Annotated in this window: 31 protein-coding genes; 8 read left to right on the top strand and 23 right to left on the bottom strand. The window is 72.4% G+C overall.

Features of this window, described 5'->3' with window-relative positions; all coding sequences use genetic code 11:
• From AB0K67_RS31885 to AB0K67_RS31900, 4 genes are all read right to left on the bottom strand, one after another.
• The coding region (locus AB0K67_RS31885; protein WP_364067715.1) for a type I polyketide synthase at positions 1-2,332 on the bottom strand (2,332 nt) is incomplete at its 3' end.
• Positions 2,333-2,336: 4 nt separating this feature from the next.
• The gene (locus tag AB0K67_RS31890; protein WP_364067717.1) at positions 2,337-17,564 is read right to left on the bottom strand and encodes a type I polyketide synthase; all 15,228 of its coding nucleotides are present in this window, start codon (positions 17,562-17,564) and stop codon (positions 2,337-2,339) included.
• 19 nt (positions 17,565-17,583) lie between these two features.
• Complete coding sequence (locus AB0K67_RS31895) at positions 17,584-29,181, bottom strand: SDR family NAD(P)-dependent oxidoreductase (RefSeq protein WP_364067719.1); 11,598 nt, start codon at positions 29,179-29,181, stop codon at positions 17,584-17,586.
• Between the two features lie 125 nt (positions 29,182-29,306).
• Positions 29,307-30,848 (bottom strand): AMP-binding protein, encoded by a 1,542-nt coding sequence (locus AB0K67_RS31900; protein WP_364067721.1) that lies wholly within the window; start codon positions 30,846-30,848, stop codon positions 29,307-29,309.
• 42 nt (positions 30,849-30,890) lie between these two features.
• On the opposite strand from AB0K67_RS31900, the gene AB0K67_RS31905 reads away from it, so the two are divergent.
• The gene (locus tag AB0K67_RS31905) at positions 30,891-31,136 is read left to right on the top strand and encodes an acyl carrier protein (protein WP_364067723.1); all 246 of its coding nucleotides are present in this window, start codon (positions 30,891-30,893) and stop codon (positions 31,134-31,136) included.
• A 51-nt stretch (positions 31,137-31,187) separates the two neighbouring features.
• Here the strand turns inward: AB0K67_RS31905 and AB0K67_RS31910 are convergent, their stop codons facing one another.
• The 7 genes from AB0K67_RS31910 to AB0K67_RS31940 all read right to left on the bottom strand — a co-directional run bounded on the left by AB0K67_RS31910 (position 31,188) and on the right by AB0K67_RS31940 (position 39,164).
• Positions 31,188-32,129, bottom strand: a complete 942-nt coding sequence (locus AB0K67_RS31910; protein WP_364067725.1) for an ACP S-malonyltransferase — start codon at positions 32,127-32,129, stop codon at positions 31,188-31,190.
• Between the two features lie 94 nt (positions 32,130-32,223).
• Positions 32,224-33,474 carry a methylaspartate mutase gene (locus AB0K67_RS31915; RefSeq protein WP_364067727.1) on the bottom strand — a complete coding sequence of 417 codons (1,251 nt, stop codon included), beginning with the start codon at positions 33,472-33,474 and terminating at the stop codon, positions 32,224-32,226.
• 6 nt (positions 33,475-33,480) lie between these two features.
• Positions 33,481-33,972, bottom strand: coding sequence for a cobalamin B12-binding domain-containing protein (locus AB0K67_RS31920; protein WP_364068049.1), 492 nt, complete (start codon positions 33,970-33,972; stop codon positions 33,481-33,483).
• A 10-nt stretch (positions 33,973-33,982) separates the two neighbouring features.
• Positions 33,983-34,945, bottom strand: a complete 963-nt coding sequence (locus AB0K67_RS31925; RefSeq protein WP_364067729.1) for a proline iminopeptidase-family hydrolase — start codon at positions 34,943-34,945, stop codon at positions 33,983-33,985.
• Positions 34,942-36,237 (bottom strand): activator-dependent family glycosyltransferase, encoded by a 1,296-nt coding sequence (locus AB0K67_RS31930; protein WP_364067731.1) that lies wholly within the window; start codon positions 36,235-36,237, stop codon positions 34,942-34,944. Before AB0K67_RS31930 ends, AB0K67_RS31925 begins: the two co-directional genes overlap by 4 nt.
• Positions 36,237-37,442, bottom strand: coding sequence for a P450-derived glycosyltransferase activator (locus AB0K67_RS31935; protein ID WP_364067733.1), 1,206 nt, complete (start codon positions 37,440-37,442; stop codon positions 36,237-36,239). The genes AB0K67_RS31930 and AB0K67_RS31935 overlap by 1 nt, the downstream gene beginning before the upstream one ends.
• A gap of 162 nt (positions 37,443-37,604) precedes the next feature.
• A complete protein-coding gene (locus tag AB0K67_RS31940; protein ID WP_364067735.1) occupies positions 37,605-39,164 on the bottom strand; it encodes an MFS transporter in 1,560 nt (519 codons plus the stop codon).
• 62 nt (positions 39,165-39,226) lie between these two features.
• On the opposite strand from AB0K67_RS31940, the gene AB0K67_RS31945 reads away from it, so the two are divergent.
• Positions 39,227-39,880 (top strand): TetR/AcrR family transcriptional regulator, encoded by a 654-nt coding sequence (locus AB0K67_RS31945; RefSeq protein ID WP_364067737.1) that lies wholly within the window; start codon positions 39,227-39,229, stop codon positions 39,878-39,880.
• Positions 39,881-39,910: 30 nt separating this feature from the next.
• A complete protein-coding gene (locus AB0K67_RS31950; protein ID WP_364067739.1) occupies positions 39,911-40,231 on the top strand; it encodes a hypothetical protein in 321 nt (106 codons plus the stop codon).
• Here AB0K67_RS31950 and AB0K67_RS31955 read toward each other — a convergent pair whose 3' ends face one another.
• The 4 genes from AB0K67_RS31955 to AB0K67_RS31970 all read right to left on the bottom strand — a co-directional run bounded on the left by AB0K67_RS31955 (position 40,232) and on the right by AB0K67_RS31970 (position 45,515).
• The gene (locus AB0K67_RS31955; RefSeq protein WP_364067741.1) at positions 40,232-43,057 is read right to left on the bottom strand and encodes an AAA family ATPase; all 2,826 of its coding nucleotides are present in this window, start codon (positions 43,055-43,057) and stop codon (positions 40,232-40,234) included. It abuts the gene before it with no gap.
• 840 nt (positions 43,058-43,897) lie between these two features.
• Positions 43,898-44,125, bottom strand: a complete 228-nt coding sequence (locus AB0K67_RS31960) for a hypothetical protein (RefSeq protein WP_364067743.1) — start codon at positions 44,123-44,125, stop codon at positions 43,898-43,900.
• An 8-nt stretch (positions 44,126-44,133) separates the two neighbouring features.
• Positions 44,134-44,355, bottom strand: a complete 222-nt coding sequence (locus tag AB0K67_RS31965) for a hypothetical protein (RefSeq protein WP_364067745.1) — start codon at positions 44,353-44,355, stop codon at positions 44,134-44,136.
• Positions 44,356-44,918: 563 nt separating this feature from the next.
• Complete coding sequence (locus AB0K67_RS31970) at positions 44,919-45,515, bottom strand: NAD(P)H-binding protein (RefSeq protein ID WP_364067747.1); 597 nt, start codon at positions 45,513-45,515, stop codon at positions 44,919-44,921.
• 158 nt (positions 45,516-45,673) lie between these two features.
• On the opposite strand from AB0K67_RS31970, the gene AB0K67_RS31975 reads away from it, so the two are divergent.
• Together AB0K67_RS31975 and AB0K67_RS31980 are read left to right on the top strand one after the other, a co-directional pair.
• Complete coding sequence (locus AB0K67_RS31975; protein WP_364067749.1) at positions 45,674-46,198, top strand: SgcJ/EcaC family oxidoreductase; 525 nt, start codon at positions 45,674-45,676, stop codon at positions 46,196-46,198.
• 140 nt (positions 46,199-46,338) lie between these two features.
• Positions 46,339-47,346, top strand: a complete 1,008-nt coding sequence (locus tag AB0K67_RS31980; protein ID WP_364067751.1) for an aldo/keto reductase — start codon at positions 46,339-46,341, stop codon at positions 47,344-47,346.
• Between the two features lie 159 nt (positions 47,347-47,505).
• Here the strand turns inward: AB0K67_RS31980 and AB0K67_RS31985 are convergent, their stop codons facing one another.
• Both AB0K67_RS31985 and AB0K67_RS31990 read right to left on the bottom strand, forming a co-directional pair.
• Positions 47,506-49,074, bottom strand: coding sequence for an OmpA family protein (locus tag AB0K67_RS31985; RefSeq protein WP_364067753.1), 1,569 nt, complete (start codon positions 49,072-49,074; stop codon positions 47,506-47,508).
• Between the two features lie 53 nt (positions 49,075-49,127).
• Complete coding sequence (locus AB0K67_RS31990) at positions 49,128-49,700, bottom strand: TetR/AcrR family transcriptional regulator (RefSeq protein ID WP_364067755.1); 573 nt, start codon at positions 49,698-49,700, stop codon at positions 49,128-49,130.
• Positions 49,701-49,769: 69 nt separating this feature from the next.
• On the opposite strand from AB0K67_RS31990, the gene AB0K67_RS31995 reads away from it, so the two are divergent.
• Entirely contained in the window at positions 49,770-50,468 is a 699-nt protein-coding gene (locus AB0K67_RS31995; RefSeq protein ID WP_364067756.1) for an SDR family oxidoreductase, read from the top strand.
• Positions 50,469-50,486: 18 nt separating this feature from the next.
• On the opposite strand, the gene AB0K67_RS32000 is transcribed toward AB0K67_RS31995, so the two are convergent.
• Positions 50,487-50,615, bottom strand: a complete 129-nt coding sequence (locus tag AB0K67_RS32000; protein ID WP_364067758.1) for a hypothetical protein — start codon at positions 50,613-50,615, stop codon at positions 50,487-50,489.
• Here AB0K67_RS32000 and AB0K67_RS32005 point away from each other — a divergent pair.
• A complete protein-coding gene (locus AB0K67_RS32005) occupies positions 50,606-52,678 on the top strand; it encodes a xanthine dehydrogenase family protein molybdopterin-binding subunit (RefSeq protein WP_364067760.1) in 2,073 nt (690 codons plus the stop codon). The genes AB0K67_RS32000 and AB0K67_RS32005 overlap by 10 nt on opposite strands.
• Before the next feature lie 5 nt (positions 52,679-52,683).
• On the opposite strand, the gene AB0K67_RS32010 is transcribed toward AB0K67_RS32005, so the two are convergent.
• A complete protein-coding gene (locus AB0K67_RS32010; protein ID WP_364067761.1) occupies positions 52,684-53,274 on the bottom strand; it encodes a TetR/AcrR family transcriptional regulator in 591 nt (196 codons plus the stop codon).
• Positions 53,275-53,502: 228 nt separating this feature from the next.
• Between AB0K67_RS32010 and AB0K67_RS32015 the strand changes: the two genes are divergently transcribed.
• Positions 53,503-54,768, top strand: coding sequence for a cytochrome P450 (locus AB0K67_RS32015; protein WP_364067763.1), 1,266 nt, complete (start codon positions 53,503-53,505; stop codon positions 54,766-54,768).
• Positions 54,769-54,920: 152 nt separating this feature from the next.
• Here the strand turns inward: AB0K67_RS32015 and AB0K67_RS32020 are convergent, their stop codons facing one another.
• From AB0K67_RS32020 to AB0K67_RS32035, 4 genes are all read right to left on the bottom strand, one after another.
• The gene (locus AB0K67_RS32020) at positions 54,921-56,045 is read right to left on the bottom strand and encodes a hypothetical protein (protein ID WP_364067765.1); all 1,125 of its coding nucleotides are present in this window, start codon (positions 56,043-56,045) and stop codon (positions 54,921-54,923) included.
• On the bottom strand, positions 56,042-56,218 hold the full coding sequence (locus AB0K67_RS32025) for a sigma factor-like helix-turn-helix DNA-binding protein (protein WP_364067767.1): 177 nt from the start codon (positions 56,216-56,218) through the stop codon (positions 56,042-56,044). The genes AB0K67_RS32020 and AB0K67_RS32025 overlap by 4 nt, the downstream gene beginning before the upstream one ends.
• A complete protein-coding gene (locus AB0K67_RS32030) occupies positions 56,215-56,559 on the bottom strand; it encodes a sigma factor (protein WP_364067769.1) in 345 nt (114 codons plus the stop codon). Before AB0K67_RS32030 ends, AB0K67_RS32025 begins: the two co-directional genes overlap by 4 nt.
• Before the next feature lie 246 nt (positions 56,560-56,805).
• Positions 56,806-57,576, bottom strand: a complete 771-nt coding sequence (locus AB0K67_RS32035; RefSeq protein WP_364067771.1) for a DeoR/GlpR family DNA-binding transcription regulator — start codon at positions 57,574-57,576, stop codon at positions 56,806-56,808.
• Positions 57,577-57,671 lie beyond the last annotated feature (95 nt).

Genomic DNA, 57,671 nt, shown 5'->3' on the forward strand with positions numbered 1-57,671 from the left:
GCCCGGCGACGACCTGTTCGAACTCGGCCAGCATCGGCTCCATCAACGGCGAGTGGAACGCATGCGACACCCGCAGCGGGCGGGTCCGATGCCCCCGCTCGCGCGCCCATTCGACGATGTGGTTGACCTGGTCGGTGGCGCCGGAGATCACGACCGCGCCGGGTGCGTTGATCGCCGCTACTGCTACTTGGTCGTGGTCGGCCAGGGCGGGGGCGATCTGGTCCTCGCTACAGCCGATGGCCGCCATCGCGCCACCGGAGGGCAGCGCCTGCATGAGCCGCCCGCGAGCGGCCACCAGACGGCACGCATCCGCCAGATCCAGCACCCCGGCGACGTGAGCGGCGGTGATCTCACCCAGCGAGTGCCCGGCCACGAAGTCCGGCCGCACACCGAACGACTCCAGCAGCCGGAACAGCGCCGTCTCGAAAGCGAACAGCCCGGCCTGCGCGAACACCGTCTGATCCAGCACCCCGTCAGGGGCCGAGTCGCCGAGGATGATGTCGCGCACGCTCAGCCCACCGGCCAGCCCGGCTACGACATCCGCTCCGGCGAGTTCGGCTTGCAGCAGCTCGCAGGCTTCGTCGAAGGCTCGGGCGAAGACCGGGAACGCCGCATACAGCTCCCGCCCCATCCCCGACCGCTGAGCACCCTGGCCCGAGAACACCACAGCCAAACGCCCCGCCCGCGCCCGACCCTGAACTCCAGAGGACGCCTCCAGCTCGCCAGCGGCCAAGGCTCGCAGCCCGGCCAGCAGGTCGTCCCGGCTCGTTGACGACAGCACCGCCCGATACTCCAGCGCGGCCCTGCGAGCCAGCCCAGCAGCGACCTCTACCGGTTGCGCCTTCTCGTGCTCAGCCACGAAGGCGGCCAGCCGGTCGGCCTGAGCCCGCAGAGCAGCCTCGGTCTTGGCCGACACCATGACCGGCACAACGGAGCCGGTGGTGCCGTTCGTTGCAGCCGGTTCGCCTACACCGGCCGGTGCTTCCTCTGCGGGTGGTTCCTCGATGATGACGTGGGCGTTCGTGCCGGAGATGCCGAACGACGACACGCCTGCCCGGCGCGGCCGATCCGGGTTCTTCGGCCAGGGGCGAGGTTCGGTCAGCAACTCGACCGCCCCGGCGGACCAGTCCACCTTCGACGACGGGGCGTCCACGTGCAGCGTCCTGGGCAGCAGCTCGTGCCGCATCGCGAGGATCATCTTGATGATGCCGGCCACGCCGGCGGCCGCCTGGGTGTGACCCAGGTTCGACTTCACCGACCCCAGCCACAACGGCTCCTGCCGACCCTGACCGTAGGTGGCCAGCAACGCCTGCGCCTCGATCGGGTCGCCCAGCGAAGTGCCGGTGCCGTGCGCTTCAACCACATCGACATCACTTGGTGCAAGACCGGCCGCCGCCAGCGCCTGAGCGATGACTCGTTCCTGGGAGGGCCCGTTAGGGGCGGTCATGCCGTTGGAGGCGCCATCCTGGTTGACCGCGCTCCCCCGCACGACAGCCAGCACCCGGTGGCCGCGACGGCGCGCATCCGACAGCCGTTCGACCACCAGGACGCCCACACCCTCACCCCAGCCGACACCATCGGCCGCCTCAGCGAAAGACTTGCACCGCCCATCAGCCGCCAGGCCGCGTTGCCGGGAGAACTCCACGAACGCATCCGGCGTGGCCATCACCGTCACCCCACCCGCCAGCGCCAGATCGCACTCACCATTACGCAGCGCCTGCGCGGCGAGATGGAGCGCCACGAGCGAGGACGAGCACGCGGTGTCCACCGACACCGCAGGCCCCTCCAGACCGAACGTGTAAGCCACCCGGCCCGAAATCGTGGCACCACCGGTCCCCGAAGGCGCGTAATCGTGGTACATCACACCCGCGAAAACACCGGCACTGCTGCCTTTCAGCGAGGTCGGATCGATCCCAGCACCTTCCAGCCCGGCCCAGCACACCTCGAGGAACTGCCGCTCCTGCGGGTCCATCTCCGCAGCCTCACGCGGACTGATCCCGAAGAACGCCGGATCGAACTCCGCCGCCCCATACAGGAACCCACCCTCCCGCGCATACGTACGCCCCGGCCTGCCCGGCTCAGGATCGTACAAACCGGCGACATCCCAACCCCGATCGCCCGGGAAACCACCCACGGCATCCACACCGCCCACCAGCAACCGCCACAACTCCCCCGGGCCATCAACCCCACCCGGATAACGACACGCCATCCCCACGATCGCGATCGGCTCCCGAGCGCGGGCCGTGAGCGCGCGGTTCTGCTGGCGCAGCTTGGCCGTCTCACGGAGAGAAGCGCGCAGTGCCTCGACGAGCTTGCCCTCGTTCTCCGCCATCTCTTCAGCCCTCCTCGGTCTCGTCATCCGGCTGCCCGTCGTGCAGCGCCATCCTGATCAGGCTTTCCGCGTCCAGCTCGTCGATGGCGTCGAGATCCTCCATCTCGTCGGGAGGTGCGGTTCCGTTCGTACCTGCCGGGGTCACTCCGGCGAGTTCCAGCAGGCTGTCCAGCAGTCCGGCGGCGCGCAGCTTCGCCAGCGGCACGGTCTGCAGCGCCCTGCGGATCGCCGCCTCGTCGTGGCCGTTGCTCTCGGGGTCAGGCATCGGCGCGATCTGCTTGAGCACGTAGTCGGCGACGGCTCGGACCGACGGGTGATCGAACACCAGCGTGGTCGGCAGCCGGAGCCCCAGCGCCGCGCCGAGCCCGTTCCGCAGCTCGACCGCGGCGAGCGAGTCGACCCCCAGCTCTTGGAACGCCTGGTCCACGGGTACGGACGCGGGTGAGTCGTGGCCGAGTACTGCGGCTGCTCGGGCGCGGACGAGTTCGGTGACCGCCGTCCGGCGTTCGGTCTCCGACAGCTCGGCCAGCCGATCGGCGAACGAGCCCGCACCGGCCGCGACCTCCGCCGTGGCCCTGCGGCGTACCGGGACCAGCTCGCGCAGCAAAGCCGGCAACCTGTCCGCCCCGGCACGCAAGGCACTGACCGACCAGCCAGCCGCCACCACGACCCCGCTACGGCCCTCACCCACCAGCCGATCCAGCACCGCCAAGCCCACATCAGCCGTAACCGGGATCAGCCCCTCACGCAACATGCGCTCCCGATCCCGACCCGACAGCCGACCAGCCATGCCCTCCTCGGCGTCCCACACACCCCACGCCACCGACACACCCGGCAACCCAGCACGCACACGATCGACGACCAGCGCATCCACCGCCGCGTTCGCAGCCGCGTAATTACCCTGACCCGCCGCACCCAACGTCCCCGCCAGCGACGAGAACACCACGAACCGGGCCACCTGACCGTCCCGCGTCAACTCATGCAGATGCCACAACGCATCCACCTTCGGCCGCAGCACCCGCTCCACACGCTCAGCCGACAGCGACGACATCACACCGTCGTCCACGACACCCGCCGTATGCACCACCGCGCACAGCGGCCGGTCGTCGGGGATCTGCTTGAGCGCACCGGCCAGGGCGTCCCGGTCCGCGACGTCGCAGGCGGCGATCGTGACGTCGGCGCCCTTGCCGACCAGCTCGTCGCGGAGGTCGGCGGCTCCTGGGGCGTCCAGGCCCCGGCGTGAGACCAGCAGCAGATTGCGTACGCCATGCTCGGAGACCAGATGTCTGGCCACCACGGCGCCCAGACCACCTGTGCCGCCGGTGATCAGCGTCGTCCCATCGACCGGCCACACGGCGTCGGTCGTATCGATGGATGCTTCGGTGGATGTGGCGTGCGTCATGCGGGACACCCACAGTCGGCCGTGGCGCAGCGCGACCTCCGGCTCGCCGGACGCCAGTGCGGCGCGCACGTCGGCCGTGAGGAGGTTGTCGTCGCCGGCCGATGCTCCGTTCATGCTGAGAGCGTTCGGAGCGAGGTCGATGAGGGTGATGCGGCCGGGGTCTTCGGCTTGGGCGGCGCGTACCAGGCCCCAGACCGCCGCCTGTGCCGGGTCCGGCGTTTCGTCGTCCGTTACGGCGACCGCGCCGCGCGTGATGACCGCCACCGGGCGCGTGTCGCCCTCCGACGACCAGCTCTGCAGACCGGCCAGCACCTCCCCGACGGTCTGGCGTACGCGTGCGGGCACATCGCCGCCGGTCGTCGCCGAGGACGCGGCGTCCAGCACCCGCACCCCGCCCGCGGACGTGCTCTCGTCGGTTGTGGTGAGGGGCCGCCAGGCCACCTCGTACAGCCAGCGTGTCCCGGCCGTACCGGTCAGCCGGCTTGCAGGGAGCGGGCGTGCGGTCAGCTCCTCGACCGACACCACCGGGCCGCCTGCCGGATCCACGATGTCCAGGCGGGTGACCGCCTCGCCGTCCAACCTGCGCAACCTGACGCGCAGCGACGACGCGCCCGACGCGTGCAAGGTCACGCCGCGCCAGTTGAACGGGATCAGCGGGCCCTCGTTCCGGACCTCCGCTCCGCTGTCCGGCCCGGCGAGCATGCCCACGTGCATCGCCGCGTCGAGCAGCGCGGGGTGCACGCCGTACCCGGTCGGGTCGGCCTCGTCCGCCGGCAGCGACACCTCGGCGAAGAGGTCGTCGCCACGCTTCCACGCGCCGGTGAGCCCCTGGAAGGCGGGCCCGTAGCCGTAGCCGTGGTCGATGAGGCTGTCGTACAGGCCGGTGGTGTCCAGCCGCTCGGCGCCCGCAGGTGGCCAGACCTGCCGCAGCTCCTCCGACACGTCGGGCGGCACGGCGGCCGGGGTGGCGCTGAGCGTGCCACTGGCGTGCTCGGTCCAGCTTCCGCCGTCGTCCCGGGAGTGGATGCCGATCTGGTGACGTCCGTCCTCGTCGGGCGGGCTCACGATGACCTGGAGGGTGATGCCGTTGGCGGTGTCGGGGACGGGCAGGGGTGCGTGCAGGGTGAGCTCGTCGATGACCGTGCAGCCGATCAGCTCACCGGCCCGCAGGGCCAGCTCGACGAACGCGGTGCCGGGCAGGATCGGGGTGCCGTTGATGGCGTGATCGGCCAGCCATGGCTGGGCCGTCGCTGACAGACGTCCGGTCAGGATGGCCCCGCCGTCGGGCTGCTCCACCACCGCACCCAGGATTGGATGGTCGGCCACCCCCAGGCCCAGCGCGGCCGGGTCGCCCGTCGGGGTCGAGTGCAGCCAGTAACGCCGGTGCTCGAAGGGGTAGGTGGGCAGGTCCGGGTGGCCGAAGCCAGCGCCTCCTGGGGTGTTCCAGGCGGGCCAAGCGGTCCAGTTGAGGTTGACGCCTGACGTCCAGGCTCGGCTCAGTCCGGCGACCAGCTGAGCGGTCTCGTCCCGGTCGCGCCGCAGCAGCGCGATCACCGAGGCGGGCTCGGCACGGCTGTCGTCGGCTTGGTCGGGAGCCGAGCTTTCATGCGACGCCAAGGTCTGCTCGACCATGGGGGTGAGCTGGGCGTCGGGGCCCGCCTCGATGAAGCAGGTGACGCCTTGCTCGTGCAGGGTGGTGACGCTGTCGGCGAAGCGGACCGGGCGGCGTACGTGCTCCACCCAGTACGCGGGCTCGGTGATCTCTTCGCCTGCCGGCTTGCCGGAGACATTGGAGATGAGCGCCAGCTCCGGGCGTCGCAGTGTCAGCCCGGCGACGACCTGTTCGAACTCGGCCAGCATCGGCTCCATCAACGGCGAGTGGAACGCATGCGACACCCGCAGCGGGCGGGTCCGATGCCCCTGCTCACGCGCCCATTCGACGATCTCGGTGACCTGGTCGGCGGCACCGGAGATCACGACCGCGCCAGGTGCGTTCACCGCGGCGATGGCCACCTGATCGTAACGAGCCAGCACGGAGGCGATCTCGTCCTCGCCGCAGCCGATCGCGGCCATCGCACCACCGGCCGGCAACGCCTGCATGAGCCGCCCGCGAGCGGCCACCAGACGGCACGCATCCGCCAGATCCAGCACCCCGGCGACGTGCGCGGCGGTGATCTCACCCAGCGAGTGCCCGGCCACGAAGTCCGGCCGCACACCCAACGACTCCAGCAGCCGGAACAAGGCAGTCTCGAAGGCGAACAACCCGGCTTGGGCGAACACCGTCTGATCCAGCACCCCGTCAGGGGCCGAATCGCCGAGGATGATGTCGCGCACGCTCAGCCCACCGGCCAGCCCGGCTACGACATCCGCTCCGGCGAGTTCGGCTTGCAGCAGCTCGCAGGCTTCGTCGAAAGCGCGAGCGAAGACCGGGAACGCCGCATACAGCTCCCGCCCCATCCCCGACCGCTGAGCACCCTGGCCCGAGAAGACCACGGCCAAACGCCCCGCCCGCGCCCGACCCTGAACCCCAGAGGACGCCCCCAGCTCGCCGCCAGCCAAAGCGCGCAGCCCAGCCAGCAGACCATCCCGATCCGACACCGGCAGCACCGCCCGGTGCTCCAAAGCAGCCCGGCGCGACAGCCCACCCGCCACCTCCAGCGGTTGCGCCTCCTGATGCTCGGCCACGAAAACCGCCAATCGGTCGGCATGGGCCCGCAGCGCAGCCTCGGTCTTGGCCGAGACCATCACGGGCACCGGCAGCGAGGCGGACTCGGCTGCGTCCTCGGGCGCTGCGGCTGTGCTGCCGTCCTGGCTGACGTCTTGCCCGTCTGACGGTCGACCGGTGAGCTGACGGAGTGGCTCTTCTTCGACCGGGGGTTCTTCGAGGATGATGTGGGCGTTCGTGCCGGAGATGCCGAACGACGACACGCCCGCGCGGCGCGGCCGGTCCGCGTGCTTCGGCCAAGGCTTGGGCTCGGTCAGCAACTCGACCGCCCCGCTGGACCAGTCCACCTTCGACGACGGGGCGTCCACGTGCAGGGTCTTGGGCAGCAGCTCGTGCCGCATCGCGAGGATCATCTTGATGATCCCGGCCACGCCGGCGGCCGCCTGGGTGTGGCCCAGGTTCGACTTCACCGACCCCAGCCACAACGGCTCCTGCCGACCCTGACCGTAGGTGGCCAGCAACGCCTGGGCCTCGATCGGGTCGCCCAGCGCGGTGCCGGTGCCATGGCCTTCGACCACGTCCACCTGATCCGGCTTGATCCCGGCCGACGCCAGCGCCTGAGCGATGACCCGCTCCTGGGAGGGCCCGTTAGGGGCGGTCATGCCGTTGGAGGCGCCATCCTGGTTGACGGCACTCCCCCGCACGACGGCCAGCACGCGATGCCCGCGACGGCGAGCGTCCGACAGCCGTTCGACCACCAGGACGCCCACACCCTCGCCCCAGCCGACACCATCGGCCGCCTCAGCGAAAGACTTGCACCGCCCATCAGCCGCCAGGCCGCGTTGCCGGGAGAACTCCACGAACGCGTCCGGCGTGGCCATCACCGTCACGCCACCCGCCAGCGCCAGATCGCACTCACCATTACGCAGCGCCTGCGCGGCCAGGTGCAAGGCCACCAGCGAGGACGAGCACGCGGTGTCCACCGACACCGCAGGCCCCTCCAGACCGAACGTGTAAGCCACCCGGCCCGAAATCGTGGCACCACCGGTCCCCGAAGGCGCGTAATCGTGGTACATCACACCCGCGAAAACACCGGCACTGCTGCCTTTCAGCGAGGTCGGATCGATCCCAGCACCTTCCAGCCCGGCCCAGCACACCTCGAGAAACTGCCGCTCCTGCGGGTCCATCTCCGCAGCCTCACGCGGACTGATCCCGAAGAACGCCGGATCGAACTCCGCCGCCCCATACAGGAACCCACCCTCCCGCGCATACGTACGCCCCGGCCTGCCCGGCTCAGGATCGTACAAACCGGCGACATCCCAACCCCGATCGCCCGGGAAACCACCCACGGCATCCACACCGCCCACCAGCAACCGCCACAACTCCCCCGGGCCATCAACCCCACCCGGATAACGACACGCCATCCCCACGATCGCGATGGGATCGTCGGTGACCGCCGCCGTGCGCCTGACCTTTCTCTGGTCGGCCTGCCGCCCCAGGAGGCGGCCTAGGAGGAAGTCCGTGATCGCGTTCACGGACGGGTGATCGAAGATGAGCGTGGCCGGCAGGGTGAGCTCGGCCGCGCGGCCGAGCCGGTTGCGCAGTTCGACGGCCATCAGCGAGTCGACGCCCAGCTCTTGGAAGGCTCGGTCCACCGGGACCGCTTCGGCCGCGCCATAGCCCAGCACGGCGGCCGCCTGCGTACGTACGAGTTCGGTGACCGCCGTCCGGCGTTCGGTCTCCGACAGCTCGGCCAGCCGATCGGCGAACGAGCCCGCACCGGCCGCGACCTCCGCCGTGGCCCTGCGGCGTACCGGGACCAGCTCGCGCAGCAGCGCCGGCAACCGGTCCGCCCCGGCACGCAAGGCACTGACCGACCAGCCGGCCGCCACCACGACCCCGCTGCGGCCCTCACCCACCAGCCGATCCAGCACCGCCAAGCCCACATCAGCCGTAACCGGGATCAGCCCCTCACGCAACATGCGCTCCCGATCCCGATCCGACAGCCGACCGGCCATGCCCTCCTCGGCGTCCCACACACCCCACGCCACCGACACACCCGGCAACCCAGCACGCACACGATCGACGACCAGCGCATCCACCGCCGCGTTCGCAGCCGCGTAATTACCCTGACCCGCCGCACCCAACGTCCCCGCCAGCGACGAGAACACCACGAACCGGGCCACCTGACCGTCGCGCGTCAACTCATGCAGATGCCACAACGCATCCACCTTCGGCCGCAGCACCCGCTCCACACGCTCAGCCGACAGCGACGACATCACACCGTCGTCCACGACACCCGCCGTATGCACCACCGCGCGCAACGGCCGGTCGTCGGGGATGTCCTGCAGGAGAGCGGCGAGGGCGTCGCGGTCGGCCACGTCGCAGGCGGCGATCGTCACCTCGGCGCCGAGTCCGGCCAGCTCCTCGCGGAGGTCGGCCGCGCCGGACGCTTCCAGACCTCTCCGGGAGGCCAGCAGCAGGTGCCGTACGCCGTGCTCGGAGACCAGATGCCTGGCGACCACAGCGCCCAGACCACCCGTGCCACCGGTGATCAGCGTCGTCCCGTCCAGCGGCCAGGCCGACGTGGGTTCCTCGCCTAGGCGGGCTCGCTCCAGGCGAGGCACCCATGGCCGGTCGCCGCGGATGGCGACTTCGGGTTCGTCGCCGGGTAGGGCCGTGTTCTGCAGAGTCGTCAGGTCAAGGTCCGCGGTCCGCGCCGTCGGCTCGAGGTCGAGCAGCGTGATGCGGCCGGGGTGTTCCTGCTGGGCCGCACGTACCAGGCCCCAGACCGCGGCTCCCGCCGGGTCGGGGGTCTCTCCGTCCGCGACGGCGACCGCTCCGCGGGTGGCCACGACGATGGGGCGCTGATCGTCTTCAGCGAGCCGGGCCTGCAGCTCCGCCAGTACCGCGCCGACGCGTCGGCGTACACGGGTCGGCAGGTCATCGGGGCCGTCGCCGGTGGTGGCATCGATCACGGCCGTGCCGTCGAGCAGTGCCGGCTCTGCTGAGAATTCGGGCAGCGGTCGCCAGGCCACCTCGGTGAGCCAGCGCGCCACCGACCCCGCGGCGGGCGTCGTGCTGTCCGTCTCGGCCACCGGCCGGGACGCCACGGTCCCCACGGTGATCACCGGCTGGCCGGTGGGGTCGGCCAGGTCCAGGCGGAAGCCGCCATCCGGGTCCGGGTGCAGGCGTACGCGCAGGGCGGTGGCACCGGTGGCGTGCAGGGTGACGCCGTTCCAGTTGAACGGGATCAGCGGCGTACCCCCTGCGGTCTCGTCGCCGGCCAGGAGCGCCAGATGCGTGGCCGCGTCGAAGATGGCGGGGTGTATGCCGTAGCGGGAGGGTTGTCCGGCTTTTTCGGGGAGTGTTATGTCGGCGTAGAGGTCGTCGCCGTCTCTCCAGGCCCGGGTGAGGCCGTGGAAGGCGGGGCCGTAGCCGTAACCGTGGTCGATCAGGCGCTCATAGAGGCCGGTGGTGTCGACGGGCTCGGCGTTGGGCGGCGGCCAGGCGTGGCGCAGGTCGGCCGGAGCCACCGTGGAGGTGGCGGTCAGGGCGCCGGTGGCATGCCGGGTCCACTGCTCGGCGTCGTCCTTGGAGTGGATGGTGATCTCGCGTCGGCCGTCCTCGTCGGGGGCGGTCACGGTGACCTGGACGGCGACGTCGCCGCTGCTGTCAGGGATGGGCAGGGGCGTGTGCAGGGTCAGCTCGTCAAGGAACGGGCTGCCGACCTGGTCGCCGGCGTGCAGGGCCAGCTCGACGAAGCCGGTGCCGGGCAGGATCGGGGTGCCGTTGATGGCGTGATCGGCCAGCCACGGCTGGGCGGTCACCGACAGGCGGCCGGTCAGGATCGCGCCGCCGTCCGGCTGCTCCACGACCGCGCCCAGGATCGGATGGTCGGATGCGGCCTGGCCGACTGCCGTCGGGTCGCCGGCCGGGGCGGGCTCCAGCCAGTAGCGGCGATGCTGGAACGGGTACGTGGGCAGGTCGATGTCGCCGATGCGGACACCCAGCGGCCCGGCCTTGGTCGGCCAGACGGTCCAGTCCACATCGGTGCCGCTCGCCCAGGCTTGGCCGAGGCCGGTGATGAGGTGAGTGGTCTCGTCGCCGTTTCGGCGGATGAGGGGTACGACGGCGGGATCGGCGTCGGTGAGGGTCTGTTCGACCATGGGGGTGAGCTGGGCGTCGGGGCCCGCTTCGATGAAGCAGGTGACGCCTTGCTCGTGCAGGGTGGTGACGCTGTCGGCGAAGCGGACCGGGCGGCGTACGTGCTCCACCCAGTACGCGGGCTCGGTGATCTCTTCGCCTGCCAGGTCGCCGGAGACATTGGAGATGAGCGCCAGCTCCGGGCGTCGCAGTGTCAGCCCGGCGACGACCTGTTCGAACTCGGCCAGCATCGGCTCCATCAACGGCGAGTGGAAGGCATGCGACACCCGCAGCGGGCGGGTCCGATGCCCCTGCTCACGCGCCCACTCGACGATCTCGGTGACCTGGTCGGCGGCACCGGAGATCACGACCGCGCCAGGTGCGTTCACCGCGGCGATGGCCACCTGATCGTAACGAGCCAGCACGGAGGCGATCTGGTCCTCGCCGCAGCCGATCGCGGCCATCGCACCACCGGCCGGCAGCGCCTGCATCAACCGCCCGCGAGCGGCCACCAGACGGCACGCATCCGCCAGATCCAGCACCCCGGCGACGTGCGCAGCGGTGATCTCACCCAGCGAGTGCCCGGCCACGAAGTCCGGCCGGATGCCGAACGACTCCAGCAGCCGGAACAAGGCGGTCTCGAAGGCGAACAACCCGGCCTGGGCGAAGACGGTTTGATCCAGCACCTCAGCGTCGCCGAGGATGATGTCGCGCACGCTCAGCCCACCGGCCAGCCCGGCTGCGACATCCGCTCCGGCGAGTTCTGCTTGCAGCAGCTCGCAGGCTTCGTCGAAGGCTCGGGCGAAGACCGGGAACGCCGCATACAGCTCCCGCCCCATCCCCGACCGCTGAGCACCCTGGCCCGAGAACACCACGGCCAAACGGCCCGCCCGCGCCCGACCCTGAACCCCAGAGGACGCCCCCAGCTCGCCGCCAGCCAAAGCGCGCAGCCCAGCCAGCAGACCATCCCGATCCGACACCGGCAGCACCGCCCGGTGCTCCAAAGCAGCCCGGCGCGACAGCCCACCCGCCACCTCCAGCGGTTGCGCCTCCTCGTGCTCGGCCACGAAAACCGCCAATCGGTCGGCATGGGCCCGCAGCGCAGCCTCGCTCCTGGCCGACACCACCACAGGAAGTACGGCGGTGTCCTCCGTATCGGTGGAGGCGACCAGCGGACGTTCCTCTTCACTGCGCGCCGTGGACGGCGGTTCCGTACCGTCGCCGACTACCGATGCCTCTTCGGCGGGCGGCTCTTCCAGGATGATGTGGGCGTTCGTACCGGAGATGCCGAAGGAGGACACGCCCGCGCGGCGCGGCCGATCGGCCTGCTTGGGCCAGGGCTTCGGCTCGGTGAGCAGCTCCACCGCTCCGGCGGACCAGTCCACCTTCGACGACGGGGCGTCCACGTGCAGCGTCCTGGGCAGCAGCTCGTGCCGCATCGCGAGGATCATCTTGATGATCCCGGCCACGCCGGCGGCCGCCTGGGTGTGACCCAGGTTCGACTTCACCGACCCCAGCCACAACGGCTCCTGCCGACCCTGGCCATAGGTGGCCAGCAACGCCTGCGCCTCGATCGGGTCACCCAGCGCCGTCCCCGTGCCATGCGCCTCGACGGCGTCCACTTCACCGGGGGTAAGCCCGGCAGCCGCCAGCGCCTGACCGATGACCCGCTCCTGCGCGGGCCCGTTGGGGGCGGTCAGACCGTTCGAGGCGCCGTCCTGGTTGACGGCGCTCCCCCGCACCACGGCCAGGACCCGGTGGCCGCGACGGCGAGCATCCGACAGCCGTTCCACGACCAGCACGCCGACGCCCTCACCCCAGCCGACACCATCGGCCGCCTCGGAGAACGCCTTGCACCGGCCGTCGGCGGCCAACCCGCGCTGCCGGGAGAACTCTACGAACGCGTCCGGCGTGGCCATCACCGTCACGCCACCGGCCAGCGCGAGATCGCACTCGCCGTTGCGGAGCGCCTGCGCGGCCAGGTGCAGAGCCACCAGGGACGACGAGCACGCGGTGTCCACCGACACCGCAGGTCCCTCCAGGCCCAGTGCGTACGCCACCCGCCCCGACACCACGCTGCCCTGCGTTCCGGTGGCCACCAGGCCCTCGGCCTCGGGTGAGGCGACCGCGCCCGAGCCGTAGTCGTTGGCCATGACCCCGGTGAACACCCCTGTGGGAGTGCCGCGCAGCCGGGACGGGTTGATGCCGGCGTGCTCCAGGGCCTCCCAGGACGCCTCCAGGATGAGCCGCTGCTGGGGATCCATCGCCACGGCTTCGCGCGGGCTGAGCGCGAAGAACTCGGGGTCGAAGTCGGCGGCGCCGGTCAGGAATCCGCCGGTACGGACGTAAGACGTGCCCGGGTGGTCGGGGTCGGGGTGGAACAGCGATGCCAGGTTCCAGCCCCGGTCGGTGGGGAAGCCGGTGATGCCGTCGCGGTCCTCGATCAGGAGCCGCCACAGCTCTTCGGGGTTGGTGATCTGGCCGGGGAAGCGGCAGGCCATGCCGACCACCGCGATCAGATCATCCTCGCGATCCCCGCTCGTCTTCACGGTGACGGTGGGGGTCGTGCGGCGCGTACCGGACAAGGTCCTGTCCAGGTGCGCCGCCAGGGCGCGAGGCGTGGGGTGATCGAAGACCAGCGTGGGCGTCAGCCGCAGCCCGGTCACCTGATGCAGCCGGTTACGCAGCTCCACGGCGGTCAGCGAGTCGAAGCCCAGGTCCTGGAACGGCCGATCCGCATCGATGGCCTGCGCACTGTCGTGCCCCAGGGTGGCCGCCGCCTGAGCGGACACCACCTCCAGCAAACGCCGCCGCCGCTGCGCCCCCGGCAAGTTCATCAGCTCCGCGACGAGCGCCGAGCCACCCGTACCGCTCTCCGCAGGTGCGGAAGGCGCGGCGGCGGGCTTGCCGATGTCGGCGGCCAGCTCACGCAGCATGGGCGGCAGCTCGGGCCCGCGCCGTCCCAGCGCCACCGCGTCGAAACGAGCCGAGACCAGGAACGGCCGCCGCGACCGCACGCCGGCGTCCAGCAGCGCGACCCCTTCTTCGGTGGTCAGTGCGAACAGCCCGGCGGCGCGCATCCGCGCCTCGTCCCTGGTGCCGATGCGGCCGACCATGCCTCGCTCTTCGGCCCACGGCCCCCAGGCCAGCGACACGGTCGGCAACCCGGCCGCCGCCCGCGCCACGGCCACGGCGTCTGCGAACGCGTTAGCGGCGGCGTAGTTGCCCTGACCCGCACCGTCCACCACCCCGGCCAGCGACGAGAACACCACGAACCGCTCCAGAGCACGGTCCTGCGTCAGCTCGTGCAGATGCCACAGCGCATCGGCCTTGGGCCGCAGCACCGCATCCACACGCTCCGGCGACAACGAGGAGATCACCCCGTCATCGACCACACCCGCCGCATGCACCACCGCACACAACGGCCGATCCTCAGGGACCCCCGCCAGCAAAGCGGCGAGCGCCTCACGATCGCCCACGTCACAGGCCGCGATCGTCACCTCGGCGCCGAGCCCGGCCAGCTCCTCACGCAGCTCGGCAGCGCCGGACGCGTCCGGACCCCGACGGGAAACCAGCAGCAGATGCCGTACGCCGTGCTCGGACACCAGATGCCGCGCCACCACGGCACCCAGACCACCCGTGCCGCCCGTGATCAGAGTCGTCCCGTCAACGGGCCACAAGACATCGGCATCATCACCCTGGCCGGCCTCGCCACCAGGGTTCACGGACTCGACGTGCGACAACCGGGGTGCCCACAACCCGCCGCCCCGCAGCGCGACCTCCGGCTCGCCGGAGGCCAGCGCCGCACGCACGCCCTCCGCAAGGCCGCCCGCACCGCCATCGGCGGTGGCCTCGACATCGACGAGCGTGATACGTCCGGGCTCCTCAGCCTGCGCCGCACGTACCAGACCCCAGACGGCGGCCTGCGCCGGGTCCGGCACCTCGTCATCAGCGACGGCCACCGCGCCCCGGGTCACCACCACGACCGGCCGCGAGCCCTCTTCGGCCGACCAGCCCTGCAGGCCGGCGAGCGCCGTACGCAGCGCACCCCGCACCCGGTCGGGTACGTGGGCCTCCTCGGCACCAGTGACGTCGATGACGAGGGGGTCGCCACCGGTGGCGGCCGCCGGGGCCGGTTCGAGCCGCCGCCAGGCGACCTCGAACGTGGCAGGCCGGCTGGTGACACCGGACGCCCGCGCTTGCGAGCCGCCCGGCGGGAGCAGCCAGTAGTGCCTCCGCTGGAAGGCGTAGGTGGGCAGGTCGAGATGGCCGGGCCGGGCGGCGGCCAGCGAAGGCCAGGTCATCCACTTCACGCCGGCGCCGGACGTCCAGGCCCGGCCCAGCCCGGCGACGAGCTGGGCGGTCTCCTCCCGGTCGCGCCGCAGCAGGGCGACCACCGAGGCAGGCGCGCGAGCCGCATCCGCGCCGGACACGTCGGGGTCGTCGTGGTATGCGAGGGTCTGCTCGATCATGGGAGCGAGCTGGGCGTCGGGGCCGATCTCCAGGAAGCAGCGGACGCCGTTCTCGCGCAGGGTGGTGACGACGTCCGCGAACCGCACCGCCCGGTGCACGTGCTCCACCCAGTAGCCGGGCTCGGTGATCTGCGAACCGGCGAGTTGCCCGGTCACGCCCGATACGAGCGCCACAGAAGGCGAGTTGAACGTGAGCGACGCCGCCACCTGGGCGAACTCGCCCAGCATCGGCTCCATCAACGGCGAGTGGAACGCATGCGACACCCGCAGCGGCCGCGTACGGAACCCCTGCTCGCGCGCCCACACGACCACCTCATCGACCTGAGCGGCGGCACCGGAGATCACGACCGCGCCAGGTGCGTTCACCGCGGCGATGGCCACCTGATCGTAACGAGCCAGCACGGAGGCGATCTCGTCCTCGCCGCAGCCGATCGCGGCCATCGCACCACCGGACGGCAACGCCTGCATCAACCGCCCACGGGCGGCCACCAGACGGCACGCATCCGCCAGCTCCAGCACCCCGGCGACGTATGCGGCGGTGATCTCACCCAGCGAGTGCCCGGCCACGAAGTCCGGCCGCACACCGAACGACTCCAGCAGCCGGAACAGCGCCGTCTCGAAAGCGAACAACCCGGCCTGCGCGAACACCGTCTGATCCAGCACCCCGTCAGGGGCCGAGTCGCCGAGGATGATGTCACGCACGCTCAGCCCACCGGCAAGCCCGGCCACGACATCGGCACCGGCGAGCTCGGCCTGCAACAGCTCGCAAGCCTCATCGAAGGCCCGCGCGAAGACGGGAAACGCCGCATGAAGCTCTCGCCCCATCCCCGAACGCTGCGCACCCTGGCCGGAGAACACCACGGCGAGACGACCAGGCCGCACCCGGCCCACGACGCCCGAAGGCTCACCGGCCGCCAGCGAACGCAGCCCGGCCAGCAGCCCATCCCGATCCGACACCGGGAGTACGGCCCGATGCTCCAGAGCGGCCCTGCGGGTCAGCCCGACGGCCACCTCCAGCACCTCGGCCTCGGTATGCGACTCCACGAAGCCGGCCAGCCGCTCGGCCTGCGCCCGCAGCGCGGCCTCGGTCTTGGCCGACACGACCACTGGCACCGCCAGCCCGGCGGCGTCACCCGGTTCGGTCTCAGCGGGCACCTCCTCATCGGCGGACGCCTCTTCGAGGATCACGTGCGCGTTGGTGCCGCTGAACCCGAACGACGACACGCCCGCCCTGCGCAGCCGCCCCTCGGCCCGCGGCCACGGCCTGGCCTCGGTCAGCAGCTCCACCGCACCGGAAGACCAGTCCACCTTCGACGACGGCGCGTCCACGTGCAGGGTCTTCGGCAGCAGGCCGTGCCGCAGCGCCATGACCATCTTGATCACGCCGGCCACGCCCGCCGCCGCCTGCGTGTGGCCCAGGTTCGACTTCACCGACCCCAGCCACAGCGGCGTGCGCCGCCCCCGCCCGTAGGTGGCGAGCAGCGCCTGCGCCTCGATCGGGTCGCCCAGGGAGGTGCCGGTGCCGTGGGCCTCGACCGCGTCCACGTCCGCCGCCACCAGCCCGGCGGCGGCCAGCGCCTGCTGGATCACCCGCTCCTGGGAGGGGCCGTTGGGGGCGGTCAGGCCGTTGGAGGCGCCGTCCTGGTTGACGGCGCTGCCGCGGATCACGGCCAGCACGCGGTGGCCACGACGGCGGGCGTCCGAGAGCCGTTCGACGACCAGCATGCCGGCGCCCTCGCCCCAGGCGGTGCCGTCCGCCCCGTCGGCGAACGCCTTCACCCGCCCGTCGGGCGCAAGGCCCCGCTGCCGGGCGAACTCGGTGAACGTCTCGGGCGTGGACATCACGGTCACGCCGCCGACCAGCGCGAGATCGCACTCGCCGACGCGCAGCGCGTGCGCCGCGAGGTGCAGCGCCACCAGCGAGGACGAGCAGGCGGTGTCCACCGAGACCGCGGGCCCTTCCAGGCCGAGCGTGTACGCCACCCGCCCGGACACCACGCTGCCGTGCGACCCGGTGCTGAGCAGGCCCTCGGCCTCGGGCACGTCCCGGCCGTAGCCGATGGCGTAGTCGGGGGCCATCACGCCGAGATAGACGCCGGTGCGGCTGCGGCGCAGCCCCGTCGGGTCGATGCCGGCGTGCTCCAGAGCCTCCCACGAGGTCTCCAGGACGAGCCGCTGCTGCGGGTCGGTGGCGGTGGCCTCGCGCGGGCTCATGCCGAAGAAGTCGGCGTCGAACTCGCCGGAGCCGTGCAGGAACCCGCCACGGTCGACGTACGTGGTGCCGGGCCGGGTCAGCTCGGGGTCGTGGAGCGCGTCCACGTCCCAGCCGCGGTCGGTGGGGAAGCCGGAGATCCCCTCCCGGCCGTCGGCCACCAGGTTCCACAGCTCCTCCGGCGTGCTCACGCCGCCCGGGTACCTGCAGGCCATGCCGACGATCGCGATCGGCTCCCTGGCCCGTTCCGTCACGTCGCGCAGTTGCCTGCGCGTCTCCTGGAGATCCGCGGTGGCCCTGCGCAGGTAGTCGCGCAGGCGGTCATCGCCCGACATCAGTCATCTCCCCCGTCGTTCAGGACGTTGCGTCCGAGCCGCCCAGCTCGCTGTCCAGCACCGCGAACAGCTCCTCGTCGGAAGCCGACGCGAGGTCCGCCACCCGGCCGGGCGCGGCGCCGTTGCCGCCGGCGCGGCCGTGCGCCTCCCGCCAGCGGCGGGCCAGCGCCTCCAGCCGGGCCGCGACGGCCTCCACGTCGGCGGGCTCGGGCGGGGCGTCGGCGATCGGCTCGGCCATGGTGGCCTCCAGCCGCTCGATCTCGTCGAGTACGGCGCGCGCCGGATCGGCGTGCTCCGGGTCGAGCTCTTCCAGGAGGAACTCGACCAGCGCCTCAGGGTTCGGGTAGTCGAAGATCAGCGTCGCCGGGAGCCGCATCCCCGCGGCGGCGCCGAGCCGGTTGCGCAGCTCGACCGCGGTCAGCGAGTCGAAGCCCAGCTCGGCGAAGGCGCGGTCGGGGCCGATCGCCTCGACGCCGGAGTGCCCGAGCACCGCGGCGACGTGCGAGCGGACCAGGTCGAGGAGGATGCGGCGCTGCTCGGCGGGTAGCAGCCCCGACAGCCGGTCGGTCAGCGACTCCTCCGCCGCCGGAGTGTCGGCCGCCGCGCGGCGTCGCGACGGCGCGGTCACCAGCTCGCGCAGCACGGGCGGGACGGGCCCGGCGGACAGCGCGTCGGCGTCCACGTCCGCGGCGAGCACCACCGGGGCGTCACCGGAGACAGCGGCGTCGAAGCGGCGCAGGCCGGACTCGGTGTCGAGCTCGCGCAGCCCGCTCGCGGACAGCCGGGCGGACTCGCCGGCGCCCACGTGGGCGGTCATGGCGCTGCGCTCGGCCCACAGGCCCCAGGCCAGCGAGTGGCCGGGCAGGCCGAGGTTGCGCCGGTGCTGGGCGAGCGCGTCCAGGAAGGCGTTGCCCGCGGCGTAGTTGCCCTGTCCCGGCGATCCGAGCAGGCCGGCCGCCGAGGAGAACATGACGAACAGCGCGAGGTCGTCGTCCCTGGTCAGGTCGTGCAGGTGCCAGGCGCTGTCGGCCTTGGGGCGCAGCACCTTCGCGAGCCGGTCGGGGGTGAGCGAGGCGATCGTGGCGTCGTCGAGCACGCCGGCGGCGTGCACCACGCCGGTCAGCGGATGCTCGGCGGGGATGCCGTCGAGCAGCGCGGCGAGCGCGTCGCGGTCGGACACGTCGCATGCCGCCACGCGGACGGACGCGCCCAGCCCGGCCAGCTCGTCGCGGAGGGCGGCGGCTCCGGGGGCGTCGGCGCCGCGCCGGGTGACCAGCAGCAGGTGCCGGGCGCCGTACCGGGTCACCAGGTGGCGGGCGACGTGCCCGGCGATGACGCCGGTGCCGCCGGTGATCAGCACGGTGCCGTCCGGGTCGGGGTCGCGCGGCACGGCCAGTGCGAGCTTGCCGACGTGGCGGGCCTGCTGGAGGTGCCGGAAGGCGTCTCTGGCGCGCCGGGCGTCCCAGACGGTGACGGGTGCGGAGCGCAGCACGCCCTCCTCGTAGAGGCGCACGACCTCGGCGAGGATCTCCTGGACGCGTTCCGGGGTGCCCTCCGGATGCTCGGTGCGGGACTGGGCGACCATGTCGTACGCCCGGTAGACGACGCCCGGGTGGGCGGCGGCCACCTCGTCCGCCTGCCGGATGTCGGTCTTGCCCATCTCCAGGAAGTGGCCGCCGCGCGGCAGCAGCTCCAGCGAGGCGTCCACGAACTCCCTGGCCAGCGAGTTGAGCACGACGTCCATGCCCTTCCCGCCGGTGACGGCGAGGAACTTGTCGCGGAAGCCGAGGTCCCTGGAGGAGGCCAGGTGGTCGTCGTCGAGGCCGAGCGCGCGCAGCACCGGCCACTTGGCGGGCGATGCGGTCGCGAAGACCTCCGCGCCCAGGTGCTGGGCGAGCTGGATCGCGGCCAGGCCGACGCCGCCGGCGCCCGCGTGCACCAGCACCCGGTCGCCCGCGCTCACCCCGGCCAGGTCCACCAGGCCGTAGTAGGCGGTGAGGTTGACGATCGGCAGCACCGCGGCCGACGTGAACGACCAGCCGCGCGGCATCGGGACGAGCAGCCGCCTGTCGGTGATCGCCACGCTGCCCGCGCCGCCGTCCACCAGGCCGGTCACCCGGTCGCCCGGCCGCAGGTCGGTGACGGCGGAGCCGACCTCCAGCACCACGCCCGCGGCCTCGCCGATCAGGCCGTCGTCCTCCTCGGTGATCATGCCGAGGGCGACGACCAGGTCGTGGAAGTTGATGCCGGCGACGCGGGGCGCCAGCCGTACCTCGGTGGGGCGCAGCGGGCGCAGCGCCTCGGGTGCCGGCAGCAGCGCGAGGTTGGACAGCGTGCCCTTGCCGGTGGTGGCCAGCCGCCACGGCCCGGACGGCGGGACGAGCGCGTCGGTGTCGCGCACCAGGCGCGGCACGTGCACCGTCCCTGCGCGTACGGCGAGCTCCGGCTCGCCCGCGTCGATCGCGGTGCGGATCGCCGCCCACGGCAGGTCCTCGCCGTCGGCGTCGAGCAGGACGATGCGGTCGGGGTGCTCGGCCTGGGCGGCGCGCACCAGGCCGACGGCCGCCGCGTGTGCGGGATCGACGTCCTCGCCCGGGACGACCGCCGCCGCGCGGCGCACGATCACGACCAGCCGGGCGCCGTCCTGTTGCTCGGCGGCGAGCCATGTGCGCAGCGCGTCGAGGGTGGCCCGGGTCGCGGCGTGCGCGGCGGCTGCCGGGTCCTCGCCGGAGTCTCGCGGCACGTGGAACGTCTCGATGCCCGGGGTCTGCGGGGCCGCCGCTTCGGCGGCCTGCGCCGCCTGGGGCAGCGGCGTCCAGGTGAGCCGGGGCAGCGCGACGTGCACCGCCGCGCCCGCCAGCTCGCCGTCGGTGATCGGCCGCACCACCATGGCGTCCACCGAGGCCATCGGGGCGCCCGTGGAGTCGGCCAGCTCGATGGTGTAGCGGTCCGGGGCCGAGCCGTCGGCGGCGCGCAGCCGTACCCGCGCCGTGGTGGCGCCGGTGGTGTGCAGGCGCACGCCGCGCCAGGTGAACGGGAGCTTGGGCGCGCCGGAGCCGTCGCCGTCGATGAGCCCGGCGGCGTGCAGGGCGGCGTCCAGCAGGGCCGGGTGGATGCCGAACCGGTCCGCGTCACCGGCTGCCTGCTCGGGCAGGGCGACCTCGGCGTAGACGTCGTCGCCGCTGCGCCAGGCACGGCGCAGCCCGCGGAAGGCGGGGCCGTAGCCGTAGCCGCCGGCGGCCATGGTCTCGTACAGGTCGCTGACGTCCACCGGCCGGGCGTCCGCCGGGGGCCAGGCCGGGCCGGTCCCCTGCGGGGCGGGGGCTTCGCCCGCCGTCTTGGCCAGGCTGCCGGTGGCGTGCCTGGTCCATACGGGGGTCTCCGCGTCGGGCGCGTCCGGGGCGGCGTACACGGAGATCTGCCGGTGGCCGTCCTCGGCGGCGCCGACCACCACGCGTACGCGGGTCGCGCCGTCGTCGGGCAGCACGAGCGGACGTTCCAGGATCAGTTCTTCCAGTACGTCGCAGCCGGCGCGGTCGGCGGCGTGCAGCGCCATCTCGACCAGCGCCGCGCCGGGCACCATGATCCGCTCGGCCACGCGGTGGTCGGCGAGCCACGGCTGGCCCGCGACGGACAGCCGGCCGGAGAAGACCAGCCCGTCGCCGTCCGGCTCGTCCAGCACCGCGGCGAGCAGCGGGTGGCCGGCGGCGTCGAGGCCGGCGGCGCTGAGCCCGGCGGGTCCGCCGAGCGTGCTCGGCTTCCAGTACTTGTCGTGCTGGAAGGGGTAGGTGGGCAGGTCGACGCGCGGCGCGGCGGGCAGGACCTTCGACCAGTCCACCTGTGCTCCGCGCAGCCACGCCTCGGCCAGCGCCGTGGTGAACCTGCCGCCCTCGTCGCGGCGCAGCGTGCCGAGCGCGGTGACGTCCACGCCGTCGGCGGCGGCGGTCTCCTCGATCGCGGGAGTGAGCATCGGGTGGGGGCTCATCTCCAGGAAGAGCCGGCGTCCGCGGGCCAGCAGCGCCCGGGTGGTCTCGGCGAACCGTACGGTCCTGCGCAGGTTCGTGTACCAGTACTCGGCGTCGAGCCCGGTCGTGTCCAGCTCGGCCGCCTCCACGGTGGAGTAGAACGGCACCGCGGCGGCCTGCGGGCGCAGCCCGGCGAGGTCGCGCAGCAGCGGCTCGCGCAGCACCTCCACCTGCGCGCCGTGGGAGGCGTAGTCCACGGCCAGCCGCTTGACGCGGGTGCCGTCGGCGCGCAGCCGGGCCTCCAGGGCGTCCAGCGCGTCGGAGTCGCCGGCCAGCACCACCGATCCCGGGCCGTTCACCACGGCCACGGAGATCGCGTCGCCGTGGTCGGCGAGCAGCTCGGGCATGCGTTCCGCGGGCAGCGCCACGGACATCATGCCGCCGTTCAGGCCGGACAGGCGCTCGGCGACCGCGCGGGAGCGCAGCACCACCACCCGCGCGCCGTCGGCGAGGGACAGCGCCCCGGCCACGCAGGCGGCGGCGATCTCGCCCTGGGAGTGGCCGACCACGGCGGCCGGTTCGACTCCGGCGGCGCGCCAGGTCTCGGCCAGCGCGACCATGACCGCCCAGAGCACCGGCTGGACCACGTCGACGCGTTCGAGCAGTTCGGCGTCGCCGAGCGCGTCGCGCACCCGCCAGTCCACCAGCCGCTCGATCTCGGCGGCGCAGCGGTCGAGGGCGGCGGCGAACGCGGGCGAGGAGTCCAGCAGCTCGAGCGCCATGCCGGGCCACTGGCCGCCCTGCCCGGGGAAGACGAACACCGGCTGGTCCGCGCCCTCGTGCACCTGGCCCCGGACGAGCCCCGCGTCCTGCTCCCCTGCGGCCAGCGCGCGCAGCCCGGCCAGCGCGGCCTCGCGGGAGTCGCCCAGTACGGCGGCACGCTTGGGCAGACCGGCCCTGCGGGTCAGCTCGGCGGCGATCTCGGGGAGTCCGGTCTCGTCGTGCTCGGTCATGAAGGCGGCGAGCCGGTCGGCCTGGGCGCGCAGCGCGGGCTCGGTCTTGGCCGAGACCAGCACCGGTAGCACGGCGCTGCCCGCATCCACGATCGTCGGGCCTGCCTCCGCCGGGGCGTCCTCGGCGGGCGGCTCCTCGATGATGACGTGGGCGTTCGTGCCGGAGATGCCGAAGGAGGACACGCCCGCGCGGCGCGGCCGATCGGCCTGCTTGGGCCAGGGCTTCGGCTCGGTGAGCAGCTCCACCGCTCCGGCGGACCAGTCCACCTTCGACGACGGGGCGTCCACGTGCAGGGTCTTGGGCAGCAGCTCGTGCTGCATGGCCAGGATCATCTTGATCACACCGGCCACGCCGGCGGCCGCCTGCGTGTGGCCCAGGTTCGACTTCACCGAGCCCAGCCACAACGGCTCCTTGCGGTCCTGGCCGTAGGTCGCCAGCAGCGCTTGGGCCTCGATCGGGTCGCCCAGGGAGGTGCCGGTGCCGTGGCCTTCGACCACGTCCACCTGGTCAGGGCCGATCCCCGCCGACGCGAGCGCCTGCGCGATCACCCGCTCCTGCGAAGGCCCGTTGGGGGCGGTGATGCCGTTGGAGGCGCCGTCCTGGTTGACGGCACTGCCGCGTACGACGGCCAGGACCCGGTGCCCGCGGCGGCGGGCATCCGACAGCCGCTCGACCACCAGCACGCCGACGCCCTCGCCCCAGCCGACGCCGTCGGCGCCCTCGGAGAACGCCTTGCACCGGCCGTCGGCGGCCAGGCCGCGCTGCCGGGAGAACTCGATGAACGCCCCCGGCGTGGACATCACGGTCACGCCACCGGCGAGGGCCAGGTCGCACTCGCCGCGCCGCAGCGCGTCCGCGGCCAGGTGCAAAGCCACCAGCGAGGACGAGCAGGCGGTGTCCACGCTGATCGCGGGACCGCGCAGGCCGAGCGTGTAGGAGACGCGCCCGGAGACCGTCGCGCCGCCCGCGCCCGCGGGCACGTAGTCGTGGTACATCACGCCGGCGAACACCCCGGCGCTGGTCTCGCGCAGCGACGTCGGGTCGATACCGGCCCGCTCCAGTGCGGTCCAGCTGACCTCCAGGAACTGCCGTTCCTGCGGGTCCATCTCGGCCGCCTCGCGGGGGCTGATGCCGAAGAAGTCCGGGTCGAACTCGGCGGCGCCGTGCAGGAAGGCGGCCTGCCGCGTGTACGAGGTGCCCTCGTGCTCGGGGTCGGGGTGGAACAGCGAGCCGAGGTCCCAGCCGCGGTCGGCGGGGAAGTCGCCCACCGCGTCGACGCCCTCGGTCACCAGCCGCCAGAAGTCCTCCGGCGTCTGCACGCCGCCCGGGTACCGGCAGGCGAGCCCGACGATCACGATCGGGTCGGTCCCGGCCGGGGCCGCCGCCGCAGCCGGTGCCTGCGCGGGCTCCGGCTTGCCGCCGAACCGGTCGGCCAGGAAACCGGCCAGCGCGGTCACCGTCGGGTGGTCGAAGACGAGGGTCGCCGGGAGCGCCATGCCGACCCTGCGGCCCAGCCTGTTGCGCAGCTCCACGCCGGACAGCGAGTCGAAGCCCAGCTCCTGGAAGGCCCGGTCAACCGGCACCGCGTCGGGCGAGCCGTAGCCGAGCACGCCGGCGGCCTCCGCGCGTACCACGCCGAGCAGCAGCTCGCGCCGCTCGGCCGGGGACATCGCGCCGAGCCGGTCGGCCAGCGAGCCGGGTCCCGCCGCGGCGGCGCGGGCGGGGCGGCGGCCGGCGAGCGCGCGCAGCACCGCGGGCGGTTCCGTGTCGCGGCCGCGCAGCGCGGCCAGGTCCAGGCGGCAGGCGACCGGCGCGGGATGTCCGGCGGCGAGCGCCGCGTCGAACAGCGCGAGCCCCTCCTCGGCGGTGAGCGGGCGCATGCCGGAGGCGGCGAGGCGGGCGGTCTGGCGGTCGTCCAGCCGGCCGGCCATGCCGCTCTCCGCCTCCCACGCGCCCCAGGCGATCGAGATCGCCGGGAGCCCGGCGGCGGCGCGCTCGGCGGCGAGCGCGTCCAGGGCGGCGTTGGCGGCGGCATAGTTGCCCTGTCCCGCCGCGTCCATGAGCCCGGTCGTCGAGGAGAACAGCACGAACGCGCGCAGGTCCAGGTCGCGGGTCAGCTCGTGGAGGTGCCACGCGCCGTCCACCTTGGGCTGCAGCACCCGCGCCAGGCGCTCGTCGTCGAGGGTCGGGATGGTGCCGTCGGCCAGCACGCCCGCCGCGTGCACCACGGCCGCGAGCGGCTGCCGCCGCGCGGTTTCGTCCAGGAGGGCCGCGAGCGCGGCGCGGTCGGCCACGTCGCAGGCGGCCACCGTCACCTCAGCGCCGAGCCCGGCGAGCTCGTCGCGCAGCTCGGCCGCGCCGGGCGCGTCGAGGCCGCGGCGGCTGGTCAGCACCAGGTGCCGTACGCCGTGCTCGGTGACCAGGTGCCTGGCCAGCAGCGCGCCCAGGCCGCCGGTGCCGCCGGTGATCAGCGTGGCGCCCTCGGCGGGCCATGCGGCGGCGCCGTTCTCCGGTGCGCGGCGGGTGAGCCTGGGGATGTGCGGCTTTCCCGCGCGTACGGCGATCTCCGGCTCTCCCGCGCGCAGCGCGGCGGCCGTGGCCGAGTCGATGACGGAGCGGTCCTGGTCCTGCTCGGGGTCCAAATCGATCAGGACGATGCGCCCCTGGCTCTCCTCCCTGGCGGCCCTGGCCAGTCCCCAGACCGCCGCCTGCGCCATGTCCGGGGCAGCGCCGCCGATGGCGACCGCTCCCCTGGTCACGATCACGAGGGTGTCGTCGGTTGACGGGTCGGTGGCCAGCCAGCGCCGTACGCGCTCCAGCGTGGCCGCCACGGTGCGGCGTACCCGCTCGGGCGCGGAGGTGGCGGTGCCGGTGTCGTCCCAGGCCAGATGGACCTCGGCGTCCCGTGCCGCCGGGTCGCCGTCCTGCGTGGCCAGCGGGCGCCATTCCACCTCGTACAGGGGTAGCGCCGCCGCTCCGCCCGCCGGGAGGGAGTCGGCGAGCGGGCGGGATTCGAGCGACGTCACGGTGGCCAGGGGGCCACCCGTCGCGTCGGCGAGGTCCAGCCGTACGGCTCCCGCGCCGTCGGCGGGGCGCAGCCGTACCCGTGCCGCGGCGGCGCCGGTGGCGTGCAGCTCGACGCCGCGCCATGCGAAGGGGACCACCGGCCGCCCGTTCTCGCTCGCCTTCTCGTCCGCTTCGGGCAGCAGGCCCACGCGCAGCGCGGCGTCGAGCAGCGCGGGGTGCGCGTCGTAGCCGGTGGCGTCCACGCCTTCGGGCAGCGCCACCTCGGCGTAGAACTCCTCGCCCTTGCGCCAGGCGGCGCGCAGCGCGCGGAACGTGGGGCCGTATTCGTAGCCGCGCTCGGCCAGCCGGTCGTCGAGCCCGTCGATGTCCACGGCCACCGCGCCGGGGGGCGGCCACGCGGTGAGGTCGGCGCCTTCCGCAGTGGCGGGGGCGAGGGTGCCCTGCGCGTGCCGGATCCAGCCCTCCCCGTCGGCGGAGTGGATCTCCACGGTACGGCGGCCGTCGTCGTCCGGGGCGGCGACCGCGACCTGGACGGCCACGCCGCCCGCGTCCTCCCCGGTGGGGATGACCAGCGGGGTCTCCAGGACGAGCTCGTCCAGCCTGCCGCAGTCCACCTCGTCGCCGGCGCGGAGCGCCAGCTCCACGAAGCCCGTGCCCGGGAAGATCACGGTGCCGTTCATCGTGTGGTCGGCCAGCCACGGCTGAGTACGCGGGGACAGCTGCCCGGTGAGGGTGACGGCCCCGTCCGGGTGGGTCACGGCGGCGGCGAGCAGCGCATGCTCGACGGGCGACTGCCCGGCCGCCGACACGTCGCCCGACTTGTGAGCTTCGAGCCAGAACCGACGCCGCTGGAACGGGTACGTGGGCAGCGCGACGGGACTTGGCGGGGTCTCGCGGTCGGCGAACCAGCCGGCCCAGTCCACGCTCACGCCACCGGCCCAGGCCGCGCCGAGCGCTTCGGCGAAGTAGGCCACCTCGTCGCGGCCGCGGCGCAGCAGCGCCACCACCGGGGCATCGTGACCGGCGAGGGTCTGTTCGATCATGGGGGCGAGCTGGGCGTCGGGACCCGCCTCCAGGAAGTGGGTGACGCCGCGCCGCCGCATGACCTCGACGCCGTCAGCGAACCGCACCGGACGGCGCACATGCTCCACCCAGTAAGAAGGCTCGGTGACCTCCTCACCCGCCAGCTCGCCGGAGACGTTCGAGACCACGGCGAGCTCCGGGCGACGCAACGTCAGCCCGGCGACGACCTGCTCGAACTCGGCCAGCATGGGCTCCATCAACGGCGAGTGGAACGCATGCGACACCCGCAGCGGTCGGGTCCGATGCCCCTGCTCACGCGCCCACGCGACCACCTCATCGACCTGAGCGGCGGCACCGGAGACCACGACCGCGCCCGGCGCGTTCACCGCAGCGATGGCCACCTGATCGTAACGAGCCAGCACGGAGGCGATCTCGTCCTCACCGCAGCCGATCGCGGCCATCGCACCACCGGCCGGCAACGCCTGCATCAACCGCCCGCGGGCGGCCACCAGACGGCACGCATCCGCCAGATCCAGCACCCCGGCGACGTGCGCGGCGGTGATCTCACCCAGCGAGTGCCCGGCCACGAAGTCCGGCCGCACACCGAACGACTCCAGCAGCCGGAACAAGGCAGTCTCGAAAGCGAACAACCCGGCCTGCGCGAACACCGTCTGATCCAGCACCCCGTCAGGGGCCGAGTCGCCGAGGATGATGTCGCGCACGGTCAGTCCACCGGCCAGCTCGGCTGCGACATCCGTCCCGGCGAGTTCGGCTTGCAGCAGCTCGCAGGCTTCGTCGAAGGCGCGCGCGAACACGCCGAAGCGCTCGTACAGTCCGCGGCCCATGCCGGGCCGCTGCGCGCCCTGCCCGGAGAACACCAGGCCGAGCCGCCCGCTCCTGGCCTCTCCGACTGTGACGCCGGGCGGGGTCTCGCCGGCGGCCAGGCCGCGCAGCGCGGCGATCAGGCCGTCCTTGTCGTGGGCCACCAGGGCGGCGCGGTGGGCGAGCGCCGCGCGGCGGGTCAGCGTCCAGGTCACGCCGGGCAGGTCGGCGTCGGCGCCGTCACCGGTGAGGAACCCGGCGAGCCGTTCCGCCTGGGCGCGCAGCGCGGCCTCGGACTTGGCCGACACCACGATCGGCAGCGCCGGGGAGCCCTCGGCAGGCGAGGGCTCCGTGGTCTCCTCGGGGGCCTCTTCGAGGATGACGTGGGCGTTGGTGCCGCTGACCCCGAACGCGGAGACGGCGGCCCTGCGCGGGTGCCCGGCGCGCGTCCACGGCCGGGGCTCGGTGAGCAGCTCCACGTTGCCGGCCGACCAGTCGACCTCGTGGCTGGGGGCGTCCACGTGCAGTGTCTTCGGGAGCGTGCCGTGCCGCATGGCCAGCACCATCTTGATGACGCCTGCCGCGCCGGAGGCCGCCTGGGCGTGTCCGATGTTGGACTTGACCGAGCCGAGCCACAGGGGCCGGTCGCGGCCCTGCCCGTACGTGGCGAGGAGCGCCTGCGCCTCGATGGGGTCGCCCAGCCTGGTGCCGGATCCGTGGCCTTCGACGACGTCCACGTCCGACGGCGACAGTCCGGCCGCCGACAGCGCGGCGCCGATCACCCGCTCCTGGGAGGGGCCGTTCGGCGCGGTCAGGCCGCTGCTCGCGCCGTCCTGGTTGACGGCCGAGCCGCGGATGACGGCGAGCACGGGGTGGCCGTTGCGCTGGGCGTCGGAGAGGCGTTCGAGCAGCAGCAGGCCGACGCCCTCGCCCCAGCCGACCCCGTCGGCCGCGGCGGCGAAGGACTTGCAGCGGCCGTCGGGCGAGAGCACGCCCTGGCGGCCGGAGTCGACGAACAGCTCGGTGGTGGACAGCACGGTGGCGCCGCCGGCCAGGGCCAGCTCGCACTCGCCGCCGCGCAGCGCCTGCGCCGCCAGGTGGAGGGCCACCAGCGACGAGGAGCAGGCGGTGTCCACGGTGACCGCGGGTCCTTCGAAGCCGTACAGGTAGGAGATGCGCCCGGAGGCGACGCTGCGGTGGCTGCCGTGCGCGATGAAGCCCTGGACGCCGCGGGGTATCCGGTCGCTGCGTGAGCCGTAGTCGCCGTACATGACGCCGACGAACACGCCGGTACGGCTGCCGCGCAGCGCCGTCGGGTCGATGCCCGCGCGCTCGACCGCCTCCCACGTGGTCTCCAGCAGCAGCCGCTGCTGCGGGTCCATGGCGGTGGCCTCGTTGGGGCTGATGCCGAAGAACTCCGGTTCGAAGCCGGCCACGTCGCGCAGGAAGCCGCCCTCGCGGGTGTAGGTCTTGCCCGGTTTGCCACGCTCCGGGTCGTAGATGGCGTCGATGTCCCAGCCGCGGTCGGCGGGCATGGGGGTGACGGCGTCGACCTCGTCGGTGATGAGCCGCCACAGGTCCTCGGGCGTGGTGACCCCGCCTGGGTAGCGGCAGGCCATGCCGACGATCGCGATCGGCACGGCGCCGTCCGGGCCGGCGCCCAGTTCGCGCAGGCGGTCCTCGGCCGCGCGCAACCGCCGCCGGGATTCCCGCAGATCCGCCGTCGCTCTTTTCAGGTAATTGACAAGTCTCTCTTCGTTGTCCATTACCAACCTAGGAATATGAGGAGCGTTGAGCTCACCGGGCTTGTACGTTCTGACCCTTTCGGTGCCGCCACCAAACTACGAAAAGTTCGGAGCCGCACTAACCCCTATGCGCCCCCTAAGACCAATTAATTGTGGGGGCTCAGGAGTTCGCCGGCGCGTTCGGCGAGCGCCTTTCTGTCGACCTTGCGGTTGGCGTTGAGCGGCAGTTCTCCGAGGTGGTGATATCGCTTGGGGACCATGCCGTGCGGCAGTGTCCGGCGCAGCCTGTTGGCGAGCTCGACGGGGGGTCGCGGCTCGCCGGTGTAGAAGACCACCAGCTCCGTTCCGGCGGGGCCGTCCACCCCTACCGCGGCGGCCTCGGCGACGCCGTCTCCTGCGGCCAGCAGCGCGTGCTCGATCTCGGCCAGTTCGACCCGCCAGCCCTGCACCTGGACCTGGGCGTCGCGTCTGCCCAGGTAGGCGAGCTCGTCGCCGGGAAGGCGCCGTACGCGGTCGCCGGTGCGGTAGAAGGTGTGGCCGTCGTGCTGGAGGAAGCGGCCCTCGCCGTCGCGCGGGTCGAGGTATCCGGGGGTGAGCTGGGGTCCTGCGACGCACAGCTCGCCTTCCTCCTCGTCGGTCACCTCGCCGTCCTCGGTGACGAGCAGCACCTGGTGTCCCGGGTGCACGGCGCCGATCGGCACGACGCCGTTGACCGCGAGCTTGGCCGACTCATCGGACCAGCGGTGGCCCGCGATGGTGACGGTCAGCTCGGTGGGGCCGTACAGGTTCTCCACGGTGGCGTGCGGCGCGGCCGTGATCCAGTCTTCGACGTCCTGGCAGCGCAGCGCCTCTCCGGCGAAGAAGCTCCACCGCAGGCCGGGCAGCGCGCCGGGGCGCAGGGCGCCGAGCCGGCGGGCCAGGCTGATGCCGCTGGGCGTGGAGAACCAGACGGTGACCTGGTGGTCGTCCAGGAAGGCGGGCAGGTCGGCGTGGCCGCGGGGCGGCACGGGCACGGCGGGTGCGCCCGCGCCCCAGGCGCAGAACAGGTCGAAGATGGCGCAGTCGAAGGTCAGGTCGAAGGTCTGCGAGAAGGCGTCGCCGGGGGTGAAGTCGTAGCGTTCGTCCAGCACGCCGAAGTAGTGGGTCAGGTTGGCGTGGGTGAGCGTCACGCCCTTGGGCCTGCCGGTGGAGCCCGAGGTGAACAGGATGTACGCGGGCGCGTCGGGCGGCGCCGCGACCGGTTGCGCGAGGGCGTGCGCGGCCGAGATCGCGACGCTGCCTTCGCCGCCGCCCTCGGGCAGCAGCACGGAGCCGTAGAAGCCGCGTTCGCGCAGCTCGGGCAGCAGGCGCGCGCCGCGCTCGTCGGCGATCACAGCGGTGACGCCGGCCGCCGACATCATCCGCGCCGTCCTGTCGGGCGGGAAGCCGACGTGCAGCGGCACCACCGTGGTCCCGGCGTACAGGGTCGCGAGCAGCCCGGCGTAGGCGGTGGTGCCCTTCTCGGCGAGCACCCCCACCGGTCCGGTGACGCCGGCGTGGAGCAGCGACCCGGCCCACAGCAGGGCGAGCTCGTGCAGCTCCTCGAAGGTGACCGTGCGGCCGCCGAGGCGGAGCGCGGCTCCTTGCGGCGCGGCGGCGAGACCGTTCAGAAATCGCCCGTGCAGGTTCCGCTGAATTTCTTCGCCCATTTTCTTTTCCCCAGCGCGAGAATATGAGGCATAATGCGAGCCATGTGGGATGAAAAGTTCGAGGAGTTGCTGCGGCACCGACTTCCCTTGCTGTCTTCCGACGACGAGCTCACCGCGGACACCAACCTCCGGGAATTCGGATTGGATTCCATGGGCGCGGTGGAACTGCTGAGCGCGCTGGAAGCCGATTACTCCGTGCAGTTCGACGAGCAGGCACTTGTTCTTGACACCTTCGCCACCCCCGGGGCGTTGTGGACGGCGCTCAGCTCGGCCCGTCCCGTCTCCTGACCCCGCGATCAACCGGCCGCCGAGCCCCGTTCAGCGACCGCTGAGCGGGGCTCAACTGTTGCGGGCGGCGAGCAGCGGCCGCTTGGGGCCGACCGGCACCACCGTGAAGTTCTTGGTGGTGGCGGGCACCCGGCTGAAGAGGGCGTCGGGCCCGGCCACGCAGACCGTGCGCACGCCGTGGGCGCGCAGCGCCTCCACCGTCCCCGGCCAGTGCATCTGCTTGACGAAGCCGTCGAGCAGCAGGTTCCGCACCTGCTCGCCGGTGGTCAGCGGCGACCCGTCGTGGTCGGAGATCACCGGCAGCCGCGGCTCGGCGAAGTCCAGCTCGTCCAGCACCTCCTTCTCCGCGCGTTCGCGCAGCCAGGAGAAGGCCGGTGAGTGCATCGGCGGGCGCATCGTGTAGAGCGACAGGCCGCCGGCGGCGCGGATGCCCTTCTCCAGCCCCGGCAGGTCGTCGGCGGACAGTGTGATCATGAAGAAGTCGCGGTCGACGCGGCAGGCGACGTCGGCGATGCGGCCGCGCGCGGTCAGCTCGCCGAGCATCTCCTCCACCACGTCGGGCTGTACGCGGACGAACGAGTGGGTGACCAGGCCGCTGTGCTCCCTGCTGAAGTAGTCGGCCACGCAGCGGGCCAGCCGGGCGGTCATCCACACCGCGTCGGAGAAGCTCAGCGACCCCGCGTACGCGGCGGCCGGCTTGCCGCCGAAGCTCGGCCCCGCGCACACCCCGGGCGGGGCGGGCAGCGCCTCGCGCTCGGCCCACTCGGCCAGGGCCAGGCAGGTGACGAGGAACGCCACCTGGGCGTACTCGGAGTAGTCGCCCTCCGTGTCGCGGAACCGCTCCAGCACCGGGTATCCGAGCGCTTCATCGGCCTCGGCGAACAACCGCCACGCCGACGGCACCTCGGTGGCGAACCGCTCGATGTCGGCGTACGCGGTCGGCCCCATCCCTGGGAAGACCATCGCGATCTCGTGACTCGATGTGTTGTCCACTCCGGCACGCTAACCGCGGCCGACCTGCCTGCCCCACCCCTAGTACCCCTGCTCGTGATCCCCGCGGCCCCCACATTCTGCGGGCTTCGGCCGTTCATGCGAGGCCGTCGAATTTGCGCTGGACGTAGTGGAGCGCGTGCAGCAGCTCGGCGGAGCCGACCGGGCGCAGGCGGTGGCGTTCGGCCAGGTCGTCCAGCGGCAGCGCGCCGACGTCGGCCCACAGCAGCCGGCCGTCGGCGTCGATGCGGCTGCGCGCGGCACCCCTGTTGTCGGGGTGCAGGCAGTAGGGGATGTCGAGGTAGCCGAGCTTGAACGCGCGCAGCAGCGCGCGGCCCACGTCCTCGTGCAGCTCCAGGGTGGCCTCGATGAGCCGCCGCGCCTCGGCGTACACCTGCGAGTCCGTGCTGGGCGGCGGCGGCGCGGCGGGGCGGGCCGCGCGGGCCGCCCGTCCGGCCAGCTCCAGCGCGGCGACGTTCTCCTCGATCGTGGGGATGCGCTGGGACTCCGCCTCGGTCTTGACGATGAGCCGCTCGGCGCCCGTGCGCACGGCCAGCTCGGCGGCGGAGGTCAGCAGGGCGGCGGCGCCGCGCGGCGTCTCGGGGTAGACGCCCATGTACGCGTAGACGACGACGTGCCAGCGCACGCCGGACAGGAACTCCTCGGCCAGCGCGCGCAGCGCGAGCACCGCCTCGACGTCCTGCTCTGGGCTGGTCTGCTGGGCGTAGCTGAGCGAGATGTCGCGCAGGCCGTGCGCCTGGAAGAACAGGCCCTCCAGGACGCTGAGCGCGACGAGCTGGCCGGGCGGGCAGAGCTGGCCGAGCACGCAGCCGCCGAACGTCTCCAGGTGCGGCTCGCGCCCCTCCTCCTGCCCGCGGGCGACCAGCAGCTCGCAGCCGCGCGCCCAGTGGTCGACCGCCTGGCTGAGCGGGATCCTGCTGTACGGCAGGCAGTAGGAGACCGGGCCGCCTTCGGTGGCGTCCAGTCCGGCGTCCAGCAGCGCCTCGAAGATCCTCACCGGGTTGGCGGAGCCGTGCCGCACCTGCACGGGGAAGCCGTCGTCGCGGACGCCGTGCAGCAGCGCCCTGTTGACGACGACGCCGTGGCTGACCAGGGGGTAGCCGTTGAGCGCGGCGCCCGAGGCCAGCGCGGCGGCGGCCGAGCCCAGGTCGCCGACCCGGGTGTAGCTGTCCACGGTGATCGTGCCGGCGGTGGCCGCGCGGGCGCGTTTCGTGGCGAGCAGCCCGGCGCGCATGGCCGCCACGTCGCCGAATCCCATGCGGGGCTGCACCACCAGCTCGCCGGCCGCGGCCGTGGCGGTCACGTAACCGCCGAATCCAGCGGCCATGCGGGCTCAGCCGGACTGGACCGGCGTGCGCGCGGCGGCGTCGTCCGCCTTCCAGGTGACCGCGGCGGCCAGCGTCCTGAACTCGTCGATGTCCTCGGGGCCGCCGCTGTCGAAGACGCGGTCGCAGCCGGCCGCCTCGAGCTGATCGGCGAGCTCCTTTTCGCGGCGTCCGGTGACGCCGAGGCGGCCGCCCATGACGATGGGGACGCCGGCCAGCTCGGGCCGGGCGCGCAGCTTGGGGACGACCCGCAGGCCCTCGCGGTAGCCGTGGCCGTTGACGGTGCTGAGCACCACGAGGTCGGGGCGCTGGTCCACGCATTCGGCGACGAGCAGCTCGTCGGGAACGCACGGGCCGAGGTTGACCACGTCCAGGCCCTCCTCTTCGCAGACGAGCTGCAGATAGACGAGGTTCCAGGTGTGCGAGTCCGATGCCACGCCGCTCACCAGGGCGCGCGGGCGGCGGCCCTCGATGCGGGCCGGGTTCTGATCGGGGAACATGCGGGTCACGTCAACTCCCTGTCGCGGCGTCGCTTGCGCGGGTCCCCGGTCGGGTCCCGGTGACGGTGGCGAGATAGGCCAGCAGCACTTCCCTGAACCGGTCGGGTTCCTCCAGGTGCGGGAGGTGGCTGGAGTGCTCGAGGATCTCCCAGCGGGAGTCCGGGATGAGCTCGTCGAACGGGCGTACGGTCTCCGGTGTCGCCTCGTCGTGCCGTCCTGAGATGATCAGGGTGGGCACCTCGATGGAGGGCAGCAGCTCTTCGACCGACCAGTCGCGCAGCGTGCCGACGACGTGGAACTCGGTCGGCCCGTTCATCGTGTAGTAGACGGTCGGGTTGTTGTGCATCTCCATGAAGGACGCCTGATACTCGCGCGGCCACGGGTCGACCAGGCAGACGTACCGGGCGAAGAAGACGCGCATGGCGTCGAAGTACTCGCGGGTGGCGGTGGTGCCGGCGGCCTCGTGGCGGGCGAGCGTCTCCTGCACCTCGGGCGGGAGGGTGGCGCGCAGCCGTTCCATCTCGGCCCGCCAGGTGATCATCGAGGCGGGCGAGTTGGCGATGACCAGCCCGCGCAGCCCGCTGGGGCGGGTGGCGGCGTGCGCGGCGCCGAGCATGCCGCCCCAGGAGTGGCCGAAGAGCACGTAGCCGTCGGCCACGCCCAGTTGCTTGAGCAGGTTGTCCAGCTCGTCGAGGAAGAGCCGCACGGTCCAGAAGTCGGCGCCCTCGCCGGGCAGGTGGGTGGAGCCGCCGTTGCCGAGCTGGTCGTAGTGGATGACCGGCTGTCCGGTGTCGCTCAGCTCGGCGAGCGGCAGCAGGTAGTCGTGGGTGCTGCCGGGCCCGCCGTGCAGCACGACCAGGGGCGGGCGGCCGCCCGTCAGGTCGCCGGTCACGCGGTACCAGGTGCGGTACTCGCCGAACGGCACCGTGCCCTTGGCGGTGGGCCGCCGGGTCGTCGCGGCCGTCCTGCTCACCGCAGCGCCCCCTCGGCCAGGGCGGGCTCCTGCGCGGGCGCGCCGGCGCGGTGCTCGGCGACGAGGCGTTCCAGGCGGGGGACGAGCTCGGCGGGGGTGGGCTCGGCGAGCATCTCCTGCCGGAGCCGTTCGGCGGCGGCGCGCGGTCCGGGCTCGTGTACGAGCGCGGCCAGCGTGTCGCGGAAGCCGCGGGGGTCGAGCCGGGGCGGCGGGATGTACGCGCCGGCGCCGATGGCGGCCAGCCGCTTGGCCTTGACCGGAGGGTCCCAGGTGTTGGCGATCATGAGCTGCGGCACGCCGTTGAGCAGCGCGGCGCTGAACGTGCCGGCGCCGCCGTGGTGCACGACCGCCGCGCAGGTCGGCATGAGCAGGTTCATGGGGACGAAGTCGACGATGCGCACGTTGTCCGGCACCTCGCCGAGGCCGGCGCGCTGCTCGGCGTCGAGCGTGGCGACCACCTCGATGTCGAGTTCGGACGCCGCCCGTACCAGCTCGGCCGGGCTGAGCGCCCAGTCGTGCAGGAAGTCCGCGCCGGTGCCGCCGAGCGTGAAGCACACGCGGGGGCGGCTCGGCGGCTCGGCCAGCCAATCGGGCTGCACGGAGCGGCCGTTGTACGGCAGGGTCCGCATGCCGACGATCGGCACCCCGACGGGGAGGCGCAGGCTCGCGGGCATCGTGGTGTCGATGGTGAGCCGCCCGGTGACTGCCTCCTCGGTGAAGGGGCGGCCGTATCGGGCCAGGGTCAGCGTCAGCCACTCCCCCACCGGGTCCTCCCAGTGCGCCTTCGGCTGCTGGGCGCGCAGCTCGAGGAAGGTGCGGCGGGCGCTGCCCAGCACGTCCAGGCCCCACAGGGCCCGTACGTGGACCGCGCCGCACGCCTCGGCCGCGATCGCGCCGGCCAGGGTGAACGGCTCCCAGATCACCAGGTCGGGCCGCCAGCTCCGGGCGAAGCGGACCAGCTCGTCCACCATCTCGGTGTTGTTGGTGGCGGCGAGCAGCAGCGGCGCGATCACCGTGTCGAAGTCGAGCGCCTGCTCCCAGGTGACCGGCTCGTCGCGGTCCTCGTGCACCCGGGGCGGCCCCATGGCCGCGCCCGGCTGCTCGCGCACCTCCTCGAGCTCCGGGTCGGTGCCGACGGGGACCGCGACGAGCCCCGACGCGGTGATCGCGTCGGTCAGCGACGGCTGGCTAGCCACCCGGACCTCGTGTCCGGCGGCGGTCAGCGCCCAGCCGAGCGGCACCAGGCAGTTGTAGTGCGAGGCGAGGGCGAACGAGGTCAGCAGGACACGCATCAGGTCTCTCCAAGCCCGAGCACGGGCAGCTCGACGGGGCCGCGCACCACGGGGGCGCGCCGCCGGTACACCGGCGCGCCGGACGGCCGCACGTCCGGCCGGGTCTCGGCGAGTATCCGCAGCGCCACCTCGGCCTGGGCGCGGGCCAGCGGGGCGACGGGGAGGTGGTGGAGGCCGCCGGCGAAGGCGAGCGGCTCCGGCTCGCCCTGCCGATCGAGGCGGAAGCGGCCGGGCTCCGGGTGCCGGGTCTCGTCCCGGCCCGCGGCGGCGGTGACGAGCACCAGGTGGCTGCCGGGCTCCAGCCGGGTGCCTGCCAGGTCGGCGGGTCCGGCGGCCACCCGTGCCTCCATCTGCACCGGCGGGTCGTGGCGCAGCGTCTCGGCCACGGCGGCGGGCGCGAGCCCGGGGTCGCGGGACAGCGCCTGCCACGCGTCCGGCTCGGCCAGCAGCGCGCGGACCGCGTTGCCGATGAGGTGGGCGGTCGCCGGGACGGCGGCGGTGGACAGCAGCACCCGTACGGCCCTGTCAGGGTCGTGGGTCCCCTCCCCCGGCGTGCCGCCGAACAGCTCGTCGAGCCCGGCCACCGCGTCCTCGATCCGGCGGACGAGGGCGAGCGGCTGGGCGGCGAGCAGGGAGTCGGGCAGCGCGGCGGCGTCCTGGCAGAGCTCGGCGTATCGCGGCAGGTCCGCCGCGGGGAGCCCGAGCAGCGCGGCGGTGGCGGCGGTCGCGACGGGCCAGGCGTAGCCGGTCATGAGGTCGCCGCCGGTGACGCGGTCGAGGCGGGCCAGGCACTCCCGCTCGACGGTCTTGCGGTGCGCGGCCAGCGGCTCCGGGTCGAGCAGGGCCTGCCAGTGGGGGCGCAGCCGCTCGTGCTCATCGGCCTCGCCGCCCAGCGTGCCGTGCCCGTAGAAGGGCAGAAGCTGCTCGGCGGCCGGCGAGCCGTCCCGGCCCGACATCCGCCACACCGGGTCCGCCAGGGCCGCGGCCGCCACGTCCGGGTCCGCGGTCACCCAGCTTCCGGTGGTGCTGCGGTGGATCGGGCCGCGCTCGCGGATCGCGGCGTAGAGCGGGTAGGGATCATCGGTGCCGCGCAGCACCAGGGCGAACGGGTCGCCCAGGATGCCCAGCACCCGCTGCGTGGCGCGGGCGTTGAGCAGGCGCAGCCCCAGTTCGTAATCGGCTGCCGGGTTGGCGCCTTCGGGCATGGTGCCTCCACCTAGCCGGCGATCGGATCGACGATGGCCACGGTAGAGGCGGACGTTCCCCCTAGATCAACCCCTAATGGGCCTCGCCCCGGCCCGCCGAACCACGTAGGGGGGCCGGGGCGATCTGCGGGGGAACGCACGTCGCCGCAGGTGAGCGGCGGCTCAACGCGCCTCGGACATGCCGGGCTCCTCGGCGGCCTCCGCGGGCTTGATGTCGGCGCGGCGCAGCGCGAACAGCGCGATGGCGCCCAGCGCCAGCATGAGCGCGGCGGTCACGTACAGCGGCACCTGCATGCCGAGGGTGAACGCGGCCCTGGCGGCGTCGGCGAGCTGCGCCCCGATCTCCCCCGGCAGTTCGGCGGCGATGGCGAGCGCCGCCGCGAGGGTCTCGGACGCCGCCGCCGTCTCGGCCTGCGGCACCCCCTGCGGGGTGGTGTCGAGCAGCGTACGGCTGTAGACGACGGTGCTGATGAGGCCCATGAGCGCGATGCCCAGGGCGGTGCCGAGCTCCAGGCTGGTCTCCGACAGCGCGGAGGCCCGCGCGGACCGCTCGGGCGGCACGCTGCCCAGCACGATGTCCACCGCGACGGTGGCCACGATGCCGGTGCCCGCGCCCACCAGGATCATCCCCGGCACCAGCGCCGCCAGCCCGGCGTCCACCTCGACCTGCGACATGATGAGCAGGCCGACCGCCATGATGAGCGGGCCGGCGGCGAAGATGGGGCCGGGCCGCAGGCGCTGGGCGAGGTAGCCGGCGACCACGGCGGCGACGATCACCCCTACGCCGGCGGGCATCTGCCACAGCGCCGCGGGCAGCGGGCTGAAGCCCAGCACCTGCTGCAGGTACGGCGACGCGAGGTAGGTGCCGCCGGTCAGCGCGAACATGACCAGCGCGTAGCCGCCCACGGCCGTCGTGAAGACCGGCCGGCGGAAGAGGTCGACGTCGACCATCGGGTCGGCCTTGCGGCGCTGCTGGTAGACGAAGGCCACGCCGAAGGCGACGCCCGCGACGAGCGCGCCGACCGACCAGATCGACGGCTCCTCCAGCGCGACCTGCTTGAGCCCGTAGATGAGCGGCAGCACGGCGGCCAGCGACAGCAGGACGCCGAGCAGGTCGAAGCCGCCCTTCTTGGGATCTCGCGACTCCGGCAGCAACAGCGGACCCGCGATCAGCAGCAGCGCCATGAACGGCACGTTCAGCAGGAAGACCGACCCCCACCAGAAGTACTCCAGCAGCAGGCCGCCCAGCGGCGGGCCGAGCACCACGCCGCCGGAGGAGCCGGCGGTCCAGATGCCGACCGCCATCTTGCGTTGCCCGGGATCCACGAACAACGTCCTGATGAGCGCAAGCGTGGACGGCATGAGGGTGGCGGCGCCGATGCCGAGCAGCACCCGGGCGGCGATCAGCAGCTCGGGCGAGGTGGCGTACGCCGCGGCGGCGGAGCCCACGCCGAAGACCACCGCACCGCCGAGCAGCACCCGGCGCCGGCCGATGCGATCGCCCAGGGCGCCCATCGGTATCAGCAGCCCGGCCAGCACGAACGTGTAGATGTCCATGATCCACAGCAGCTCGGTGGCGCTGGGCCGGAGTCCCGCGGTGATCCAGGGGACCGCCAGGAACAGGATGGTGATCGAGTTGGACAACAAGATCACAGGGAGCGTCAGTACGGCGAGGCCGAGCCATTCGCGTCGGCCCGCGGTGGGGCGAGTTGTCTGCGCCATGCCCCGAATCATACAAGCGTCTTGGACGGACGTATGAATGAATTCGTGGTAAGGTTGCCGGCATGGGACAACGAGAGCAGCTCCTTGAGGGGGCGAAGCGGTGCATCGTGGAGCGCGGTTACGCCCACACCACCGCCCGGCACATCACCGCCGCGTCGGGAGCCAACCTCGCCTCCATCGGCTACCACTTCGGCTCGAAAGAGGCGCTGCTCCGCGAGGCCCTCATCGACATGGTTCAGGACTGGACCGACCTGTGGCAGGTCATGGTGCCCACCGACGCGACGGACCCGCTGGTGGGCTTCGAGGAGACCTGGCAGCAGATCGTCGACAGCTTCAAGGACAACCGCCCGCTGCTGGCCGCCAACTTCGAGGCGCTCACCGCCGCCGAGCACGCGCCCGATCTGCGCGAGCGGCTCGGCGAGGCGCTCGCTTCCGCCGCCGCGCCCGAAGGACTTCCCAAGCTGCTCGGCGCGGACGAATCGCTGGACGAGAAGTCCACGCGCGCGGTCGGCCGGCTCTATCTCACCCTGCTCCAGGGACTGATGGCCCAGTGGCTGATCAACCCCGAGCTGGTGTCCGTGAGCGACCTGACCGAGGGCCTGCGCGTGCTCCTCGGCCGCCCCTCGGCCGACCGGCGCGAGGACGACCAGGGGGAGGAGGATTCGCGCCCAGCACGTGAGGCACTCGGCACCGCATCTTCGGCGAACAACAGTTGAGTTGATTCTTGGGGGACTCCTGTGTTCCAAATGCTCCTTTCGTCGGTCACTGCCCCACCCGCATTCGTTGACTACTCGGACGTTCCGGAGCACTGGACCGGACGTGACCTGCTGACCTCGGTCATCTCCTGGTACGGGCTCGACCCCGTGCTGGCGGCGCAGCGCGCGGAAGAGCTGCTCGGCCCGTGGGATCTGGCCGAGGCGGAGATCACCCCGGTGCGCGAGTACTCCCCTGCGATGATGAAGAAGGTCAGCCTGCTGATCACGCTTCTGCCGGAGCCGCAGCCCCTGGCGGTCGACGCCCTGCTGAGCGACGCGGGGTCGCCGCCGACATCCTGGATGAGCGCGTGATCAGCGTGCCGTTCTCCCCGCCGTACGCCGCATGTGGCCCGCGCCGCGCCGGGTCATGCGGGAGACGTCCGTTTCGGCGAACCCCGTGCCCAGCGACAGCTCGGTCGGCAGGTCGGCGCGGCGCTTCACGTTCAGCTTGCGATAGACGCGGGTGAGGTGCTGCTCGACCGTGCTGACCGTGATGAACAGGCGCTCGCTGATCTCCCTGTTGGTGTAGCCGAAGGCCGCGAGCGCGGCGACGCGCCGCTCGGCGTCGCTGAGCGCGGCCGCCTCGCCGAGGCCCTCGACGCCGTCCTCCTCGCGTGGCTGCAGCCGCGCGAGGAGCGGCCCGGCCTCGCACGCCTTGGCGATCTGCTTGGCCCGCCTGACCATCAGCCGCGCCCGGGTGATGTCGCCGAGCTCCTGGTAGGCGTCGCTGAGGTCCGCGTACGCCCAGCCGAGCTCGAGCAGGTCGCCCGAGCGCTGCAGCAGGGTCATCGCCTCCTGCAGCCGCGCCGGCCGCTGCCGCAGCTCGGTGACCGACGCGAGCAGCCGCAGCGCCCTGCCGTGCACCCGCGGATGCGTGCCGCCGGCGATGGACAGCTGCTCGGTGATCTTCTGCCGGGCCTCCTCGACCGCGCCGATGTGCAGGTACGTCTTGGCGATGGCGTAGCGCCAGTCCACGAGCGCCGGGATGTCGAGGTCCCAGCCGCGCAGCAGCGCGCCGCACTCGTGGAAGTCGCTGAGCGCCGCCCTGGTGCGGTTGGTGGCGAGGTAGTAGTCGCCCCTGGCCTGCAGGAAGAGCGGCCACAGCGTGGTCTGCGGCAGGTCGCCGGGCACGCCCCGCTTGATGATCTCGGCCGCCTCGTCCAGATCGCCCATGGCGACGGTGGCCCGCAGCAGCACCGTCAGCGGCAGGCCGAGGAGCACGCCCCAGCCCGTACGCGACATGCCGCTCAGCGCCTGCTGGGCGTAGCGCCGGGCCTCGCCCAGCTCGCCGTGCTGCACGGCCAGCCACGACCGCATGCCGGCCAGCGCCGCCGTCCACCTGGTGAACCCGCGCGCCGCCCCCTCGGTGCCGAGCATCTCGCACCAGCGCACCGCCTCCTGGTAGCGGCCGGTCTGGCCCAGCGTGAGCAGCGCGCCGAAGACCGCCTCCAGCTCCGCCTCGGCGAGGTTGCAGCTTTCCAGCAGCTCCTGGGCGGCGCCGACGATGTCCTCCTCCGACTTGCCCAGCAGCAGGTTGCTCAGCGAGAACTCCCGGGTGTCCGCCGTCTTCGGCCCGTCGGCCTCCCGCTCCACGAACATCGTGGGGAAGAGCAGCCGGATCCACTCCCTGGTGAAGCAGAGCCTGGCCTGCTCCCGTGGCTGGACGCCGCAGGCCCGCGCCGCCGTCCAGTCGTAGACGACGGCCGCGCGGCGGGTCCAGCCGTGCCACAGCAGATAGCGGCTGAGCGCGCGGGCGTCGGTGGGGGCGAGCTGGCCGCGCGCGAACGCGTCCTCGAGCGGCGCGAGGAAGCGCAGCGCGGCGGCGGGGCGGTGGCACCAGTTCGCCCGGGCCAGCTCGGTCAGCATCGCCGCCCGCGTCGCCTCGTCGTCGCAGATGAGCCGGCCGAGCTCCAGGCAACTGATCGCCCGGCCCTGGTCGTCGTGCACGAGCGCCGCCTCGGCGGCCTCGCGCAGCACCGACACCATCCACGGGTCGGCCTCCGCCGGCGTGGCCGGGCTGGCCGCCAGCAGATGGTCGGCGATGTCGCCGGGCTCGGCCCCGAGCTGGTACATGATCCGTGCCGCCCGCATGTACATGACGGACTGCCGGTCCGGGCTGAGGTCTCTGAGCACGGCCTTGCGCATCGTCGGATAGCGGAACTGGCAGCCCTTGAGCAGGCCCGCCGCCTCCAGCGCCTCCAGCGCGGGCAGCACGTACGCGGGCTTCACGCCGAGCAGCTGCGCCACCGAACCGGTGCTGGCCGAGCGCCCGAGCAGTGCGACGCCGCGGGCCGCGTCGAGTATTCGCGGATCCCACCGGTGCAGGCAGGACAGGACCGCCTGATGCAGATGCCGGCCGACGCCCACCTGCGGGCCCTCGGGCGTCCAGCCGCCGTGCGCCACGTCCCAGTAGTCCTGCACCATGGCGTGCAGCAGCAGCGGGTTGCCGCCGCTCAGCCGGTGGTACTCGGGGGCCAGCCGGGCGGCGGGCTCACTGCCCACCTTGTCCCGCAGCAGCTCCTCCACGCCCTCGGGCGACAGGCGGGTGACCCGGACCTGGACGCAGTTGGGGCGGCCCGTCAGCTCGGCGTTGAACAGCGAGTTCACCGGGCGGCGCTGCGCCAGCGCGGTCACGGCCAGCAGCAGCGGGGCGTTGGCCATCCGCCGCTGGATGTAGAGCAGAGCCTGCAGGCTGGGGCCGTCGACGTTGTGCACGTCGTCGACGGACAGCAGGATCGGCTGCCGCTTGGCCAGCTCCACGAGGACCCCGCACAGCCGTGCCGCGACGTTCGTGAGGTTATGCCCCAGCGCCACCGGGTCGGGCACTCCGGAGATGCCGTTGACCGGTTCCGGCGCGAGGGTCTGCTCCACCTCGTCGGCCAGCTCCTGAGGTAACTCGACGGAACGAAACAACTGTCCGAGCGTTCCCAGGGGAAACATTCGCTCCGCACGCGACCCGGCGGCTTTCATCACAAGGAACCCGGCCGCACCGGCCTCACCGGCGCACGCCTGCAGTAATGCACTCTTACCGGTGGCGCCGGGCCCGGTCATCACGATGATTCCACCGGTCCCGGCCAACGCCTTGTCCATCAGGTTTCGGAAGTTCGCCAGTGCCTCTGCACGTTCGATGAGCTGCATGGCCCATGCCTCCAGCCGGCCACCCTAGTCGTCGTACTCGACCTGTTTACTTTCCTTTTCAACTGAATTTCTGCGATCGCCTCGGCGCCCTTCGTCCGAGAGAAGGGGTTGCGGGGCAGGGTGACACGCAGGGGAAACGTCATTATTCGACCGTCCGGATCGTGATTTCGGGACGGTGGTACGCCGTATGGCCCTCGCAGACGATGCAGGGCAGGACGGGGTGCCCGCCGTTCCGGCGGTGACTCCTGCCCTGGCCGCCGCGTGCTCGATCTCGGCTACGAGGCCTGCCGCGGTCGCCGCGGCCCCCTTGACGGCGCGCCGGTCTTCGTGCCGCACGCGCACGCCCCCGCAAGCCTCGCCCTTCAGCATGTCATGCTGAAGGGCGAGCATAAAGTGCAATAATCGCCGGAGCATCTGATCCTCCGGCATTCGACGATGTCACCGTACGTATAGCCACACGTCCCCCGTCGGCGTCGCGGATCATCCTCCCCTTCAGACACCACCCCTGACAGCCTGTCGGCATTTCCTGACAGACTGCCCGAAGAGGGATCTGTCGGACAACATGACGGCAGTATATGTGGATAGATCACTTTTCGACCCCTAACGGCCCCCCTATATCCCCTCGAATCATGGAGCCATGTGGGACAACCGGTGGTTAAGGTGTGCAGGATAGGGAAGTGTTCGCGTTCAGCGATCTGTACGCATCGTTCACACATCCGCACCCTTGAGTGTGCGCTTTCCACCGGCTTCACCGCGCCTGCGCGCCCCATTAACCCGCCCGCCATCTTGGCGGGGTGGAGGTCGCAGCGATCACGGGCGCGACCGGTCGGGGCCGGTCAGTCATCTCCAGAGTTCGCCGTGCCGGAACTGGTACGTGGCCCCGGCGACGCGCAGCAGCCCGGCGTCACACGCCCATCGGCAGAACGCCGCCGGCCGCCACGGCAGCCGCCCGCGCACCGCCGCACAGATGACGCCGAACACGTACCGCAGCCCGGCTTTGTACGCGATGAGCGCGACCACGAGCCCGAATACGAGCCCGAGCGCGAGACCGAGCCCGAGCCCGGACACGAGCGAGGTCAGCGCCCAGACCGGATCTCCAGTGAGGACAGCGTGTACAGGATGCCCACCGCCATCAGCACCACGCCGATGATCTGCCCCTGGTTCGCGGCGGTCTCCAGGTCCCCGCTCATGCCCTGGGCCGCCCATGCGAGCGACGTCACCAGGATCCCGACCGCGACCAGCCACAGCCCGCGGTTCCACCACCGTGACGACGGCGCGCGTCCCCACCGAGTCCCCACCAACGTATGATGTGCCGCCCTGCGCCGCTGAGCATCGCCCCGATGGCTGATTGTTCTGAATCGGTGATCGGGGTGGCCGTCCTCGCCGTTCCCGCGCCGCCGAACAGGACGAGATCGTGATCGGCCCACGCGATGGCGACGCGCAGAAGGCCCCCACTCGCCGCAGCGGGTGGGGGCCTTCTCAGTCTGGTCGGCCGCAGTTTATGGCAACCGGTCCAAAACGACCACCCGTCCGGCCTACCCCGCCTCGCCGGCGCGTGCACGAGTCGTCGGACCCGGCCGTGCCGGCGGTGCGGAGGCGAAGCAGGCGCTGGGCAAGCGCAGGCGGCCGCACTCTCGGCTGTCAGAGGCCGGGGGTGCTACGTGAGCCGGCGCGGCGATCAGCGCAAGCGGCCATGCGCCGTGGATCATCGCTCCTGACCACTGTCGCGATCCTCATCGGTGGGCGTACGCGTGCCTGGCGTGCGGAAGAGCGGGCGACGGACCTCGTGAGGGCCCCTCCTACCGCGGTCGGCTTCTACGCAGGTGCACTGGGGTCCAACGGTGCAGCGGTGGAAGACGCCTCACTTCGGGCCGCAGATGCCCATGGCCTTGCCGATCAGGTCGGGGTCCTCGGCCGCGTCGAGGAGCGCCATCGCGTAGTCGGCGCGGGACAGCTGCATGGCGCCGCCCGTCGCGTTGTCTTCGAAGTCGATGTGCACTCTGCCGGCGGGCGGCTTGTCGTTCAGCATGGTCGCTCGGGCGATGGTCCAGTCGAGGTCGCTGACCTGCAGCATGCCCTCGGCCCTGGCCAGGTCCACGTAGGCCTGGCGGAAGAACAGCCAGGCCAGCGTGACCGGGAGCCGGGGGCGGGTGGCGGGGATCGAGCGGCTGCTCGTCATCACCACCCGCCGTACGCCGGCCTCCCGCATGGCGGTGATGAGCGTACGTGCGATGCCGCTGCCGCCGACCGCTGAGATGACGGCGTCCTGTCCCTGGACCGCCGCCCGTACGGCGTCCAGGTCGTGCGCGTCGCCCTGGTGCACCCCCGCGAGGGCGCTGCGGTCGGTGAGCAGTTCGGGGCGGCGGGCGAACGCGGTGATCTCGTGCCCGCGCTCGGCGCCTTGGGTCAGGACGTGCTTGCCGGTACGGCCGGTCGAGCCGATGACGAGGATCTTCATGACGATGCACCTTTCCATATGGCTGTTTGCACTATAACTATGGAAGCAGGCTATAGTGCAAATTGCATTAGTGAAGTTGATCCACCAAGGCGCCTGTCCCGCCTGGAGGCGCATACCTCAAGGGCGGGCGCCAACGGCAATCCCTCAGGAGTCACACGATGTCTGACAAGATCCGGACCGAGAACGCCGCGTCCGACCACTCCGCGTCCGACCACTCCGCGTCCGACCACTCCGCGTCCGACCACTCCGCGTCCGGCCAGGCCCTCTCCCCCGGCCAGGGCGCGTCCCCGGGCACCGCATCCGCGAACGGCGAGTACGCCGAGATCGCCACCCTGCTCACCCGCCTGGCCGAGGCGTGGAACGCGGGCGACGCGACCGCGTACGCCGCCCTCTTCACCGAGGACGCCGACTACATCACCTTCGACGGCAGGCTCACGCAGGGCCGCGACGCCATCGAGTCCTCGCACCGGTGGCTGTTCGACGGGCCGCTCAAGGGCTCCACCATGGCCGCCCCCGCCGACACCCGGTTCAAGAGGCTGGCCGACGGCGCCGTACTGGTGATCTCCACGGGCGGCACCACCCTCAACGGGCAGCTGCGCACCTCGACGGTCTCCTTCACCGCCGTCCGCACCCCGCAGGGGTGGCGTTTCGCGTCGTTCCAGAACACCAGGGTGTCGCACTGACCTGGAGCGCGCTCCAGGTCCTGGGTCAGGATGTCGCCTTGACCTGGAGCGCGCTCCAGCTCCTAGCGTCGATCTCACCGCCGACGCCTCGCTCTGGTCGACGGATCATTCGCCCCCTCTTAGCCAATGGGAGAAGACGCATGAAGACCGTACAACTGGGCCGTACCGGTGAACAGGTCAGCCAGCTCGCCCTGGGCTGCATGATCATGGGGACCGTCACGCCGGAGGACGAAGCCGTCACGATGCTCGACCGGTACGTGGACGCCGGCGGCAACTTCCTCGACACCGCCGACTGCTACTGCTGGTGGGAACGTCCGGGAAGTTTCGGCGGTGAGAGCGAGGAGCTGCTGGGCCGCTGGCTGAAGAAGTCGGGCAAGCGTGACGAGGTGTTCCTCGCCACCAAGGGCAGCGCCGTCGTACGTGACCTTGACGCCGTGTGGAAGGACGGGAAGGCGGACTGGGACGCCGCCTACCGCACGTTCGTCGGCGCGGGGGCCAAGACGTTGCGCGATGCGATCGACGGCAGCCTGCGCCGGCTCGGCACCGACCACGTCGACCTGTACTACGTGCACGTCGACGACCGTTCCACGCCTCTGGAGGAGACGCTCGAAGCGCTGGCCGGCATCGTCCAGGCGGGCAAGGCCCGCTACATCGGCTGGTCGAACGTACGGACCTGGCGGCTCGAGCGGATCCGGCAGCTGTGCGCCCAGCACGGCTGGCCGGCGCCGGTCGCGCTCCAGCAGCAGCACTCCTACCTGCGGCGCCGCGCCGGAGTCCGGCACATCTCGATCGTGGACGACGAGCAGCTCGACTACCTGGAGACGCACGACGACCTGACGCTCGTGGCCTACTCCCCCATACTCAAGGGCATCTACGACGACCCGGAGAAGCGGCGCGGGCACGGCGCGATGATCCCGTACGAGGGGCCGGACGCCGAGGCCAGGATCGCCGTGCTCACCGAAGTGGCCAATGAGGTCGGCGTGACCCCGAACGCCCTGGTGCTCGCCTGGCTGATGCACCAGACCTCGCCGGAGATCGTGCCGCTGATCGGGCCGCGCACCCTTCAGCAGTACGAGGCCGCGCTGCCGGCGCTCGACGTCAAGCTCACCGACGAGCAGCTCCACCGCCTCGACGCCGCCGGCGCCTGAGCAGGGGCACGAGCGGGAACGCCCGCGGCCGGGCGGACGGCACGGTCGGGCAGGCTCGCGGCCGAGCGGACGGCACGGTCGGGGAGGCTCGCGGCCGAGCGGACGGCACGGTCGGGCAGGCTCGCGTGGGGACGGGGCGCGAGTCTCCCCGGGCGCCCTTCAGCGCGCGATCGGCACGTTCTGGACCTTGCCGAGGCCGTCCACCTCGAACGTCATCGCGGTGACCTCGGGAGGCGGCGCGGGGAAGTAGATGTAGCCGCGCTGGACGCCGCCCGGGCGGATCGTCGTCACCGCGTTCTGCACGTAGAACCCGTCGCCCGCCCTGGTGCCGTAGTAGCGGGCCTTGCTCGACTCGTCCACGAGCGTGATGCCGCTGTAGGCGGCGCCGGTGACGAACTCGTGCGGAGTGCCGGCCCTGAACGGCTGCGGCACGGGCACCGCGATGCCTTCGGTGTCGGTGTTCTCGATCTCGAAGGGGGCGACGAGGAAGGCGCCGTCCCGGTAGAGCGGGTGGACGTGCAGCTTCAGCTTGTCGCGGGTCAGCGTGCCGGCCTCCGGCCCGAGATCGGGGCGGAAGGGCGCGGGTCCCGCGGCGCGTGCCGTGCCCGGGCTCGCCGTCGTCGTCCGGGTGACCTCCGGCGCCTGGGTCTTCAGCTTGTAGGAGATCTCGACGCGGCGGTTGCGGGCCCGGCCCTCGGGGTTGTCGCTGCCGTCCTTCCTGGTGTTGGGGGCGATGGGCTCGCTCTCGCCCTTGCCCGCGGCGCGGTACTCGTACTCGGTGCCGAGCAGGCGCCGGAGGTGGTCGAGGACCGCCTGGGCGCGGCGCTCGGACAGCTTCTGGTTGTAGGCGTCGGAGCCCTTGCTGTCGGTGTGGCCCTCGATGAGGATCGGCGGCCTGGCCGGGTCGGCGCGCTCGCGGGTCTCGCGGGCCACGTCGTCGAGCACGGCCGCGGCCTTGTCCGACAGGGTCGCCTTGTCGAAGGCGAAGAGCACGTCGGTCCGCAGGGCGACGGTCTCGTCGGTGCCCTCCTGGGTGCGGGACTTCTCGGGCGTCTCCACGTACTCTCGCACGTCGGCGACGTACGACCAGGCATCGGACGGGGGCGGCGTGACCGGCCACCGGTACACCGAGCCGGGCTCGGGGGTGCCGTCGTCGCCGGGCGCGGCGGACGGCTCGGGCGCGCCGTCGGTGACCGGGATGCCGGTCAGCTCGCCGAGCCCGCCGGCGAGCACGGTGACCTGGCGCACGCCGGCGGGCAGCGGCGGGAAGTAGACCTCGACCGGGTAGCGGGTGCCCTTCCTGAAGGACTCCGTGGGGTTGTGCTTCCTGGTGCCGTAGGCGGTCTCGCCGTCCTGCTCGCGCAGGGTGAAGTACACCTTCCTGCCGACCGGGTCCAGCAGCCAGAAGCGGGCGAAGTCGCTGTTCAGCGTGCCGTAGCCGAAGGTCGGCGTCTGGTAGTCGGCCGTGGGGACCGACAGCTCGAGCTTCAGCGCGGTCAGGTGGCGGTGCCGTTCGACGGCCTTGACCGTCAGGTCCACCGGGGCCGCCGCGCCGACCTCGCCCGTACGGGAGAACGTCTGCGCCGGGACCGCGGGCGTCGGGGGTGTCGGGGGCGCCGAGGGCGCGGTGGTCTTCCGCCCGGCGTCGGGCGTGGCCTGCTCGGGCGTGGTGCATCCGGCGATCATTGCCACGACGGCGAGGGACGCCGCCACCAGAGCGCTGCGCACCACAACCTCCCCCAGAGCGGGATCGTTCGCGCCGGTATGGTACCGGGTTCCGCTCAGCGGCTCGCCTTGATGAGCAGAGCCGTGAGCCGCTCGCCCAGCTCGTCGTCCAGGGGCGCGTGCTCCAGGATGAACCGGTACCACAGCACGCCGTACACGATGTCGATGAGCAGTTCGACGTCGGTGCCCGCGGCGATCTCGCCGCGCGCCACCGCCCTGTCGAGCAGCACGCGCAGCGCATCGCGCCGCTTGAACAGGAACTTCTCCTTGAACTCGGCCGCGAACGCGGGGTCGAGCAGCGCCTGCGCCATGAGCCCGATCAGCGTGGGCCGCTGCCCGCGCTGCGCGAACGTGGCCTTGAGGAACGCCATGAGGTCATCGGGCAGCGACCCCTCGTCCGGGAGCTGGATCGCCGTCTCGGCGCGCTCCAGCAGCGACTCCAGGACGACGTCGGCCTTCGACGACCACCAGCGGTAGATGGTCTGTTTCCCGCATCCGGCGCGCCGCGCGATGCCGTCGATCGTCAGCGCGGCGTAACCGCGTTCGTCCAGCTCGGCCAGCGCGGCTGCGAGGATCGCCGCCCGCGTGGCCTGGCTGCGTGGGCGTCCCAGCCGTCGCTCGCCTGTCATGGAACCGACTTTACAAGACGTGGCGTCTCGAATAGAAACGAGACGAGACGTCTAGAAAAGGAGACGACAATGCGAGTAGTGATCATGGGCGGCACGTCGGGCATCGGGCTGGCGACCGCCGCGCTCCTGGCGGGCGAGGGCGCCGAAGTGATCGTCACGGGACGCGACCCGGAGCGGCTGGCCGCGGCCAAGAACGCGGTGCCGGGTGACCTGGCGGGGGCCGAGCAGGTGGACGGGACGTCCGAGTCCGAGGTGGCCGCCTTCCTGGGGCGGGTCGGGACGTTCGACCATCTGGTGCTCGCCTTCAGCCCTGGCCCGGTCGGCGCCGGGACTCTGGCGGAGACCGACCTGGCCCACGTCAGGGCGGCGTTCGACGGCAAGCTCTTCCCCTACCTGTACGCGATCAAGCAGGCGCAGGTGACCGGGTCGGTGACCATGGTGTCGGCGGCCAGCGCCCGCGCCGGCCTGCCCGGCACGTTCACCTTCGCCGCCGTGAACGGCGCGATCGAGCGGGTCGTCTCGCCGCTCGCGGCCGAGCTGGCCCCGGTCCGGGTCAACGCCGTCTCACCGGGCGTCGTGGACACGCCGTGGTGGTCGTTCCTGCCGGAGGAGCAGCGGCGGGCCCAGTTCGCGGCCGCCGCCCAGACCATCCCCGCGGGCCGGGTGGGCAAGCCCGAGGACGTGGCCGCCGCGATCCGCTACCTGATCGGGGCACCGTACGTGACCGGCTCGATCCTCCCGGTGGACGGCGGCTTCACCGTCGCCTGACCCGCGGGCGAGCCGGCGTCAGGCGAGGCCGTCGAAGCGGCGGAAGGCGGCCTCCACCTGCGCGGGCAGGTCGGCCGGGTCCTCCGCGAGCCGCATGGCGGTGTGGAGGCAGGCCAGCGAGACCTGAGTGGCGAGCGTTGCCGCCATGGGCGTGGCGTCGTGCGGCGGGCACCCTGCCGGAACCCGCGGGCTTCTTCGCCGACGCCCGCCTCCCGCTCGCCGATCACGAGATCCGCCACTACGGCCAGATCGTGGCGGTGGTCGTCGCCGAGACGCTGGAGCAGGCACGCGACGCCGCGGCGCGGGTCGAGGTCGCCTGCGAGACGCGGCCTCCGAACGCCGACTTCGGCCGGGCCAAGCGCCACGCGGTGCGGCCGCCCGAGATCCCGGGGCTCCCGCTCGGCCCCGTCATCGCCAAGCCGGAGGACGTCGACATCGAGGCGGCGCTGGCCGCGAGCGAGGTCAGGGTGGAGGCGACCTACGACGTCCCGCCCAGGCACCACATGATGATGGAGCCGCACGCGGCCGTCGCCGCCTGGGACGACGGCAAGCTGACGATCTACAGCGGCACCCAGGGTCCGGTGGCGCACGCGATGGAGCTGGCCGCCGTGCTCGGCGTCCCGCCCGCCGATGTGCACGTCATCAGCCCGTACGTGGGCGGCGGGTTCGGCGGCAAGGCGTTCACCTGGGCGCCCGCCATGCTGGCCGCGGCCGCCGCCCGCGCGCTCGGCCGCCCGGTCAAGATCGTGACGAGCCGGGAGCAGCTGTTCACCGTGACCGGGCACCGGGCGGCGTCGTCGCAGACGATCGGCCTCGGCGCGTACCGGGACGGGCGGCTCCACGCGATCAAGCACCACACGGTCAGCGAGAGCCTCGTGGAGGACCCCGGCTACCGCGCCGCCCAGAAGTACTACGCCACCCCGAACGCGCACATCGAGCTCTCCATCACCCCTGGCATGAACCTGCCGCCCGCCACGATCATGCGCGCCCCCGGCGACGAGGCGGGTTCCTACGCCCTGGAGAGCGCCATGGACGAGCTGGCCGACCGGCTCGGCATGGACCCCATCGAGCTGCGCGTGAAGAACCACCTGGCGAATACGCTGATCGGCGGGATCCCGTACGCGAGCAAGCACCTGGAAGAGTGCTACCGCGTCGGGGCCGAGCGCTTCGGCTGGTCGCGCCGCCCCGCGCGGCCCGGTTCCCTGACCGACGGCGACGACCTGGTCGGCATGGGCATGGCCACCGCCGTGCTGGACGCGGGACGGGCACCGACCACCGCGCGGGTGACCTTCCGCCCCGACGGCACCGCCACGGTGGCCTGCGCGACATCGGACGCCGGCACCGGCATGGCGACGATCATGGCGATGACGGCCGCCCGCGCCCTGGGAGTGCCCGCGGATCGGGTCGTGCCCGCGCTCGGCGACTCCCGGCTGCCCGTCGCGGGCGCCGACGACATCTACGGCGCCATCGGCTCGGCTGCCACGGCGACCGTGACGGCCGCGATACTCGCCGCCGCCCGGGAGGCGATCGACGCGCTGGTCCGGCACGCCGCCACGGCCGAGGGCTCGCCACTGCGCGGGGCGGGCGACGTCCGGTACGAGGAGGGCCGCCTCATCGGCGCGGGCACGTGCACCGGGGCCGGCGAGGCGCGGCACGAGAAGGGCCGCCTCATCGGGGCGGGCACGTCCATCGGGTTCGGCGAGCTGCTCGGGCTGACCGGGACCGCCGAGATCGGCGCCGACGGCACCAGCACGGCCCCGGACGACGGGCACGCGCACGCCTCGTACGCCGCGCACTTCTGCGAGGTCAGGGTGAACCGGTGGACGCGCGAGCCCCGCCTGTCCCGCTTCACCACCGTGGTGGACGCCGGGGCGATACTCAACGCCGTCACCGCCCGCAACCAGATCACGGGCGGCGTGCTGTTCGGCCTGGCGGCGGCCCTGTGCGAGGAGGGCAGGGTCGAGGCCGCCACCGGCCGGATCTCGAACGCGGACCTCGCCGGCTACCTGCTCCCGGTCAGCGCCGACGCCGTGGAGATCGACGTGCACTTCCTCGACCATCCCGACACCGGGCTCGGGCCGGCGGGCGCGCGCGGCATCGGCGAGCTCGGCACGGTCGGCGCCGCCGCGGCCTTCGCGAACGCCGTCTTCAACGCCACCGGCGTCCGCGTCCGCACCCTCCCGATCACCGTGGACAAGCTGCTCGGGTAAGGGGTCTAGGTCTGCGGCCCGCGCCGGGTCAGGGAGCGGGCCAGGGCGACGGCGACTTCGGCGTTCATCGGGGCGTGGCCGATGAGCAGGCGGTACCACATCAGGCCGAGGAGCTGGTCGACGAGCAGATCGAGGTCGGTGTCCGGGGACAGGTCGCCCTGCTCGACGCCGCGGGCGAGCAGGGCGCGCAGCTCGTCTCTGCGGCCCGCGGTGAAGCGGCGCAGCCCCTCGGCGGCCACCGGGTCGCGCTGGGCCTCGGCCATGATGCCGCGCAGCAGCCCGGAGACCTTCTCGGCGGTGGCGAAGGTGGCGGCGAGGAAGGTCTCCAGATCGTCGGCGAAAACGCCGGTGTCGAGGCCGGGTGTCTGCTGTCTGGCGCGTTCGGCCATGGCCTCGAGCAGGACCGCGCCCTTGGAGGGCCACCAGCGGTAGATGGTGTGCTTGCTGACTCCGGCGGCCTTGGCGATGGCGTCGATCGGGACGGCCGCGTAGTCGTTGGCGATCAGCAGGTCCGCGGCGTGGTCGAGGATGGCCTGCCGGACGGCCGGGTTGCGCCGCCGTCCGGTGTGCGGGCGTGGCGCGGGGTCGGGACTCACGCGGCCGAGCCTAACACTTGCGGGAACCGCCGGTTTCGGTATGTGTTTTTCCAGAGTTAACGCATCGGCTCTTGGGGCGGCGTGGAAAGAAGGTTCGAGCGATGCAACCGTGACGATACATGTGCGTTCGCGATCTCTTTCTTATTCTGAGCCGGACGCTCAGGGGTTTGGCCGCAGCCGAGAAAACCTCGCCATGGCGGCCATCCGAAGAAACAGGGGATTTTCGCGATGACCGCAACGAACGCGCACGTGCCGTCTTCCTGCCCGATCACCCATCCGCTGGATCTCGGCGAAGACGGGGTGAATCGTCCCGGCCTTTACATCAATCCGCTTTACCACGAGCTGTGCGCGGCCGGGACCGGCGTCCACGAAGTCGTCCGGCCGAACGGCTCCCCCGCTTACCTGGTGACCCGATACGACGACGTGATCACCGTGTTCCGGGACCAGGACGCATTCTCCAGGCAGCAGGCCCTCGGCGACGACGACATCGATCTCGAAGGCACGATTCTCAGCCTCGACAAGGCCGAGCACGCCGCGGTGCGCGGCGTCGTGGCGGATCATTTCACGCCGCGCGCGGTGGGGCGGCTCGCCGGACAGATCGACGCCCACGCGTCGGCGCAGCTCAAGCACATGCTGCGGGCCGGCGAGCCGGCCGACCTGATGGAGACGTTCGCGCTGCCGCTCGCGCTCAACGTCATCAGCGACCTGTTCGACCTGCCGCCGCAGGACAGGGAGCCGTTCCGGGCCTGGGGCGAGGCGTTCCTGGCCACCAGCACGCTCGGCCGGTCGGAGGCCGCCGAGGCTCAAATGGCGATGGTCGGTTATCTGGCGGGCCTGATCGAGAAACGGCGCGCGGAACCGGGTGACGATCTTCTGTCCACGATCGCCGCGCGCGGCGAGGGCATTCCTCCCGACCGATTGATCAAATTGCCGCTCGCCCTGCTCGTGGGCGGCTGGGAAACGACCGCGAGCAGCATCGGCACGTTCATTCAGGTGCTGCTCTCTCATCCGTACGGCGATTATCCAACCGCTTACGCGTATCTGGTCGATCATCCGGAGAATGTGGAGAGCGCCGTGGTGGAATTGGAACGCATGTTCACCACGGCCGCGGCGGACGCGTTACCGCGCCGCGCCATTCGCGACACCACGCTGCCGAGCGGGGCGCGTTTACGGGAGGGCGATCTCGTCATCCCGTCACACGTGACCGCCAATTACGATCCGCGGGCATTCCCGGAACCGCGCCGGATGGACTTCGGCCGCGCGCCGAACCGTCACCTGTCGTTCGGCCACGGCGCCCACCACTGCATCGGCCGGCATCTCGGGCACGCCGAGGTGGTGGCGGCCGTGAGCCTGCTGCTGCGCGAGCTGCCGGCCCTGCGGCTCGCGGTCCCGGCGGAGGAGATCCAGCGCAAGCCCGGCCAGGTCATCGCGGGACCGGTGAGCGTGCCTGTCGCCTGGACGCCCGGCGCCGCGGACGGCCCGGCGGCGGCGTGACGGCTGGCCGGTCCGGCTCCTCAGAACCGCTCCTCAAAACGGCTCCCCGGAACGAACTCCTCAGCACGGCTCCCCGGAACGACTTTCCAGGACTGCTCCTGGAACGGCTCCTCAGGAAACCGGCCGGACGGGTCCCCGTCCGGCCGGGTCACCTACTTGGTAACGCGGCCGGGCAGGGTCAGGTAGAGCAGGTCCTCGCCGTAGTCGCTCAGCGGCCGCAGGTCGCCGGTCATGACGTCCAGCGCGAACATCTTGGTGCCCTTGCCGTGCCCCTTGACGACGACCTCCCTGTCGTCGAGCCACCAGAGCGGCTCGGGCCCTCCGGACGTGGTGGGAGTGGGCAGCCGCCGCACGATCGCGCCGGTCTTGGCGTCGAGCACGGTGAGCACCGGTGCCTCTTCCGGTTCCGGGGTCTTGTCGAGCGCCACCACCGTCCGGCCGTCCGGCGCGACTTCGCTGAACATGATGAACCTGCCGTCGAAGCGCACCGGCTTGCCGCCGCCGGTCACGGGCATCAGCCACAGGTCGGTCTTGATGTACCTGACGAGCTGGAGCACGCCGTCTTTGAGGATGAACGGCTCGAAGTCGCCGCGCAGCGCCGTACGCTCGCCGGTCCGCATGTCGATGATCGCTCCGGGGTAGTCGTCGAACTCCATCGGGTCGTCGACGACGAGGTACCGGCCGTCGTCGGAGACCAGGAGCAGGGCGCCGACCGGAATCTTCTTCTCCGGCATCTTGACCGGTGAGACCTTCTCGGCGCCGGTCTGCATGTCGCGGACGACGTACGCCTGTTCCTCGCGGCTGTAGTAGGCGAGCACGCCCCCGTTCTTGCTGATCGCGATGGGCACGCTCCTTCCCTTGGCGGTTCTTGCGACGGCCTTCTGCAGGCGGTAGGTCGTGCCGGCGGTGGTCACCACCCGCCACTCGTCGTCGCGGTCACACGGGACGGCTTTGCATCTCGGCATGTACGCGTGGCTCAGTCTCCCCACCGGCTCGTCCGGCAGGTCGGGCGCCACGTCGGCCCGGTCCTCGCCCGGCGCGGTCCGGTCCTCACCTGGCCCGGCGGGGTCCACGACCTGCACGGCGGGCTGCGTGACCGCCCGCCAGGGCGCCGTCATGACCACGCCGGAGGCCGCCACCGTCGCGGCGACCGCCACCGCGGCGAGCGACACCGTGACGCGCCGCCTGCGCCGGTGGCGGGCGATGGCCGAATCGGCCAGGTCTACCAGGGGCGCCTCGGCGGCGATGCCGTCAAGCGCGCGACGCAACCGCGTCATCGGGCCACCTCCTCGATCTCGGCTTCGGTGAGCATGGGCGCCAGCTCCGGCGCGATCGCCCGCAGGCGGTTCAGCGCGTGATGGGTCTGGCTCTTGATGGTGCCGATGGAGCAGCCGAGCGCGTCGGCCGTCTGCGCCTCGGTCAGGTCCTCGTAGAAGCGCAGCACGATCACCGCGCGCTGCCTGGGGCGAGCTTGGCGAGCGCCTGCCGCAGCACGATGCGGTCGAGCGTGGCGTCGTCGTGGGAGGCGCCGTGGTCGGTCAGCTCGGCGCTCGGCTGCTCGGGGCGCGGCCGGCGCCGCCAGGACGTGTACTGGTTGACCAGCGACTTGCGGATGTACGCCTCGGGGTTGCCGTCCCTGGCCAGCCTGCCCCAATGCCTCACGACCTTGGACAGCACGCTCTGTAGCAGGTCCTCGGCCTGGTGGGCGTCTCCCGTGAGCAGGTACGCGGTCCGCATCAGCGCTTGCTGGCGGGCGAGCACGAACTCACGGAAGCCGTCGTGACGGTCCAATGTGATCTCCTCTCGCCCGTACCCAACGCCGCCGGGCGGGCGAAAGGTTGTATGCGACGTCAGCCTTGTTGCCAGTGTTCCGGGTCGTGCGCCCGCGGCAGCCGGGTCAGCGACGCCGTCACAACCGGAGCCTGGGGGGCATGCGCCACGCCGCTGCTGTACCTGCGCGGCGCGTACCGCATCGAGAAGGCGACCACCGGCCGGGACGTGGGGGGCCATCGGCCGCTTCCTCTCCGGCTGAAAGCGTCAGACGCGCAGGATCTTGGGGCCGGCCTCGCTGTAGCGCTGCGCGGCCGCCCTGGGCAGCTGCTTGCCGGTGACGATCCAGGTCACCTGATTGAGGTCGGCGAACTTGGCGAAGCTGGCCACGCCGAACTTGGTGTGCTCGCACACCAGCACGCACTGCCGGGCCGCCTCCAGCGCCGCCGTCTTGGCCTGCGCCACGGCCGGGTCCGGCGTGGTCAGCCCGCGCTCGAGCGACACGCCGTTGGTGCCCATGACCGTGAGGTCGACGTTCAGCTCGCTGAGCATCGACGTGGCCCACCGGTCGACGGTGCCCATGGTCGTCGGGCGCAGGCGGCCGCCGACGATGATGACGTCGTGGTCGGTGTGCCGGCTGAGCTCGGCGGCGACGGTCAGCGACCGGGTCACCACGGTCATCCTGCTCAGCCGGCGCATGGGCCCGATCAGGTCTTCGAGCAGCGCCCCCTCGTCGATGAGCACGGTGCCGACCTCGGCGATCATCGCGATGGCGGCCTCGGCGATCGCGAGCCGCTCGGCGGTCTTGGCCTTGTGCCGGTGCTCCAGCGGCGTCTCGTAGCGGCCGCTGTCGGTGGGGTAGAAGACGCCGTACGAGCGGGCGATCAGCCGCTGCGACTCCAGCGCCCGCAGGTCCCTGCGCAGCGTGGCGGGCGAGATCGCGAACATGTCGGCGATCTCGGAGACGACCGCGCGCCCCTCGCTGCGTACGTAGGCGAGGATCCGCTGCTGGCGGTCGAAGGCACGGCCTTGAAACATGCTTGACATCTCGCGGACACCCTTGCACATCTGATTGAAACGTTCGCGCAATGGTCACAGATTCGGCACCAAATGACCAGATTCGAGCACATAAC

It is taken from the genome of Nonomuraea sp. NPDC052634 (assembly GCF_040678535.1).
GTDB classification, from domain to species: Bacteria; Actinomycetota; Actinomycetes; order Streptosporangiales; family Streptosporangiaceae; genus Nonomuraea; species Nonomuraea fastidiosa.

Coding starts and splice junctions, on each gene's coding strand:
- AB0K67_RS31905 (WP_364067723.1), top strand. CDS start 30,891: ATGTGGGATGAAAAGTTCGAGGAGTTGCTGCGGCACCGACTTCCCTTG.
- AB0K67_RS31995 (WP_364067756.1), top strand. CDS start 49,770: ATGCGAGTAGTGATCATGGGCGGCACGTCGGGCATCGGGCTGGCGACC.
- AB0K67_RS32035 (WP_364067771.1), bottom strand. CDS start 57,576: ATGTTTCAAGGCCGTGCCTTCGACCGCCAGCAGCGGATCCTCGCCTAC.
- AB0K67_RS31990 (WP_364067755.1), bottom strand. CDS start 49,700: ATGACAGGCGAGCGACGGCTGGGACGCCCACGCAGCCAGGCCACGCGG.
- AB0K67_RS31940 (WP_364067735.1), bottom strand. CDS start 39,164: ATGGCGCAGACAACTCGCCCCACCGCGGGCCGACGCGAATGGCTCGGC.
- AB0K67_RS31920 (WP_364068049.1), bottom strand. CDS start 33,972: ATGTTCCCCGATCAGAACCCGGCCCGCATCGAGGGCCGCCGCCCGCGC.
- AB0K67_RS31930 (WP_364067731.1), bottom strand. CDS start 36,237: ATGCGTGTCCTGCTGACCTCGTTCGCCCTCGCCTCGCACTACAACTGC.
- AB0K67_RS31975 (WP_364067749.1), top strand. CDS start 45,674: ATGTCTGACAAGATCCGGACCGAGAACGCCGCGTCCGACCACTCCGCG.
- AB0K67_RS32000 (WP_364067758.1), bottom strand. CDS start 50,615: ATGGCGGCAACGCTCGCCACTCAGGTCTCGCTGGCCTGCCTCCACACC.
- AB0K67_RS31900 (WP_364067721.1), bottom strand. CDS start 30,848: ATGGGCGAAGAAATTCAGCGGAACCTGCACGGGCGATTTCTGAACGGT.
- AB0K67_RS31895 (WP_364067719.1), bottom strand. CDS start 29,181: ATGGACAACGAAGAGAGACTTGTCAATTACCTGAAAAGAGCGACGGCG.
- AB0K67_RS32020 (WP_364067765.1), bottom strand. CDS start 56,045: ATGACGCGGTTGCGTCGCGCGCTTGACGGCATCGCCGCCGAGGCGCCC.
- AB0K67_RS31915 (WP_364067727.1), bottom strand. CDS start 33,474: ATGGCCGCTGGATTCGGCGGTTACGTGACCGCCACGGCCGCGGCCGGC.
- AB0K67_RS31950 (WP_364067739.1), top strand. CDS start 39,911: ATGCTCCTTTCGTCGGTCACTGCCCCACCCGCATTCGTTGACTACTCG.
- AB0K67_RS31890 (WP_364067717.1), bottom strand. CDS start 17,564: ATGTCGGGCGATGACCGCCTGCGCGACTACCTGCGCAGGGCCACCGCG.
- AB0K67_RS31970 (WP_364067747.1), bottom strand. CDS start 45,515: ATGAAGATCCTCGTCATCGGCTCGACCGGCCGTACCGGCAAGCACGTC.
- AB0K67_RS31945 (WP_364067737.1), top strand. CDS start 39,227: ATGGGACAACGAGAGCAGCTCCTTGAGGGGGCGAAGCGGTGCATCGTG.
- AB0K67_RS31980 (WP_364067751.1), top strand. CDS start 46,339: ATGAAGACCGTACAACTGGGCCGTACCGGTGAACAGGTCAGCCAGCTC.
- AB0K67_RS31935 (WP_364067733.1), bottom strand. CDS start 37,442: ATGCCCGAAGGCGCCAACCCGGCAGCCGATTACGAACTGGGGCTGCGC.
- AB0K67_RS31955 (WP_364067741.1), bottom strand. CDS start 43,057: ATGCAGCTCATCGAACGTGCAGAGGCACTGGCGAACTTCCGAAACCTG.
- AB0K67_RS32015 (WP_364067763.1), top strand. CDS start 53,503: ATGACCGCAACGAACGCGCACGTGCCGTCTTCCTGCCCGATCACCCAT.